The sequence below is a fragment of the Paenibacillus polysaccharolyticus genome (assembly GCF_900102085.1).
GTDB lineage: Bacteria > Bacillota > Bacilli > Paenibacillales > Paenibacillaceae > Paenibacillus > Paenibacillus polysaccharolyticus.
In genome coordinates, this window is record NZ_FMVM01000015.1 from 57672 (window position 1) to 115342 (window position 57671).

Below are 57671 nucleotides of genomic sequence, written 5' to 3' on the forward strand. Positions count from 1 at the left end.
TTAATGGAATATGCGCACACCCTACCACGTTTAATTCTCTTGGCTTGAGTACAACCAATCCTTCTCTTTCAAAAATTTTGATCAATGGTTCATATATAAGTATGTAATCAACATAACCATGATCCAGATCAGCCAACTTCGCTAACTGCAAGTAGTATTCAAAAACTTTATACACATAAACGTTACTACCGTGTGTTCCCATGGCTTCCACGTTGCAATATTTTGAAATTTCAATCTCTTGTTCATCACCAAGTATATTGGCAACATTAGCAATGAAAGGAGGCAGAGGTCTAGTAGACGTATCTCTAAAGAAGAGTGCTAATCTTCTTAGATACTCGCGCGCTAAATCGGCTTCTATTTCGGAAGAGCTCGTTCCTACGCTTTCCCAATGGATCGCATTAATCCTTGTTATTGCCGCTTGTAGATTCACTCCAACCACCTCTTGTTCATTTCCTTTCTTAGGAGCAAATACTCAACATTCATCCTCTAATTTCGACACAAAAGGTGAAAGAAATGGATCTTCTTGCTCTGCAATCTCACCTCGTATTAACGTATACACCTTGAACTGATTAGATGATGCCGCATCATCACTATCTCTTACGTAAAGAATGCCGTAGGAACCCGGAGCTATTTCACCTGCTTTTCTGAACACTTCAATCGGATTGTATTTGGTTTTAGGTTTGTGGTTATCAAGGCCAGCAATCCAAAGCTGATAGTCACCATTAACAGCCCTCAGATCTAGTACACCTGAAGTCCAATTCAACTTCTCAATGTACTTCTGTAACTTCTGAATAGCTTCATCATATTGATCCTCATCTTCTTCAAACGACGCGCTTTCTCTTATCGTTGCCCATCCATGGTATTCGAACATATCATTCATCCTCCCTAGTTATAAAGGTCTTGTATCAATAACAATATCCACTTTGTATCTTTCGGCATATTCATTTAACTGTCGTAATACCCTATCATCAGGTTTACCCTCAAAATGAAAATAAGCTTTTTTCCCTGTTTCAATAGCTGCCTCTATCGTTGCTTTTGCCTGTTTTCTAAACTGTTTATCTAGGCTATTTAATGGAGGTTTAGTTTGAGCTATATACTCATCACTAACTGTATCAAATTCCCTACCTTTAGGATCATTTTTAAACTTAACTCTCGACTCACCAGCCAGCTTATCAGCTAGTTTATCAGCCGCTGCATCACCTTTTGGAACTTTAACTAATCCTCCAGAGTATTGTCCAGTATTAATAATTTCAGTTTTAGGCTTGGGTTTAGCTTCTCCTCCACCTGCATTCAATTTAGTTTTTTCCGATTTTGAATTAACCTCCGCAATATTCTTCTTCATCTTCACTACCGCCGGATTAGAGACAGGCAAGCGAAACGGGCCTTTGCGCCCAGGCATACTTCCGCGAACCATCTGAAAAGCCATTAAAACCTGACTGAACTTCAGAGAAGTCACCATCATCTGTGCATATCGATCGTTCACTGGTTCGCCTGTGAAGGGGTGAATTCGATTTTCAAAGGCTTCAATCTGCAATGCAAAAATATCTTCCCCAGGCTCCTCAGTCCCTATGGCTTGCATCCGATTAAAATCCAAATGTCCCTGATCCTTTTGATACGCCTGCAAGGCCGCCTGATCAGTAACACCATCCTCATTCACAGGCATCTGCACCATTTTACCAAACACGTTGACTTGCGCCATCCGGTAGCCTTTATCCTCCGAACCCGGATCACTCCCCGAGCTCTTTATCATAGTTGCCGCACCCACAGCACCAATAACACCACCCAGACTGCCCTTCTCGGCATCTGCCTGCTCAAACCGCGTAGCAATATCCGTTAACTCTTTCGAAGTATACAACATGCTCTCCAGTGCTTTCTGTAACACGGTACGTGACCTTGCAAAATCACCATAAAAACGCTCCTGCGTCACACCCAGCCATACAGCCTGAAGAAACATGATCTGCCGTGAGAGGTTATCCTGGATATGCTCCAACTGTTGTCTCGCCTGATCCACCTGATTCGATACGTGATGTAATTGTTCAGGGGTCACTTTGATTGTACTCATACGCTTTCTCCGCTCATTTGAAATAGGATTATCCTATGTTAGCAGAAGTATAATATGTAAAACTATCCGGCTAACATCCTGAATTTACCTATAACCCGATATCTGACACACCACTCATCGGTGCTATAGTCCTATATGCATATACCCACATCCAAGCACATCCTACCATTTTCAGTAAACCCAATAACGCCCCCTACTTTATCCCCTCCAAAAACACCCGATACTGCTCAATCTGCTCCTCCGTCGCCATTTCTCGCAACGACTCCAATACCGCTGTACACTTGATAATATGCCTCTCCATCCCCAGCCTGTCCGCTATACACATCGCCTTCAAAATAAATTCCACCGCCTCCTGCGGCCTTCCCATCCACTGTTCATATAAAGCCTTTTGGTAACAATAGTGGTACATATCATCGTTGTTTAACGAATCTATCCCCACTCCCGACCCATCAACCTTCTCCTCAAGTATCTGTATGATAAAATCAATCCGCCACCCATGCCGCACCGCGGCCTCTGTGATCACCTTCACCCCTGACAAACGTTCCTCTGGATACTCCAGCAACAGGTTCACATAGCCCTCCAGCAGTTCAACCTGCCCGGCTTCAATCTCAAGTGCATACCGATGGATTTCGGCTTTACGTTTGAACTCCTGCACAACTTGTAGCTCTGCCTCATCCAGTCCTTCCATGCACCCCAATGTTGCATACTGCCGGATACATGCTCGCGCCTGATCGATCTGACCCAGCTTCTGATAAGCCATCCCTCGCATCATATGACTCCATCCCATGTAATAAACCAATGGACGTTCCGTACAAATATGAAGTTTAGCAACACCTTGCTCCAATTTTCAAAAGCCACAGCCATATCCAGCATATCAACAATAATGTCCGGTTTGAGTGATTTCAGGATCGATGATCGCAAAAGGAAGCCTCCTTATAATATGAATAGTAGAGATAATGAAACAAAGCTATTTATGCTTTAAGGTGTAATCTTTAATTTATTCACTTTCAGAAACTCCAAAGAAGTAGTACAATAAATTAAATATAGTACTTAATCGCAGTTTTTTCAATAGATTTTACCGCCTTTAAGTCTCTGCTAAATACATCGATACTCTCCTAACCTTTAGGAGAGGTGGTTATTATGACAAAATTACGCAATTCGGTTGGAGAACGGATAAGAGCAATACGGAAAGCGAAGGGTTTGACACAACAGCAACTTGCAGAACTTTCGGGGCTCGATGATGCATACATTGGATCAGTTGAACGTGGGGAGAGAAACTTTTCAATTGACACATTAGAAAAAATTGTTAATGGATTGCATGTGCCCATTTCAGATTTGTTCCGTGTCTATAATTTTGAAAGTCAGAAGGAGATAGCCAGAATTGAAGCAATTGATGAGTTTGCTACCATAATTAGTGATCTCGACCTTAAGCAAGTAGACACTCTAAAAAAAATCATAAATGATTTAAAGGAAGCCTTTAATTAAAAGGGTAAACTCCCTTTAGTTTTTGTATTTACTACTTTTTATTTCAAATGGACCCCATTAGGGTCCATTAGATAATTGTTATACATATTTATTCTGCTATAGATGGAAAATAAAGATCTTTACCATAAGATGTTAGTATTAATATATCTTTTATCCCAATTAACTCTTGTTTATATCATGGCTTATTATTTAGGTCTTCTAAATTATAAGTAATAAATTGCTCCAGGTTCTCTAACTTAACTATTTAGTTGTTGTTGCTTTAAAGATAAATCTTTTATATCCCAGATGCAGAGTGAACTATAGTGTCTACATAGTTTTTTGGGAATACAAATAATAGGATTTTAGTAACTCACTGATAAATATCTAAATTATAATGGAGGTAAACATGACAGATCCTCGAGCATTTATTAGCTTTGATTTCGATAATAACGAGATTGAAAAAAGGCTTTTTGTAGGACAAAGCAAAAATTCTAAAACACCATTTAATATTCAAGATTGGTCAGCAAAATCATCAATGCCTCAGTCACAGTGGGAGAGAATAGTTCGAGAAAAAATTAATAAGTGTAATATTCTTATTGTGCTTGTAGGCAAAAATATGTCCAGTGCTATTGGGGTTAAAAAAGAAATTCTAATGGCAAAAGAACAGAACGTTCCCATCTTCGGCGTATATGTAGGAGGGGCGAACTTGCAAAATATTTTACCTAATGGTCTTCAAAGAAATCGTACAATCGACTGGGATTGGGTAAAAATCACTTCTGCAATTATCCAAGTAATGAATGAAGGAAAGAATATCAAATAAGAAAGTTGTGTGTAAAATGAAAAGAGCTCTCATAGTTGGAATAAATGATTATTCCAACTCACCATTATATGGATGTGTCAATGATGCAAACAAAATTGAAAAGGTACTTGCTAGAAATCAAGATGGTTCCCCTAACTTTGAATGTAAAAAACTAATCGCTCAACCTCATAATATTACTAGATCAGTTCTGAAGCAGCATGTAACTGAATTGTTCTCCAGTGAAGCAGACACTGCACTATTTTATTTCTCTGGTCATGGCTTTCTAAACAATTTAGGAGGATTTTTGGTAACACAAGATCATGATAAATACGATGAAGGGGTCCAAATGGAGAATATCCTCTCTCTTGCCAACGAATCTAAAGTAAGAGAAGTTATTATTATCTTAGACTGTTGCCATAGTGGTGCTTTAGGGGAAGTAGGGATGATTAAAACGGACCATGCCGTTCTAAGAGAAGGGGTTACGGTTTTAACTGCTAGTAGAGCAGCTCAGGTCTCTATGGAGATTAACGGGACTGGTGTTTTCACTTCATTAATATGTGATGCTCTTGAAGGTGGAGCAGCAGATGTAATAGGGAATGTTACAATTCCTTCCATATACGCTTATGTCGATCAAGCTTTAGGAGCCTGGGATCAACGCCCTTTGATAAAGTCACATGTTTCTAGACTATATCCTCTGAGAAAGTGTAACCCTGTCATTCCATTATCAATCTTAAGACTGTTGCCTAATTATTTTCCATTTCCTGAGTTTGAATTTCAATTAGATCCATCCTTTGAACCAACTGAGGAACCAAAAAATGAGGAAAATGAAGAAATTCTTTCACACCTACAAAAATTCAGAGCAGCAAGATTGGTTACACCTATAGGAGAAGAACACATGTACTTTGCAGCAATAAACTCTAAATCATGTAAACTTACTCCTTTAGGACAATTCTACCGAAAGCTTTCAGTCGATGGTAAGATATAAAACTGTTAGAGGGGCAGAAAATGAGAATATTTATATCACATAAAGATGCAGACACAAAAACAGCTTTACAAATAAGTGATTATCTCAGAATTAGAAGCATTCCATGCTATTTAGATGTACTGGATAATAACTTAGAAAAGGGTACTGAAACACTTACAAATCATCTTAAACACGAATTAAATAAATGTTCTCATTTACTTACAATCTTATCTGAGAACACAAAAAAGTCTTGGTGGGTTCCATTCGAAATCGGCATGGCCTCACAAAGAGATCTTCCAATTGTAAATTTTCTATTAGAAGGAATTCAACTGCCAGAATATCTCGACTACTGGCCTCGTTTAAAACGACTTTCTGATCTAGATAAATACATACTTGCCCTTCAAAAGCCTAAACAAGAGTTAGAAAAATCATTTAGTACCGTTAATGAGTCATACTCTAGCGAGTTCTATAAATACTTGAAATCTCTATTATAAAAAGGACTAGTTATATTTATAGTTATACAGAAGAGCCTTTCACAAGGGCTCCTTTGTGTAGTTTTAAGCCATTTATATGTAAGTCTATACTCAACTGAAAACATCACCCGTTTTTCTAAGGTATAAGGTAGAGTTCTACCTTATACCTTTGTCTAAGTATGCAGGCTTTTTAATACCATATTTCTGACAAAAATCATCCAAGTATAATGCTGTTTTGAAATACTCTTTGACTTTTATAGTAGTACAGAAAATCATGTCCCCTTCATAACTCTTATTCTTAACCGCATCTACAAGTTCTTCCTTAGATAATCCACAAACTGTACCTGCCTCGTGATCTTGCAATATTTCGTCTACTTTCTTTAATCGAAAGTTTTGTACTAAGCCATAAAGATGTACCTCATTATTTTCATCTAAAACAAAAGCAACTTCCCCAACTTTAGGATCTTTGCTAGGTTTAGATACAATGTGTTCATAAATAATTTTCTCAGTTACTTGTTCCTTTACATTTTCTACCCAATTGTTTAAATTTGTATTGACTCTCAAGCACCTTCCAAATCTTTTTGTACTAAACCCTTTATTTTTAATTTTCATACTATCACTAGGTTCAGTTCCCTTACCTTCTAAATCAAAGTTTCCAGACGAATGCCAGTCTGTCCCGTCAATATCAATCTCACACCCTGATGTTTTTAATCTATTTGCTAATGCTTGTCGCTTTTCTATACCGTTATTTAACTTAATCACACTAACACCTGCTAGATCACTAACAGGTCTAAGCTTACCAATCTCTACAATAATAGTCCTATCAGGATGAAGACCAAGAGCAATACCAGTCTCAAGAATTACGTTCTGCCTTGCTTGGGGTGTAATTACTGTTTCGTTTATAGCGTCACCATCTTGATGAAATTCCTCTTTTAATCTTCCTTCATCATCAGGCGTATGTAAAGCGACTACTGACTGTACATTGTTAAATGCAGCTTGCAATATTTCTCCCACATGCGGAGAGCCTTTCCCAGTCCATTCTATTGCTTTTGTCCATTCGATAGGTTTTAAACCAATCGATCTTAAAAAGGAAAACAACTCTTTACGAATCATCTCATTCCTTCCATGAATAACAAACACGTTGTTGTTTTTCAAAGTATTCACACCCTTGATTGTATTTACAATATTGTTTTTCTCATAATTATCAAAAAAGAAATAATTGTTCGCATTCCATTCCATCATCTTTCTTAAATTGACTCTTTTGTCTCAATTTTTTTTCTATATTGCTAGAATTTCTGAAATCAGACAACTTTTTCAAAAGTGTATCAGTAATATATGATATTTGTGAATCAAACTCGTCAGCTCTTTTAAATTCAATGCCACCAACTTCAGTTGAAATATCAAACAATTCATTAGGAGCATTATCGAACCAAATAGGTATGACACTACCTTCACCAAAACGCTCTTTAAATTGTTGAGATTCAAATTTAGTCCATATTCGTTTTGGATATTCAAGGCTAAGTAGTACGATAACAAACTGTGCCTCGCTTCTATAAATTGGCCCTAGATAATCTTCAACGTTTTCAGCCAGTATCCTATGTTGTTCATTTTTATCGTAAAATACTGATACTTCCTCTTCTGATAATTTCCTAAATACAGCTTCAGCAACATCTCGGTCACTTCCTGCAAATGATAGAGCAAAATCATAAGTCGATTTAAAGTTAATAGTCTTATAGCCTACTTGCATCACAAACTTTTTCCATTGAATATTCCTTATATAATAAACAAACTTAGGATCCTCAACACTCACAACACTAGTATTAGAATCATAATGAAGACATTCCGAAAATATCTCTGCATTATCTCCATTAAGAAAGCTTTGTAAGTAACCTTTCTCCATGACAGTATTCACACTACTTCTATGCTGGGGAAAATCTCTTACAGCTTGATTTAAATCTAGTGCCCATTCATTACTTATAGCAAGCCAATAGAGTATATGAAGGTAAGGTGCACGTCCATCTTTTCTAAGTTTTGGTCCTGTCGCAAAATTACGAGCTGTTTCATAAAACGCTCTACCTAACTCATCAAAAACTTTTTGTTTTATAACTTCGAGACTTGTGGTCATTGCCGTTTCGTTTTCTTTTGCTTCAAGAATATCTCCATGCATACATAATTCCTTACATAACATTTGGGCTATATGGAAGCTTCCTTGAGCTTCTCTAGCTATGTCATTTTTAGTATTAATATGAATGTTTAGAGCCTTTTCACCTTTTTCTATGAGCTCTAGAACTTTTTCTTCTGGGTTCGATTCGAATCTTATTGTATCAATCCTATTGTTTAAATCTTTAGCAAATTTAATCAATGAATCCCCAGCTTTATTGATACCTACTATTACTATCTTGGTTCTCAAAGACTCCTCATCCGCTAGAGTTTTCATATAATCTGCAATAATTCTTTTTATCTCTGATCCGAGCCGATGAAAATCATCAATAATTATTATCCCTTCTGGCTCGACCATAGGAATTTTTTTTATTGTCATAATATCTTTAGCTTTTCTAGCTGTTAACTTCGTAACCAAAGCATTGTTTCCAATTTCTTCAAGCCCTTTGGTTATACTCGACGTTTTCCCTATTCCAGAGGGACCCTCAACCACTAAACCTTTACCTTTAGTACGTAGGGAAACCACTAACTTAGGGAACTCAATTGGTTTAACAAAGGTGAATGTTGGGACTCCAGAGTCTTTGAAAACTTCTTCTAAATAAGGGAGTGGCATTATTTTCACCTCATCTTTAGTAATATGCATTTATCATATAACAATATCTAAAACCACACAAATTAGATAAAGTAATCTTATAAATACTATAATCTCCTACTGTATCTATAAGGAATGAACACTTTCGTCATAACTACAAGGCTCCTTCGCTTTCACACCACACCCCGCGCCAACACCCCATACTCCACCCGGTTCCGGCCCTTTTGCTTCGCCTGATACAGCGCCTTGTCCACTGCATCAAATAGCTGAATTAAATAGCGTTCGCCATCTTCCGGCACGTCCTCGTCCTCATATGCAAAATCATCAATCGATAGAATACCCACGCTAATGGTAATTGCTATTTCCCCCATCCCGTAATTCAATGAAATACGATTGGATTCCACGGCCTGTCTTACACGCTCTGCAATATCAATCGCTAGATCATGCTCGGTATGCGGCAGGTAGATCATGAATTCCTCTCCGCCATAGCGAGTCAGAATATCGGTACTGCGCACAGATTGCCGAAGCGCCTCTGCCGTGCGCACCAGTACTTCATCTCCAACCACATGACCATAGTGGTCATTAATGGCTTTGAAGTGGTCGATATCGAGCAGCATGAGGGAAAACGGCATTTTATATTGAAGGTTCGTGAGTACTTCATGATTCAGATGTTGCGTCAGGTAACGGCGGTTAAAACACTGCGTCAGACTGTCCGTCAGCACCAGCTCTTCCAGCTTGCGGTTGGCATCGGATAACTCCTGACCAATCAGATCCAGTGCCTCATTGCGCTCTTGTAGCGTCTTGTACTGCTGGTTCATCGTTTTAGCATAGAAGCGCTCCTGCGAGACATCCTGGAACGTCAGCAGGTGCCCTAGCGGTGCAAGCGCCGAGTCCACAATCGGAGAAGATTGCAGAATATAGTGGCAGAGCTGGCCGTCTTTCTCCACGATCACTTCGATCTGGCAAAGCTCCATTTTTTTCAAACGGTACTTGTTCAGAAACTTCCGGGCATTTCCTTCCACAGATACCCCGGCGAGGAATACTCCCATGTCCCAGGTATCCCCCACATGGTGTTCTACAAAAGCACGAGAGGCTTTATTGGCCTCCACGATGACTTCATTCTCATCCAGCACCATTATGCCATACGGAATCGTATTAATGACGTCCTCATGGGCGATGGAGACCAGATTGAACACGTTGTACCTTTTGATTACATAGACGAAGAATAGGTCGGATAAGAAGATACCCAGCGAGGTCAGGCCCGGAATAATCGGCAACCAACGGCTCAGTAACACATTGAGGACCGCATCCAGCGTTGCAAACATGGCTAATACGAAAATACCCCAAAGGGTGATTTTGACCTGCTTTTTAATCATGGCCGGTGTCTTGGAGGAAAATACCGCACGAAACATAATGACGAGAGAAGTCACGAAATAGCTCACCAAAATGAACATGACCACCCAGAACCACGGGCCATAGGCACGCTCGATATAACCGCCCTCAAGAGGCATGACAAAATCATGCCACGGGTTCGCAACGACCCCAATCGCTCCGATCACAGCAGGTACAAACAACATCACCAGCCGTCTTTGGCTTAATCGTTCCGCATAACCGGTAATAAATAACGTCAGCAGCAGCCACCCGCTCCCTAGCAGCGACACCGCTACAAAGGACAACAAAACATAGAATAATTGCAGGCCCGGATCATCGGTGAGCGTACTCGCAAATTGACAGAAAGGCCACATCATCATCAAACCGTGAAACAAAAAATACACCTTATGTAAATTGGTAATTCTAACGGTAGCAAACACATACACGCCCACACCAAACAATAGCACAAATAACGAAAGATCATACCACACTAATGGGTTCACAAATCTTCTCCTTCTTGGAAGTGACACTGTTCCATAGTTATCAGGGAAACTCTGATAAGTTGATATACTTTTGAATTTTAGTACTACTCTACTTCTGTAATTTTGTTGTTTATGATATTTCTAAAAGCACTTATATGGGATGTGTGCTTCAGATTTTGCACTTCTTCAAAACTCCTATTTCGCGCTGGTTAAATTACCCATATCGTACCACACCCCTGATACGCTGAGTAGCCCATTCACTGGAAGTCAGCCCAACCTCTGATTGAAATCGCATTCATTTTTTGCACTTTTGTGAACGTTTATGAAGGTTGTAAGCAAAAAACGCCCAGCTTTCAACTGAGCGTCTTCCAGCCGGTAGCGGGATACGTAATCTATTCGGTTAAGTTAACTTCCTTGTATTCCTCACTCCAGACCATAATGGAATCGAGAACAGGCTTTAGTTTATGTCCGATATCGCTTAATGAATATTCAACTTTAGGGGGGATTTGAGAATACACGTGACGAACAACAATTCCGTGTTTCTCCAGAGCGCGGAGTTGCTTGGTTAGAGTCGCATGTGTTATGTCTGGAAACAACCGCTGAATTTCATTAAATCGCATTGTTTTCTCACTCAAAAACAAAATAATCAGCATCGACCACTTGCCCGACAATACCCTTTGAGCACTTGTAATTCCGCATTCTTCCAACATCTCATTGGTATAGTTCATCCTGATTTCCTCCAGTATCTATTCGCATACTAACGCTACAACAAGAGCGTAGAAACCCACCTGAACCTGTTCTATGATATGAATTGCACGATACAATCGTATCATAAGTACCCTTTTGGAACATTAAAATAATACTCAGAGGAGGACAATAAAATGAGTACACTTTTACCAAATTGCAAAGAACATGTGCTATCCGCTTTTCATTATAGACACGCGACCAAGAGGTTTGATTCCACCAAGAACATATCCGAAGAGGATTTCAACTATATTCTGGAGACGGGAAGATTATCACCTAGTTCAATCGGATTAGAGCCGTGGAGATTTGTTGTTGTGCAAAATCCAGCTTTAAGAGACAAACTGAAAGCTGTCTCACCCGGAGCCCGAGGTCAACTCGACACGGCGAGTCATTTCGTGGTCATCCTTGCTCGCACAAACGTAAAATATGATTCCAAATACGTCACCGAACAGATGAGGAATGTGCAAAACAGGCCTGAAGAGGTCGTTACGTTGGTCTCCGGCGCGTTAAAAGAGTTTCAGGAAGTAAGTGGAATGCTGAAAGATGAGCGTTTAATGTACGAATGGTCTGCCAAACAGACGTATATCGCTATGGGCAACATGATGACTGCCGCTGCATTAGCCGAAATTGATTCTTGCCCGATTGAAGGATTCGACTATGCAGCAGTAGACCAAATTTTAAATGAAGAAGGTTTGTTAGAAGAAGGAAACTTTAAAACATCCGTTATGGTTGCTTTTGGATATCGAAATGAAGAACCTAAACGGGAAAAAACAAGAAGCCCTATAGACCAATTGGTGAGATGGGCATAAAGAGATCTTCTTTGGATCAAGCCTGATGGCAATAACGGAGGTAGACAACTTACCTTCTAATGAAGGAGCCGGCATAGCTCGGCCAGTCTCCTCCGTTATTACCTTTTCAATGGCTCATTGTCCGAGAACAGATCCGGATTTCCCCTCAACATCTCCGTAAGCACCTCGGTTGTTCTCTCAGCATTACAGACACTTGCGACGGCATCTCCAAAACTCCCTTTATGCATCGCGCCTGCTTGAACCAGCACCTCATCCACCTTCCAGAAGTGCTCTGACCAAGATAATCCGCAATGTCTGCGTGAAGGTACGGAAATTTTAGTTCCATCTGGCAAAACAGTATACAGCACCTCATGTTCATCGGTCATTCTGCCCGGAATGTCCACCCACTCCTCGATTCCATGAATAAACGTATTCCGCTTCAAATCCACCCCCACCAGCAGAATTGTCGCTTTGCGATCCAGAAGCTTGCTCCATGCAGAACCTCGTGCACATGGCGTATCGAAGAGATGATCGTCCTGTGTGAACTCCCGTGCGTCCTTACCTAATGCCGCTACCGAGTGTGTAGGATGCCAGGAACGGACAACGTTAGGACGTTTACGGAACAACTCCGGCAGAATGCCCACACAACAGGAAGACGTTTCCACGTGGAACAATGGATTACTTTTGTTAATGGTAGACCACGTATGCGTAGGCAAAACGAGCAAACCATCCTTCATATACTCACTCAGCGCATCCAGCACGGTATCTGCCCCGCCCTCTACCTCCCCCATACTCTTCATCGAAGAATGCATCAACAAGGTGCCGTGACGATCTATGCCTAATTCCTCTAGCTGCGCGATAAGACTGTCGTATGTATGTGTCATCTTGGAATAACCTCCTTAGGAATCGATGTGATGTATCGAAAAATAAAACAAAGAGCCGAGATAGGTTCTCGGCCTCTGTAATACACTTTTATACGGCAAGCAGATGCTCGCTTTAACGTTGAATACACTCATGAATTTGATCTCTGATACTCTGATCATACTTCAGGCATGATCGGATTACAACCGAGATTCATCCTTTGGAATTGGAATCAAGGCGTGGATTAAAGACCTTAGTGATGATTCTAAAACGATATATACCATTTATAATTCCATGTTTGTCCGTATGACTATTTAATAATCACGTACTCCAGGTTCACCAGCTTCGCATACGTTACGATCTGATCTGTCGTCAGGTTCAGGGATACCACCGTGTGGTGTCCGCCACCGTTCTCAATCCAAGCTTTAACGCCGTCTTGGAAGTTCGGTTTTACCGTCCACAATACACGAGCGACTGGCAAATTTGGTGCTGGAACCTTTGGTTCGAAGGCAGATACTTCATTGATCAGCAATTTGTAGTGTGTACCGAAGTCTGCCATAGATACGACGACACCTTCGCCAGCTTTGCCGTCAAATACGAGACGAGCCGGATCTTCACGATCGCCAATCCCCAGTGGAGACACGATGATTCTTGGTTTTGTGCTAGCAAGTGTCGGGTCAACTTCAAGCATGTGAGATTGAAGAATCGCTTCTTGGCCGGCTGCCATTTCATACGTGTAATCTTCCATGAAGCCTGTGTTTTCGTTATGTGCCATGATTTTCAGCAAACGATCCAGCGCAGCTGTTTTCCAATCCCCTTCACCCGCAAATCCGTAGCCTTGAGCCATCAGGCGTTGTACTGCCAGACCCGGAAGCTGCTTCATGCCATGCAGGTCTTCGAAGTTCGTTGTGAAGGCCGTGTAACCGCCGTTATCCAGGAACTTTTTGATCGCAATTTCATAGCTTGCTTGCACACGTACACTAGCTTCCCATGCTTCTTTGCTGTTAGTGCCATAATCGAATTCATACAGATCCGCATATTGTGTGATCAATTCATCAATTTCTTGCTCAGTTACAGCGTTCACGTACTCGACAAGGTCCCCGATGCCATAGTAGTCTACTGTCCAGCCAAACTGGATTTGAGCCTCGACTTTATCACCTTCCGTTACCCCTACGTTACGCATGTTATCGCCGAAACGAGCAACTTTGATGTTAAAGCTTTCGTTGTATGCCACCGCTACGTCCATCCAGTCTGCAACCTGCTGTTGCACTTCCGGACGCTCCCAGTAACCCACAACAATTTTATTTTGTTTTCTCAGACGGGCATTAATGAAGCCATATTCACGGTCGCCGTGTGCCGCTTGGTTCAGGTTCATGAAGTCCATGTCGATGGTTGCCCATGGAATGCTCTCGTTATATTGCGTTGCGAGGTGAAGCAATGGTTTTTGCAGCAATTTCGTACCGCGAATCCACATTTTCGCTGGAGAGAAAGTATGCATCCAAGTGATTACACCCGCTACTTCGTCGCGGTAGTTTACTTCTTTCATGATGCTGGTGATTTTATCTGCGGTTACAGCCAGATCTTGCAATACAAGCGGGTAAGGAAGTACGCCGCTAGCGTTCAGGGCATCCGTAATTTTCTGTGCATTTGCTTTAACTTCACCGAGTGCTTCTTCACCGTACAAATGTTGTGAACCGACAACGAACCAAAACTCTTTTGCTGCTGTTGCTGACATGGAATCATCCTCATTTCATTAATTTATAGTTGGATAAGATGGGTTTACACCGGGTCACTACGATTGCAGTACCATCTTTCGATCGCTGGTTATCCTCGGATTTCTTTCCATTCCCCTCTTTAAGGGGGAAATCCGATGATAAACGCGAGCGCTTCGCTTCTTCAGATTGGTTCTGCACTCTCCGTTAGTGGTGTAAAAAGGTTATTCAACTGCGGGTCGGGCTGGGTAGTTACACCAGTCACTCCGATTGCAGTACCATCTTTCGATCGCTGGTTATCATCGTATTTCTTTTCCTTCCCCTCTTTAAGGGGGAAATCCGATGATAAACGCGAGCGCTCCGCTTCTACAGCTTTCTTCTGTCTGCTCCGTTAGTGGTGTAAAAAGGTTATTCAACTTCGGGTTAGGCAGGGTAGTTACACCGAGACACGGCGATTGCAGTATCTCCGGGTCTTACATATCCAGATTACTTCTGGCCGTAGTATGCGTCCTTGCCATGTTTGCGCAGGTAGTGTTTATCCAAAATGCCTTGCGGCAGTTCTTTGGCAAAGTTGTTCAGCTGGCGGGCGTACAGGTTCATTTTGCACACTTCCTCCAGCACAACGCTGTTCACCACGGCTGACTTGGCGTCTTTGCCCCATGTGAACGGTGCATGACCATGCAGGAGCACTGCTGGGATCGCCATTACATCCAGTCCGCGTTGTTCGAACGTTTCAATGATTACACGGCCCGTCTCTGCTTCGTATCCGCGATCAATCTCATCCTGGTTCAGGAAACGTGCGCATGGCACGGCTCCGTAGAACGTATCCGCGTGAGTCGTTCCCATGACAGGTACGTCCAGACCGGCTTGCGCCCAGATCGTTGCCCATGTAGAATGCGTATGCACGATGCCGCCGATTTCCTTGTAGTGTTTGTATAGAACCGCATGCGTAGCGGTGTCCGAGGAAGGTCTCATCTCCCCTTCCACCACGTTACCGTCGAGATCGACGACAACCATGTCGCTGGCTTTCATTTTTTCATAATCAACTCCGCTTGGTTTAATGACGAACAGACCGCTTTCCCGATCAATTGCGCTCACATTGCCCCAAGTGAACTTCACCAGTCCGTGCTTCGGCAGCTCCAGGTTGGCCTCAAATACCTCTTGTTTCAGTTGCTCTAACATGTTTAGTTTCCTCCGTTCTCTACCAGATGCTCTACAGCGGCATGTTCAATGGCAAGTCCGCTCCGGTAGCGTTCGATAAATGCTTCGAATCCCTTCACATCGGCAGCTTCCGGAGCCACTTCGACCCCTTCGACATCCTTGAACACTTTTTGCTCCAGGAAAACATCCAGCGTTTCTTGCTCGCCTTTGTCCTTCAGGTACGAAGCCAGCAAAGCCATACCCCACGCGCCGCCTTCACCAGCGGTAGACATTACCGATACCGGAACGTTCATAGCCGCCGCGACGATTCGCTGACCAACTACAGGTGTCTTAAACAGACCACCATGTGCCAAAATGCTGTCGATCGCCACCTGCTCCTTCTCGGTCAGGATGTCCATACCCAGCTTAAGCGCGCCAAAGGCGCTGAACAGATGGGTGCGCATGAAATTCGCCAGGTTAAACTTGCTTTCCGGAGAGCGCACGAACAATGGGCGTCCATGCTCCAGTCCTGTAATATTTTCACCGGAGTAGTACCCGTAGCTAAGCAATCCGCCCCCATCCGGGTCGGCTTCAAGCGCCTTGTTAAACAACACGCTGAACAGCTTGCCGGAATCGGCCTCGATGCCCATCGCCTCTGCGAACTCGCGGAACAAACCGATCCATGCGTTCAGATCACTGGAGCAGTTGTTGGCATGTACCATGCCGACCGGACTGCCATCTGGCGTAGTCACCATATCAATCTCGGGATACACGCTGGACAATTCCTTCTCCAGAACGATCATCGCAAAGACTGACGTGCCCACCGAAATATTGCCCGTTCGTTTGCGCACACTGTTGGTCGCGACCATACCTGTTCCTGCATCACCCTCCGGTGCACACAGTGGAATACCCGCTGCCAGTTTTCCTGAAGGATCAAGCAGCTTCGCCCCAGCTTCCGTCAATGCACCTGCATGCTCTCCGGCGAGGTACACTTTAGGGAGCAAATCTTCAACCTTCCACGGATAACCTTTGCCAGCAATGTGCTCATTGAACTGGTTGATCATTGCGGGATGGTAATTATGCGTTGTCTCGTCAATCGGGAACATACCCGATGCATCGCCGATCCCAATCGCCTTATTGCCAGTCAACAACCAGTGGATGTAACCCGCCAGTGTGGTCAGGTAATCAATCTGAGGCACATGTTGCTCTCCGTTCAAAATAGCCTGATACAGATGGGCAATGCTCCAGCGTTCAGGGATGTTGAATTGCAACAGTTCTGTCAGCTCGCGTGCAGCCGCACCTGTCGTTGAGTTACGCCACGTACGGAACGGTACGAGCATTTCCCCCGCCTGATCCAGCGCGATATATCCGTGCATCATGGCAGAGAAGCCGATTGAACCTACAGTCGTCAGCGGTACACCATACTTCTGCTCTACATCCTGCTTCAATTCGCGGTACGCTGTCTGCAAACCCGTGATGATATCCTCCTGATTGTACGTCCAATAGCCGTCTTTCAGCAGGTTCTCCCATTCATAACTGCCAGAGGCAATCGTCTCAAAATGCTCATCAATCAATACCGCTTTAATGCGCGTTGATCCAAGCTCAATCCCAAGTGAGGTTGCTCCCTTGGCAATAGCTTCTTTCACATCCACATGACTCGTCACTTCCGCATATCCCCTCTCTGCTCGCCATCTACGTCCGTGGAATGGCATGTATTCCAACTGCACCCTCGTAAGATGCAATCCACCACCTACGTTCGTGGCTATAATCTATTTCAGCATTCCAAGAATGCGCTTTCCTGTACTGACAGCCTTAGTATATTTTTTGTACGTACATTTGTCAATGAGATAACGAAGTTATACTCACAAAGGACTGTTTTTGTAAAATATTCAATTGCATCAACGCATTTTAATTTATTTCCCCTATAGAAATGTAAGGTTTAATTCGACAAAATTGTAGCCAGTTGTACGGAACATTTATAAAAATGTACGGTTTCTCTTGCAAGTAAAGTGAATCATGCTAGAATATGTACGTACAACTTGAGCCATATTGATACAATATAGACGTTACAACGAAAGAAGTGGACGAATTGAAACCTAAATACCAAGTGATTATTGATGATATAAAGAGCCATATCCTGTCCGGGACTTACAGCATCGGCGAGCAGATTCCTACTGAATCAGCCTTGCAGGAGAGTTATAACGTGAGCCGTCAGACCGTTCGCAAGGCCATTTTGGAGTTGTCTAACGAAGGTTTTTTACGCAGCGAAAAGGGTTCGGGCACCTATGTCAGCAATCAGTACCGATCGCGAGCAGGTGGCAACACTTCCAAGAAGACGATCGGGGTCATTACCACCTATATCTCGGACTATATTTTCCCTTCCATTATTCGCGGTATCGAGCGTCGTCTGAATGAGGACAACTACTCGCTTCTGCTCGCCAGTACGAATAATGATGTAGCACAAGAGAAAAAGGCACTTGAGATGATGTTATCTTACGGCGTAGATGGTCTGATTGTTGAACCGACGAAAAGCAATCTGTACAACCCGAATATTGCGTACTATCTGTCTTTTAAGGAGCAAGATGTGCCGTTTGCGATGATCAATGCATTTTATGAGGAGTTAGAGGTCCCCTTTTTCTGTCTGGATGATGTACAGTCCAGTTATCTCGCCACTAAGGAGCTAATCTCCAAAGGCCACACCCAGATCGGGATTATTGCCAAAATGGATGATCTGCAGGGCAAGTACCGGATGAAGGGATACATCAAGGCACTAGGGGAAGCAAAACTGAGGTTCCACCCCGAGCATGTGCTCTCGTTTGATACCGCATCAAAAACAGATCTGTCCGCAAACGTGACAGCATATCTGCAAGAAAATCGGGAAGCACTCACCGCAATTGTTTGTTATAACGATGAAGTTGGGCTGGAAGTGGTACACGCTTGCCGCCAGCTCGGTATTTCGATCCCGGATGAGCTGTCCATTATTGGACAGGACAATTCGTACATCGCCAAAAATGCAAACATCAGGCTCACCACACTCACTCATCCCCAAGAGCAGATGGGTCGTGATGCTGCCGATTGGGTTATCCGCAAGCTTCAGGGGAAGAAAGACCTCCCTACTCAAACCTACTATCAGCCTGAGCTGGTGGAAGGCGAGACGGTGAAGGAGATGGAGATTGAATAAACATCCTCATGCGCATTCATATTTTTCTCACATTCTAGCCCATATGCTTACTATATTCCGTAAGCACAGAAAACGCTGTGAGCCGGTAGCAATAGATACAGTAGTGATATAATAGCTGGGACACGGAGTAACATATACTGAATGGATAGCGTAGAGTTCCGTACGATTTACGTTTATTTACGTTATCATCAGCAATACAATTTGGGATAAAAAGAGTTCAGGAGGTGATCTCGTCATGGTTGAAATGAACGGCCTATCACAACCAGCACATCTGTCACCTGTGGACTTGAACAGCATGCGTGCCAGAACGTTGGGAGATTATCTGAAGTCACGGCGCGCACGGCTTCAACCGGAGCAAGCAGGGCTCGCCAAGACTCATGGTCAACGCCGGACACCTGGGTTACGCCGAGAAGAGGTTGCCATACTGGCAGGGGTTAGCGCAACCTATTATACGTTTCTGGAACAGGGGCGAGAGGTAGCCGTCTCCCGAGAAGTTATCGAGAGTATCGGCCGGGCACTTCAATTGTCTCCCGATGAGCACACCCATCTGCTCGGCCTATGGAATGGCAATGAACCTGAGATGGCCCTGCCAATTACCTCGGAGATCACTCAACCTTGGCGGGATATTGTGAATCAGATGGCGTTTCCTGCGTTCATCACGAATGATCGTGCTGAGTTGCTTGCCTGGAACACATCTGTCGACAAATACGTATTGGACTACACTTCACGTGCTCCAGAACAACGGAACATGATGTTTAGCTTATTTACAGATCCGGAAATGCGCGCTCGACTTATCAATTGGGAGGAGATGGCGGCACATTCCGTTGCCATATTCCGTACCTCTTATGATAAATATACACATGATCCGTGGTTTCCCAAGTTTGTAGATGATCTTTCCAAAGAAAGTTCTGAATTTGCATCGTTATGGGAGCTGCACCACGTAGAGGCAAAGAGGGTTACGCGCGTTTACTACCAACTGCCCGACCAAGAACAAGCTATCGCATATGACATTAATTCGTTATCATTCACGCTGGATCACCCGGATCTGCATCTGTGCATCTATTCTCCAGTCAAGGAACAGGAATCTTAAACAGCGCTTGCCCCTCTTCTTTCACAAATCGTATGATCTTCACTTCATTTACCACCGTAGTCCTATACAAGACAACCAGAATAATGCCATTCTGGTACTGCCGTTACTAGCATAAGCATGCTGTGGTTGGGGTAGTAACTGCGAATTAGAATGGAATCATGCCTTAAGCATAACGATGAAGGTACTATATTCTTTAATTTGCGGAAAAGAGGGATGATCGGATGGAGTTTAATAATAATGGAGTGGTGAAAAGAAAGTTAGGTTCACTTGGACTTGAGGTATCCGCACTGGGACTTGGTACCATGATGATGCCTGACAACGAGGATTCTATACGTACGATTCATGGTGCACTGGATCAAGGAGTTACCTTGTTCGACACAGCTGATATATACGGGGAACATTTCATGCAACAAGGACTGTTCGGAGGTAACGAGCAACTGGTTGGCCGAGCTCTGAAAGGCCGTCGTGATCAAGCCGTTCTGGCGACCAAATTCGGCATTGTATCTCCAAACATGAAGGTACTCGGACACCCGGCGTATGTCAAAAAATCAATCGATTCCAGCCTGCTTCAACTGGGCACCCATTACATCGACCTGTACTATCAGCATCGTGTTGATCCGGACGTCCCTATTGAAGAGACCGTTGGCGCTATGGCTCAACTTGTGCAGGAAGGTAAAGTCCGCTTCCTTGGTCTCTCGGAAGCAACGGCGGATCAGATCCGGCGGGCACATGCCATTCATCCCATCACGGCGGTAGAAACAGAATACTCCCTCTGGAGCCGCGAAGTAGAGGATGAGGTGCTACCTGTTCTGGATGAACTGGGTATAGGTTTTGTACCCTATAGTCCCTTGGGACGCGGATTCCTGACTGGACAGATTCGGACGTTTGATGATCTGCCTGCGGATGATTACCGCCGCTTCTTCCCTCGTTTCCAAGGAGATAATTTCAATAAAAATCTGGAGGTCGTTCGGCTGATTGAGCAGCTTGCCGCACGAAAACGCTGTACTACGCCTCAACTGGCTCTAGCTTGGCTGCTGGCGCAGGGGGAGCAAATTGTACCTATACCCGGTACGAAACGTCTAGAGCGGTTGCAGGAGAACCTTGGTGCATTGCAGGTCACGATCACACCGGAAGAATTGGCCGAGATCGAACACATCTCGCCCAAAGGGTTCGCAGCAGGTGAGCGCTATCCTTCGTTTTCCTGAGGTCAGAGTTGAATAAGAGTAAGAACAGGAAAAAGGCTGCCGTTCGGCAGCCTTTCTTATCTCACTTTGTAGAGTATTTTATACTTATTCTTATACTCTTCTTTTATGCATCTCTCTTAACAAGGAATCTGCCAATCTCCGTGCCCTTCAGCCGCCGTCTGTTGCCGGAAACGTCAGAATCACCGTCGTACCCACTCCCTTCTCACTCACATACTTGATCGTTCCGTTAACCTTCTCCACGATGTTGAAGCAGATCATCAGCCCGAGTCCCGTACCATTCGTTTTCAGCGAGTAAAACGGGGTACCCAAAGCTTTAACTTCCTCCTCTGTCATCCCACACCCCTGATCCACAATTTTGATCTCCACCTTCTGCTTCACAAGTCTTGCTGTTACATGAACCATGGCTCCCGTATCCGAGGCTTCCAGAGCGTTCTTGATCAGATTAATGATCACCTGCTTAAACTCAACGGCATTCATGAAGATCGTGCAGCCCTCTTCAATCTCGATATCGATATGTTTATTGGACAACATGGCATAGGAGCCCAGTAGGCTAGCTACCCCCTCAAGCACCTCTTGCACATGTACTTTCTCATCAACCAATATCTCTCGGTTCGGTTTGGCAATGGATAAAAATTGGGAGGTCACCTGTTCCACCGTATTCAGCTCATCGATCATCAGCGCAAACTTGGATCGATCGGCAGCATCGAAGGCTGGATTTTGTTGATACAACTGCAGGAATCCCCGAACCACCGTTACCGGATTACGAATTTCGTGCGCAACCGCTGCCGTTAGATGTGCAACCATTTGGAGACGTTCGGATTGTTGTACCTGTTCCAAATATAGTTCCTGTTTGCGGATCCGATCAAACGTTAAATAGAAAATGAGAAACAGGAGCAGTTGACTCGCAATGATATTAATCAGATTTCCGGCCAGATCTATATGTATATATTTATACAAATTATCTTGCTTGTGAATATACGTCGTTACAATCACCAGCATGACTGTATTCAAGCTGAGCGAAATATAAAACAACTTGAAATCATAGAACAAGATCGCGAGTGCTGGAAGCAAACAGATCATAATGTAAGTTGTCCACGTCTGGGGATAGATCAAAGCTAGCGTGTAGAAATAGACAAACCCAAGTAAAATAATGCTCAATCGAAATGCAAATGTCTCATATCTGGGGTAAATGAGCAGACATACAGGTATCGTCACAACACATAACAAATGAATGACATATCCGATGGTCATACCCTGAAGCTCTGCGGTAGATACGGCTAAACCGGCTACCATTAGAAGGATCATTAGAAACATCGATATATAATAGGTCTTCCGGTTCATTGGACTATGCAATTCCTTCATCTATTCACCACCTTGTTCGTGAATTTCTATATATAGTATTGTAGCTTATTTCCTGTATCACCTTCCATGGATGAGAAATATTTTATTTTAGTCATACCAAAATAAGCTGCATGGACATTTAGCCCATACAGCTTATTTCGATTAATGCAACTGTATATTTACAGCACATTCTATTTAAAAATGTACTCGTAATTAAAGAATAACCCCGATTACGCAAGTATTTACCTATTAAGGTTTAATCACAGAGAGAAGTGATTCGTTGCCCTCTGAGATCACCGTTACTTCCGGCGCGAACTCGGCATCCTCAACATGTAGGGTTTGACCAATTTTCATTGCACTAATATCAAACTCGACCACGGTTGGCAAATGACGAGGTAGAGCCTCCACTTCGATAGTAGCTAACTGAATCTGTACAACCCCGCCGTACTTCGCATCCTCTGGGGTTCCGTTGAACTTGACCGGGATTTTGGTACGTAGCACCTCATCGTTCTGCACCTGCTGAAAATCGACGTGAATCAAATCTCGTGTAACCGGATCACGCTGCAGATCTTCCAGCAATACGGTAAGTGAAGGTTTTTCTTCGAATTGCAGTTCGATGAATCCGGACGCACCTTGGTTCAACCATTTTTGAAATGGTACCGACGGGATATGAATCATTTCATTTTCTGTGTTTTTGCCAAAAACAATACCTGGCAGGCGGCCAGATTGGCGCAAATTCTGAAGTCCAGACGGCTTTAATTTGATACGAGTTTCCGCTTGTATAAGAGTAGTCATGCTATGTTCGCTCCTCTGTATTCTATGATTTTCTGTACACGTTCACTTACCATCATCCAACATTCCCCTACGGGGGCTAAAGAGGGAAACATAGCATCACCACCTCCACATGGCTTCATATTAAATACATTAAATGTAAACTCCCATAATATACAGCAAGGCACTCTACTTGGAAAAGTAGAATGCCCTTGGGATGCTTCCAGCCTATCATAGAAACCCATGTTTGTCGATAAACCGACTAACTGTACTACCATGATATTCATCACTTAACAAATGCATAAATTTGGTATATTATAGAATTGTAGCAAAAAATTATAAGAAGAGAGGGGTTTACACTTTGAAAAAGACACTCTCCATGCTTATCGTCATGAATTTAGTTTTTACCCTTGCCTTTAGTTTCAGCGCTTCTGCTAACAATGATATTGAGGGAAATGGACTGCCGGATGCACGCATTACGGAACAGGTCATACAGCCAGACACTGAGATCATCACTGAGCTGACCGAGGCTCCCACCGAGTTGGATTCTACTCCATTGAAGGAACACCAGCTCAAGGAAACGGTTAACCTGAATGAAACTTCTGCCACTTCCAAAACACATAAGCAACAAAGTCTACTGGCTACTCCGCAATCGGAGGATACAGATAACACAACAGCCGCAGCTGAGACCACTACATACACTGGCTACATCCAGGAGCAAGGCACCTCCAGCTATTTATACCCGATCTATGTACAGCCGGGGCACATTCTGCAAGTACAGATGGATACCCCCGCATCTGCGCAGCTTGATTACGATCTATATCTCTATGAATTCGATATGTCCACCGGGGAAGTGAATCCGAATCCTATTGATTACTCCATCTACGGGACATATTTGAACAATTACGGGAACGGGCCCAGAACCTTATCTGAAAATGTAGGCACGAAAAATATCACTTCCGGCGCCAAAGCCTACTTAATTGAAGCCTACGGCAAGGTTGGTGCCAGCATTAATGAGCCGTTTACCCTGACGGTCTCCACAAGCTCGACATATGATGCCTTCGAGACGGACGAGAACGCGCTACGTGCCTATCCGCTTACCGTTGCTGTTGGCGGCTCTACACTCGCAACCCGTTCATTGAATTCGGAGATCGATCAGGATTGGTACAAAATCACCGTTCCTGAGAGCAGAAACTATGATGCGATGCGTATCACGCTGGACCAGGCTTCAACGGCGAATGGTTACAAAGCTGAATTGTACGGGGCTTTAAGTAACAATCGAATGGCCTTGATGCCGACCACGAACGGTAACGTATCGTTAGGTACAGGCACTTATTATTTGAAGGTGTATACCACCAACACTTATTCCGACACCAACTATTCTCTGCATTTGCAGCCTGTATTACGTGCAGACAAAATTGTCATTACGGGTTACAACTCAAACGGCGGCCCCAATGATTATCCTTCTTACGCCTATGGACGCTACTACCGAATCACAGGATCAAGCTTCACGGTGACAGGGGTTGCGGCTACTTCCGATAACTATGCCGTTGCTAATACGGAAGTCGAGGTCATCTGGGCGAATGATGCCTGGTCTGAAAGTAGCAACAATCGTTATCGCAGTGCCAAAGTCATGACCAACAGCAGTGGGCAGTTCACAGCAACGTTGTCCCTGCCTCCTTCCGCCGGTAGCCTCAGTCAGTACTTGCCAGGAGCCATAAGCTTCACCCATTATTATGATCTTTGTGCTGTGGTGGCTAGAGTGACGAGTCGTCCAAGTGTGAATACAACCGATATTGTGTATCACTTCGCCTACAGTATTTATGGCGGTTGATTGTATCAAGGAGAGCAACGACGGTGAAAGATAACCGTTCGTTGCTCTTTTTTTGTCCATTTATATTAAAAATATGGAATATTATTCCGATAACATAAAGAGACATGTCTGAGATGGAAACTAGAGCATTTATTTTTTTGACGAAGAGGGGTGTTTACGAATGAAGGTTTCAAGCACAACGCCGTTTGACCTCAATGCCTACACTCATTCACAACAACGCACAGGACAAGCGAATCCATCAAATCAACCAACGATGATTACGGGGAAGTTCGATTTGTCTCATGACATAGATACCGTGGAGATCAGTAACGCTTCCAGACAGCTTGCCTCCTCGGATGTCGTGAACCATTCAGCCGTTTACTTCGGTACCGTTCAGATCAACGAGTCACTGGAACGCCTGCTCAAGGGCCAATCTTCTGAGGTTAAAGAAACGGTCTATGGCATTATTCAATCTAACCTGATTACGGATGTAACAGATAAGGACGATCGATCCGCTTTACTCGAACTGGGTCTAACTCAAGCACAATACATAGCGGACAACTACATGAAAGGCGATCAGGCCACCGAGTTCATGAATACGTTCCGTCAGATTGCAGCAATCTCCACAACCAGAACGATCAACCCTGAAACGAAGCAAGTTCAGTATGATACACCACCACAACGGCCGGTTGATGCACCAGAGGATTACGTGGATCTCAATTACATGATGCGTAAATTCCAGCCTCAGACCTATGATAAGTTGCAAGACGCCATCGTAAACAACAAAGACTGGAGCAGCATTCTACAGAACTTTGCGAAACAGGCCTCCACGAATCAGGCATGGATCAAAGAATACCGTGAGGATGCGGCCCGTTCTGCTGATAACATGCCCCTCCCGAACCGATTTGAAAAGGCTGACACGACCAACCTAAGCTCATTTGTCCATGCGGTGAAAGAGATTATTACCCGGACTGATTCGGCAAACAACAAGCTGCTAATCGATAATATTGAAGCTTTTATGCGAAAGCTTCAACCCGAGGGTAAGGCTACCTAACTAGTCGTTCCGCTCACTGCATATTAAAAAGCTCCACTCCCCGATTTCATGGGAGTGGAGCTTTTGTTTAATTCGTTCTAGTTGCTACTGCAAAGTCAGCATAATTTTATCACCGGATCGAGTGATCTTGTATACCCCTTTTTGCATATCAATGCCGTAGTGTTTTTTCAGTAACATTTTCGCGTTAAGATCTGTCTCAATCACCACAAGGTAGTCGTAGTTACTTAGCAGATTGTCCATATTATCCTCGTAGAACAGCACGATACCGTCCACATTGGGAGCATATAAGAAGTATCTACCCACGTATTGCATGTAATAACTGGTCACCTGTTGATCTCGGTCAGAGCCGTAAAACAGATACTTGCTTCGATCCTCTTTGCCGCCCGTATACCACCGATCCCCTGTCACCGCATGAACTTCGTAGGGAAGGGTTTTGTCGTACGTTTTGTTGATCGAGATCATCCCGTTATATTCGGACAAGAGAGTTGTTGCCGCGAGTGCCATACACGCGATGATTCCCTGTTGATAATGCCTCTTCGTCTGTACCGTCTTGAATGATTGATAATCAGGAACCTCACCAATGCGGTAATGGAACGTACGCTCAATATCAACGGCTGCACAAAGCACCAGTCCACCAGCGAACAGCACCACGATACTTGATGCATAACGCTCGAACCCAGCCAGTCGAACAGCCTCATCCACAGGCATGGAGAACAGATACAGTGCCAGAATTCCGGCATAGTACAGTACCACGACCACATTCAGTGCAATCAGCACTTTCCACAGATTCCACTTCTTCTTGAGCACCACATAGGCCACAATCGAAGCCGCGATCGCAACAACTTCAAAAATAACAATGCCCAGCACAGGTCTGGATGTAATATCCACACTAGATTTCAAGAAGAGCACCAGTATGTCCCACTTTTGCTCAGCTGTTTTACCCGGCTTTAGAGCCGCAGCTGCTCCCTCGAACTTGTTATTCACACCGTGGAATACCGTTGCCATACGCAAGCTCCAACTGAAATACGGCAATAATGCCCCTGCAATCGTACCGAGTACAGCGAGCCCAATCTTCCAGTTCGCACGTTGCTTATTCGTAAGCCAGACATATACGAGAAAGATCAGGCCCACGGCAGCAAAGATGATTCCTGTACTTTTGATCACCGTCAGCAGACCCGCCAGGGGCAGAATAATGGTGCAAGCTCGCTTAAGATCATGACGATACTGGTATATCGCCGCCACAATTGCAAGTGCAAAAATTGGAAGCAGAAAGTCTACTAGCAGGTTGGTGATACGAATCGTCAGGTTAAAAAAGGACAAGGTCGATAAACCTAACCCGAGAAAAGCATATAACAGGAACCGTTTTTTCTCTGACACGATGCCAAACATGGCGTAGAAACAGGAAAAGATCAACAACCCCTGCGCCAGTAACATAATTGGCTGGGCATGTCCCATAAATCGGCAGATGTAGTATATAAACGACGACGTGCCCAGCGGGTAATTTTTAAACTCAATCAGGTCCGAATTCGGTGTTGGAAACGCATTGGTACTGAGCATCTCCTTCACCACAATCGCCCAATGTGAGAAATTATCGTAGTGAGTAAGCTCCGTGTGGAACAAAATGAGCAAAAATATGAAAACCCCGCTCAGAAAACTCAATTGAAATAATGAAAACGATAATGACCATGAGCCCCGTTTACTCTGGTACAAAGCTTGTATCACTCTGCCTCTAAACAACAATAAGCCTGTGACCAGCACAACAATGCTGCCCGTGAAGAGCTGCCCTGCTAGTCCGGCAAAATAGACGATACAGGCGATAGCCGAGAACACAAATATCGGAATGAACTCCCACCGGATGGACATCACCTTACGGACAAACTGCATATAACCGATCATCGATATTATGAGTAAAATGCCCATCACAAGTTGAAGCAAAAACAGCATGTCTATCTCTCCTAACCCTCTTTGGTGAACCGCTCAGCTTGTGGACGAATCAAATCACTCAGTAACTGATCAATCAAACCACGCCCCAAGATCTCATCGATATTCTCTACGGAGAGAAGCACTTCACGTTTGTTTGCCGTTGTTTTTCCCGTATGTTTTAAGACCAATTCAATGTTGCTTTCGGTGTAAAAGGTAACCTCTGACCCTTCTGCTATCTTACCTTGCAGATTTGTGGCAGAGAAGAAACGATAATTAAAGCTGAGCAGTGTACAGCTCGCATGATTCGTAAACGTTACGGGAAGATGAAGAGAAAGCCTTGGCATCTTCCGCTGATCCGATTTGGGCTGCACAATCCGTTTTTTCACATTACGCAACATGTCGTCATATGCAGTGTCCCATAGGTTCATTTGCTCCGGTAGCGAATGCTTCCGGTCATAGATGAGCTGCATGTACTGCCGATTATCTGCCTCACTGAGCGGTTTCACCGTTGCGGAATAACGCCATCCTTCGCCATCTGCTTTGACATATACGATAACCGCATCAAGATTGGCCTCATATCGACTCGATTTGACGACCAGAGAGATGGTCTTCTGCTCTGGTAGATAAATCGGGTACGGCACATAAAATGCAATGCCATTTTCCGAAAGATCCACTGTCTTGGCCTCGTAACGTAGCGTGCTGTCCGGATAACGGATGATCACATCTTCTTGCGCCCGTATCCGTTCATTCTCCCGGTATGCTCGCCGCCCGATCATGAAGAAGAGCGCATAGAACAAGGCAATCATATTGTGAACGAGCCAGAAGATGATAATACTGCTGAAAAATAAAGCAATACCGTACTTGCCATTCACATACCGGATAATCGCAGCGATGGACAGGATGACCAGAAAAATATGCGGCAGTGCATATTTCATCGAGGCAATCCACTCGCGTCCGGTTGAACGATTTTTATTCGTCACCTTGAACTTACGCTCACGGATGCCCACCGTCTCCAGAATAACCGGCCAGATCAGATACGGCATGAAGATGGTATCGATGACCTGACTCCAGCGCTGATTCCGTATATTACTGGACAGATAACGCATCGACAGACTGTAGAAGAAATACGATGGCAACCAGAAGATCAGAATCTGCCAGAAGGTCGTATTTACGATCTGGAAATCAAATAAAGCGAACAGAATGGGAGACAAGATAAAGATCAAACGATTGAAAAAAGACCACCAGTATAAAAAACTGCTCACATAGGTCACTCTCGTCCAGAAAGGCAACTTTCTGGAGATCGGTGCACGCGTATTTTGCAAGCTCTGAATGATGCCCCTCGCCCATCGTATCCGCTGTTTGATCATGCTCGGAATCGTGGTCGTCGTCTGTCCTGCAGCTTGAACCTCTTGCGTGGCATACGTGATATACCCCTCTTGCTGCAAACGGATACTTGTCTCAAAATCCTCCGTGATGGTGTTCAGCGGAAACCCACCGATATCTACCATCCCTTGCCGGGCAATCACTGTATTACTGCCCGTATAGGCAACGGCATTGGACGCATTGCGCAGAATGTTAACCTCGCGCGAGAAAAAGTCCTGCTCGTTCGGAATACCCTGCTCCGCATACAGATTGAACTGGAATAGATCCGGGTTGTAAAAGCTTTGCGGGGTCTGTACCAGCCCCAGCTTAAAGGTTGGATCGATCTCCTCCTCACGGCGTAGGCGCCATTCCCCATTTTCTTCGATAAACGTGGAGAGCATGAAATAGGGTACGGTTTTCATCAGAAACGTATGCTGTGGAATCATATCTGCATCAAAGGTTGCAATAAGTGGAGACGATGTCTTGCTCAGTGCATTGTTCAGGTTGCCGGACTTCGCATCCTTATTACCGGGAAACCCCAGATAACCGATGCCGAACTGCTTCGCCAACTCTTCTACCGCAGGTCTGGCACCATCATCGCACAGGTAGATATGTACCTTCGATTTGTCCGGGTAATCCATAAACGTACAGGCATTCACCGTTTTATACAAAAGGTCAACGGGTTCGTTATGTGTGGCGATAAACACATCGACGTGCGGGTAATATTCGTCCGGGATCACCGGAAAATCGAGTTGTGCCCGTTTCTTTTGCATCTTTTGAAAAAATAACTCGAAGGTCGTGCCGACCGTAACCGCCTCCGCCATAATGAGCAGTATGCCAAAGATGACATTCAGCACCCCTTCGCCCCACGGCAGCGTAAAGAACATACGCCAGATCAGATAGATGGTCATAAGGATCATCGTGATGATGAAAAATACATTTTGCCTTTTCTCGTTTTGCACTACAGCTGCTTCCTCCTTGCTGCAAATACCCACCTCCGCTGCAGTTGGAAACTTAGCAGGAACAGGATGGCATCACAGACGAATTTCGCTGCCTTCTCATCCACGAGGAATAGGGTATGGAATAAATACACGCCTGTACTCGACAACAATATAACCAGGCCGCACAACGTTAAATAACGCCATAGACTGCCCCGGCTGTCTTCCTTGCGGAACACAAAATATCGATTCAGAACATAATTCACGACGATCGAGATGACTCGGGCAATAACCGTCGCGAGCAAAATTCTTAAATAATGCTGATCCCCCATCAAGGGGCGCAGGAAATCGATCAAAAACCAGGCAATGCCCAAATCAACGACAGAGCTGGCAACCGACGAGGATATAAAACGAAAGAAATTCGAGAACAGCACCCCCATCACCCGGGCACTATCCTGAATCGCTTTGAAATGGGTACCGGCATTGCCATTTTCATAGATCACTTGAATGGGTACCGTATGAATGCCAATACCTGACTGAATACAGGAGATCAGCATCTGCAGTTCATATTCAAATCGCTTGCCGCGTACATCCAGCATAAATGACAATAACTCGGTACCGAAGGCACGAAGTCCCGTCTGGGTATCCGACAGTTTTTTTCCATATAACAGCGCGAAAATAAATGATGTCATCCGATTACCAAATAAAGATTTAGGCGGAATATCGCCCTCACTGAAATCCCGCACGCCGAGTAGTAAGTCATTCGGACGACGTTTGGCTTCCTGAGCAATCCGATACACATCCTCTGCAGCGTGCTGCCCATCTGAATCCGCAGTAACTACGTAATGAGCCTGCCCATAATGCTGTGCTATGTAACGAAATCCGGTCTTCAGCGCCTCACCTTTTCCTTGGTTCTGTGCGTGTCGCAGCAAAGCGCATCCATTATCTTCTAATTCTTCGAAAATGTGCTGGTATTTCTCACCAGAACCATCGTCTATAATGACCAAATTCGTAAAACCGTAGTCTCGCAACTGACGTACATAGGATAAAAGTCTATCATCTGGTTCCAGAGAAGGAATGAGGATGATCGTTTCGTCCTTTTCTTTTGCTATAATCATCCGAAATGAGCCCCAATTCGACATATTTTCATGAAAATCTGTTGTATATTAGCGTTAATATCTTCCTTGAATATAGGAGAGTATACCATCGAAAAGGTGGGTCGTAAACGAGAACTTTTGTAATCTAATGGTAAAAAAGTTTTACATTTTCATGTACACATGTTAGTCGTAACAGACTATATCACTCTGATATATTAATCATTCAGCTACCTTATAAATAATAAAGAACCCCCGTCTATTAAACGGAAGGTTCGGGTTACTCACATGCTATTGATATACTTTTGCTCAGACTGTCACTTTATGGTTGTTATTCACATTTTTATTCTGATATCTGACAGCCCACTTATATACGAAGGTCAGAATAAATCCGGTCAGGCCACAGACAGCCGCAATAACAAAGGCTCTCTGATAACTGCCATCAGCACTATACACATTTCTCATGATTGAGGGTCCGAAATAGCCGGCCAGTGCGAATCCGATAAACATAATTCCGTAATTGACACTGTTGTTTTTGGCCCCAAACTGATCTGCCGTGAATCCGGGAAATACCCCCATTAAAGAACCAAAGCTTAAACCAATCATGGAAATCCCCATATAAAATGTACCTACACTGTTCTCTCCTGAAAAATAAAGCATGATCAGGCCGGCCACGGATAAGAGAGACGTAATGGCAAGTGTATTGATTCGGCCAATTTTGTCTGAGATATATCCGGCCAGAATCCGGCCACCTGTGTTAAACAGCGCCAAGATCGATACAACTGTTGTTGCCGCAGCAGCCGATAAACCAACCATTTTCTGAGCGATAGGTGAAGCCTGAGAAGTGCACATCAGTCCGGCAAAAGCTCCACTGATCAACAGCAAGATCATCACGTAGAAGATCGGGCTTGCAAGCATACCTTTCCAATTCTTCTCTTCTCGCGGAGAACGGGCAAGTTGGACAGCACTCGGTGTCCATCCTGACGGAGCAAAATTAGCCGGGCATTTCTCAATAAAGAACGACGCTACGCAAATAATAAGGAGAAAGGCAATCCCTATGATCAAGAATGCAGAGGTTACCCCCGAGTTGCTGATCAACACATTGGCGACCGGAGGAATAATCACAGAACTTAACCCATAAGCAGCCGTCGTTACGCCCCCAACCAATCCGCGTTTGTCGGGGAAGAATTTGATGGAGTTGCTGATCGTACACCCGTAAACCATTCCTGTTCCCAAACCAAGCACAATTCCATAAGCAAATACCAGAAAACCTACAGATGTGGCAAAGCTCGATAGAATCATACCACCCCCGAATAAAATCCCTCCAACCAGAATGACCTTCTTGGGTCCGAATCTGTCATTAATCCATCCACCCGATATCATCGTAATGGGTCCGACTGAATTGCAGATGGTAAACGCAATAGCCAAATCCCCTGGCGTCAATGTTCGTCCTGTGAGACCACTTAGATAAGCCGCCATTGGGGCAGCAAATACACTCCATGCATAAATGGAGCCAATACATAGGTTGATAAAACAGCTCGCAATCAGAATAATCCATCTCTTTTTTGTCAGTTCCACTGAGATCTTTTCCCCTCATGATTGTATTGTGAAATAATTCACTAACTTATGCGATAAAGTGTAGCACAGCTTTTTATATCCATCTATGACAACATGTATAGCTTTATCAAGGATTTTTTTGTAGTTACCTGACAGGGGAAAGATTCTCATATTTAGACGAATGGCAGCTTATGCCAGACACAGGTTTGAATTAAAATAAGATGAGAGTCGTAGACCCTGATTAAAGGCTGTGATGTCAATGTTATTTCAACGGGACAAATGGCTACAGTATCGGGCCTTTCGCAATGTCCCTTTGCTCGCCAGACGATTGCCAGAAACACAGTTGCTTGAGAAAGAAACCTTAGACCATATGCTTCTACAACATTCAAGTGTTGTACTGAAACCCTGCGACGGACGTTATGGAAGGGATATTGTGTTTATCCGGCGGCTGAAGACAGGTACCTATCAAATCCAAAATGAGAATAATATCATTACCATGCAAAACAAGAGTGATTTACAGGATTGGTTTGATCAAATTGGCAAGGATCGTGAGTATATCATCCAACAGCGTCTGTATTTAGCTCGTATTCGGCAAAGACCGTTCGATCTTCGTATCATGGTTCAACGTCAAAAAGCAACTTCATCTGCCTGGAAGGTAACCGGTTCCTACGCCAAGATCGCATCACGCGGGTATCTGGTGACTAGTGTGACCAACCGTACCATTCCTGTGCTCAAAGCGTTGCAACTAGCACGTGTAGGTGGACGGAAACTGCTCCTTCAAGTAGAGCGCACTGCTCTGCTGGCCGCCAAGAGCCTGGAGGTACACTACCCTGATCTGAGACAAATAGGTTTTGATATTGGAATCGATAAGAAAGGCCGAATCTGGATTATTGAAGGTAATTATCGCCCTGACCTTCGTCCGTTCCGGCATTTGAAAGACTCCTCAATGTATCGCCGAATCTTGTGGTATCAGAAACATTAATTCCAATCGTTAAAGACGCAAGAAGCGACTCCCCGTTGACCTAGAGAGTCGCTTTAACTTTTCGATAGAGACTGAGATGCTTTATAATATGAACAGAAAAGTCGCAACTCACATAGGAGAATGCATATGAAAATCGTGGAAAGCCAACAAATCCCTGTTACATTGCGGAGTAATTTTTTTGTTGAGCATTGGGGAAGTCCGAAGATGGCCATCTCAACAGGTGTCTATCATATTGATAAGCTGAATGGGTACGCCGTACTGAATGAAGTTGGAGGCATTAGAGGTTATATTACATACGTTATGCATGAAGATCGTTGCGAAGTGATTTCTCTCGATAGCTTAGACGAAAATCAGGGGATTGGATCAGCCCTTTTAGCGAAAGTAGAGGACACTGCAAGACAAGCCAAACGGAATCAGATTCAGCTGATCACCACAAATGACAACCTTCACGCCCTTCTTTTCTATCAAAAAAAAGGATACCAGATTATTCGGATCATCCCAGATGCAGTAGCAAAAGCAAGAGCTTTGAAACCGAGCATTCCTCTCGTTTCTGAACAAGGCATCCCCATTCGAGATGAACTGCTTCTGCAAAAGATTCTGGTCCTTAATAGCTAATCCATTTAGTGATCGATATGACCAAAACGCTAAAGAAGCGACTCCCCGTTGACCTGGAGAGTCGCTTCTTAACATCCGTTTCTTTGTTCAACCGATTGCCGATATTGTTAACATTTCCGACGGCGTCTAGCCGAACTTACCACACGCGTTACCCGGAACTGGTTCGGGCCCACTTGGATAATCGCGAACTGGCTGTAGGATGTTCCTGATGACGTGTAAGGTTCTGCCTCAATATTTCCACTCGGTGTGATCACAGTTGCAGTAATTCGAGTCACCAGACAAACTCCACGCCCCGATGACTGCCAAGTCCCTTCACGTTGAACACTGTAACGGTCATTGCTACAGAAAATAGACGCATACTCGACCGTTCCATACGCATTAAACGAAGTAGAGTTATAAATCTGAACTGGATCATACCCACCTGTTGGTCTACGATTTCCCATTCTCAAAACCTCCTTATTGTTGATAGTTTATTAGATGCAATAGAGCGATTTTGGTGAGGGATAGACGTGGACAAGGCTGAAAAAGTGTATTTGCCTTACAAAAAAAAACCACCCGCCATGTTAGCGAGTGGTTTGCAACTGCTGTAGCAATGATGAATTAGGAAGCTTTCGCCGCCGCTGCTTTCTGAATCAACGCTTTGGCATCATTCATCGAAAGGCCTTGCTTAGGTTCCAGCATTTTTTTGTCTGTTGCACTGAAAATGCCTTTATCAATCAGTTTTGCTAGTGGTTTCACCGCGTAAGCAGCCACCGATTTTCCGTCCTCGAAGCCAGCGATGATCGTTGCCGCTTTCGCTTCGGATGCCGGGCTATTCACCAATTTCGCCAAAATGGTTGCTGCCTCTTCCCGAGTGATATCACGCTCAGGATAGAAGTTACCCCCGTAGCCTTGAATAAATCCTGCTTTTGTAGCTTCTGCGATAGCATCGGCATATGCAGCATTCGTAGCAACATCCTTGAATGCAGGTGCTGTAGATACGGCGTTAAGCTTCAACAGATCCACGAGTGCAGTTACAAATTCAGCACGAGAAATAGGTTCATTACTTACTGGTGCTGGTGTTTCTGTTGGCTCTGTAGCGACAGCCAGATTCGTGATACGTCCTTCTTTCTTAGCTTGAATATCGCCACCCTTGAATGTATCTGTGATGTATTTGTAGAACACATCCAGATCAATTGGGCCAGCCAAGGAGGATTTTGCATCTAGCAGTACTTTGTAGTTATCTCCACCTGCAGCCATGAAATTGTTCACGACAGCCGTGTATGATTTTTTAGGATCAATCGGTGTACCATCTGCAAGCGTAAGAGCCGTCACACGCTCAGTAACCGGCTTGCTGAAGTCGGCTGTGTATTTCAAACCAGCAATTTGCAACGTTTTTGTATTTGGTGTACCGTCAGCATTGGTTCCCCATTGCTGTTGTAGCAACGTTTTCACCTGATCACCTGTCAGCTCCAGCTTCACGAGTGTATTGCCGAAAGGCTGGATTTTAGCCAAATCTGCAAAGGTCACATCCCCTTTGGGCAGGTCTGCACGGATACCACCTGGATTCATGAATGCAAAGTCAGCCTTACTTGCTTTATCGCCAAAGTCTGCTTGACGCATCGCATCTGCGATCAGGTTGCCCAGTGGAGCTTCGTTATTGTAAGCATCCGTACGCAAAACGGTACCATCTGTTGTACCTACTGGCTTCGTCAGCTCAGGGTGCTTATCCAAAGACTTTTTAATGATAGCAAGTGTTTCAGGATCTTCTTTTACACCCTCTTGGAACGTGGTTGTCACGGTAGCCGATTTTTCAGTTACATCTCCCGTAACAGGGTCAATCATCAGCTTGATGTCTTCAAACGCCGTACCATAAGAGTACGCTTGCACGATCAGCTTGCCATTCACGACACCATTGGCCAGAGCGTGATTATCACCCGCAACGATGACATCAACAGGAGAGTTTGCAGGCAACGCTTTTGCCAGATCAGCCGCTTCTCCAGTTGTTACCCCTTCTTTGGTCGATGCTGGGTCATGTGCCAGAACGATGATCGTTTCAACGCCTTGGTCTTGCAATTCTTTTGCATATTTATTAACGGCTTCAACCTCTTCTTCAGCGCTCAGGAAACGAACACCTGCTGTACCCGCTGGAGATACTTTGTTTGGCGTTGATTTCGTCACGAGTCCGATGAATCCGATTTTGACGCCACCTACTTCTTTGATCACATACGGTTTAATCAGGGGTTTACCTGTGGAGTTTTCGATCACATTTGCATTCACATAATCAAATTTGGCACCGGCGTGAGTTACTTTACCTTCTTTTGGATCAAGTCCGCCAAAAATTTGAGCCTTCAATGCAGCAATCCCTTGGTCAAATTCATGGTTGCCCAGGGAACCTACATCAAATCCCATCATATTCATCCATTCCATGGTAGGCTCATCGCGATCCATAGATGAGACTGGAGCAGATGCACCAACCGAGTCGCCGTTATGGAACAGCAAGGAATGCTCATATTTGGCCTTAGCTTCTTTGAGATAGGTTGCTAGAATTGGAGCAGAACCTGCCTTCTTATCACCAACCATAGATGTTGTATCCAATTGGCCGTGGAAATCATTGATTCCTATCAAATGTACCTCTACATCTTTACCTGCGGCAGAAACGGAACCGGCTGCGCCGAACAGCTGAGTGAGTAATAATGTAGCAGCTGCCACACGAATGGTGCTTTTCCCCAAAACTTTTTTCCAAGACATGAGTAAACCAAACCCCTCTCCAATTTCAAATCCTGAAACATTTTACCATAGTTCAATTCATAAAAGTGACCAATTCTATTAAATCTATGTAAAAAAAATTACAAAAGAATACAGAACTCTTTATATTGAAAATGTTGTATTTTATATTTTTCTCTTGCTATAGTGGAATAAAATGTTATATATTCTCTTTGTAATCACTTTCTAACTCTGTTAAATGAATGAATCATCCTCTCTCACTGCCACTATGCTTTCCTGCAACTTCTACCAAACATATTTAAGCTCACAACGATATAAACCATCTATTCTAGCATTTGCTGTCCATTAAAGGAGGTGACCCTGAGAGCACTGTACATATGGCTGTCCCATAAATGACCACTGGGGGATGTGTTGATTGCTCTTTCACCACTTCTGACCGAACGCTATGTTGCATTACGGCAATCCCCGTAAGCGTTTGTTGTACTACGCAATTTGCATCAACCATTCTAAGGAATATAGGAGAGTGTCCAATGAAAAAGCTATTTTTCCCAAAATCATTCCGCATTTTGATCGCATGTTTGTTGATCCTGGCCTTTGCTGTACCTACAACGGCTTCCGCAGGCTACCTTGGAGATAAATTGTTGATCGGTCAGAGTATGCAAAAAGGGGACTATCTTACCTCCCAAGACGGCAGGTTTTCAGCCATCTGGCAGGATGACGGGAATTTCGTAATCTACCAGAACGGCTCTTCTCTATGGAGCAGTGGCACAAGTAAAAGCGGAGCACTTTCGTTTAAATTCGAACAACAATATGGGAAGCCTGTCATCTATAAATATGGAACGAAGTGGCAAACGGTTTATCAATATGCTTATCGTTGGGGAACCAACCCGGCGACAGGGAAGTATGAATACTATTATGGCCCGGGCTGGGATACCGTACTGGTAACAGATACAACCAAGCTGGTAGATGCCTGGTTTGCGAATACTGCAGCATGGATTCCTGGTCACCATGGAAGCGCATTACCAACGAGCACAACAGGGGATACTTTCGTCATGCAAAATGACGGTAACCTGGTTCTCTACAATACTACCCTGACCAACGAATATTACCCGAATAGCTGGATTCCTGTCTGGGCTTCCAATACGGGCGGCCGTTAATAGGGGATCGACAGAAGCCTTATATTCATGTTGAATGATACTCGCAATGAATATATGAAAAGCCGAAGCAGGAGTTTATCCCCGCTTCGGCTTTTTTATTTTTCGCGAATTACCACAGATCTTCCGGAATGTATTTTAACATCGTTTCGGAGCCATCTGGATTGATCTTGTACGTATGCGTTCTTGTCGCTTCCTCAAGATGTCCGAATGACCATCTGCCCAAACGGTTGTCTGGATAAGAAGCTTCAACCCCGGTTAATGGGCCTCTGTACAACATCCCATTGATCATTTTGACAGCTTCCTCTCTGGTAAGCTGACTGTTGGGTTTGAAGGAGCCATTTTTGTATCCTGATAGGAATCCAAAACGGTATACCTCATCGATAGACTGCTCCGCCCAGCTCCCTTCAATATCGGTAAACGAGCTGATTCTCAAGACATTGTTCATCTTCAGCTCTCTTGCAACTCCGAGATAACGAGCAATGGCTGTTGCCAGTTCTGCCCGTGTGATCGGTTGATCTGGCTTGAACGTGTTATCTGCATAACCTTTAAATATCTCTTTGTTTACAACTGCTTCGATATAATCGGCTCCCCAGTAACTTGTAGCAACATCGCTGAACAGCTGAACGTGGTGAACCTCATCTTGCAATTGCAGTGTACGGGCAAAGATGGCAGCAATCTCTGCACGGGTAATGAGTCGTCCGGGTTTAACGTTACCATCTGGATATCCCATAATGTAACGGGCGTGCTTATGTTCATAACGGTTAGAATACAACATCACCTTGATCAAGGATGCATCATCTTGTGTATTCGTAAGCGTAAGCTTGTGATCCGTGCCTATACTAGCCGTTATGGTTCCAAAATCTTCACCTTCGTTCATATCGTTAACCTTGAGTTTGAACGTCAGCTTGCCTTGCGTTCCTCCCGTCAGCTTACCAACATTCCACTTGAGTTCTTGGCCTGTCAAAGCACCGCCGTTCGCATCCACCAAACTTAGCCCTGAAGGGATCTTAACTTTGATGTACACACCATCGGCATCGATCGAGGTTTTATTGGCATAGATCACGGTGAAGGTAAGTGTGTCTCCTTCGCCACCCTTCATTTTGTCAACCAGAATCGCTGTAGCGAGATCGATAGACCCCGAAGGCGTCGTAGTTGTTGGAACAGTTGCTGGTGGAGTTGAAGTTGTCGGTGAGTTTGATGCACCCGCACTCGTTCCTGCTCCTGATCCTGTTCCCCCAGATGTTGGCATAGGTGGCATGCTAAAGTTATACAGCACAATATCCGTACCCACATGAATCAGCGGTTGGCTTGGATCAACAACTCTGCTATCAAAATCCTTATATCCAGCTCTCTTCGCAGTTAAATAATAGTCCGTATGCGGAAATACCATAAAGGCATATTGCCCTGTCGCATCACTTGTCTGCGGGTTGGCATTATCCGCTGGTGGGAAGTTATTCACCGGCGGCAAGTTAACAACCGTTCCGTTACTATAATGAAGTGTAACAACAGCACCAGTTATCGGTTGACCTGTTACGGAATCTGTAATTGTACCATACGGGTCAATAAGCACTTCACTGATGCTAATCTGTCCGTCTGCATTAATTTCGGCATTCATGTGCCCTACAACGATAGGTTGTGTCCCGCCTCCTGGAAGCGGAATGTTATAGATGACTTTTGCCGTATAGCTGCCCTTGAGCACACTGTCGATATTAAATATACCATTGTGGTCAACTGGACCTGTATGATCGCCATTGCCATCATTGATCAATACATTGTAGCCACCGCCCACAGTCCCATCGAGCGTTGCGGATTCCCCTTGTGTTTTTCCAACCAGGACAATACCTGATACGGTTTTATTTCCATCAAAGGAATGGCCATCCACACTTCCGTTTACGGGGACGTTCTGATTAAACGTGACCGATTTCTGCTGACCGTTGATCTCAACCAGCTTTGTAATCGATACATCGTACGTCACATTCCCCTGCGGTATAGCAATGGTGTATGCCCCATCAACTCCTGTAATAGCAACCGCGTGAAAATCAGCAATGCCATCTCCGTCAAAATCTTTACTTACTTTAATCGTGGAACCTGCTAACGGATGTCCTGCCTGGTCTGTGACAACACCTGTAATAACCCCAGGAGTAATCGTGATATAGATTGTGTCACTAACCTGGATACCCTTTTGGCTATCATCTACGGTTGCCGTCAGCGGTATGGATACCGATCCCGCACCCCCAAGAACTGCTGCAGTAAAGGTTGTCTTAGCAACGCCTTGTGCATCCGTCAGAACCGTTATCGTATTGGTATTTCCGGTAAAATGACCGTACGTTGTATTCGGTACTTCAAACACAACTTCAACGCCTGCCTGAGGACGCCCCTCTTTATCGGTTATCACCGTCTTAAATTCGGATGTAGCCGTACCATTACCAAGTATGGATGAGGGGTTGGCTGTTAATGTTATCTCGTAATCCACAAGTTCAAAATCTTCGGTGATACGTCCGTTTCCATTCACATTGGCTGTAGACACAGAGACTTCTCTATGTGCCGGGCTATATCCATCACGCACAATTTCCAAAATATAATTATTGATGACAACGTCTTCGAAATTGTACTTCCCATTTGGATCGGTCGTAGTACGCCCCTTCTCTTTACCCGCAAGGTCGCGCAAAATTACAGTAGCACCAGATACCGGATTTTGGGTCTCTTTATCTCTGATTGTTCCATCAATGCTAGGGTTGATAAATGTGATTGTAACCGTAGCTTCGTTGGAATTACCTACTCCATCATAAGCCTGATAAGTGAACGTCACACTGCCAGATATTTCTCCAGCAGGCACAAACGTAAATGAACCATCAGTTTTAACATTCAGTGTACCCTTGCTTGTATCACTCAGGGAGCTGATGTTCACTGCAGTAAGCGTACTGTTCCCTACAACGGTATCATTCGATAGAATACCAGTTGCCGCAGGAACGTTCAGCGTACGGCCCTTCACTACCTGATAGCTGTCATTCTCAGCTGTAGACAGCTTACTGAATTTTGCATAATAGTCTCCAGCTGAGGAAACCGTCAATGGATAAACTTTATCCGTACTTACAGGTGTACCTGTGCCTTCCTCGTTGTCATACCATCCTGCGAAGGCATAGCCTGAAGCTGGATTTGCCGTAATCGTTGCCGATTCGCCAAGTGCGTAGACACCGTCACCTTCTGTTACGCCACCAACATTACCAATGACATGAGTCGTGATCGGCACTTTGATGGTGATGGTAACCGTAGCTGAACTTGAGTAGGCTGTCCCGTCATAGGTCTCATAAGTAAATGTCACATTACCCGATGCATTTGCGTCCGCAACAAACGTAAACGATCCGTCCGGATTTACATGTAGTGTACCTTTGCTCGTATCACTAAGCGAACTGACATGGTCCACGGTGAGCGGATGATTCTCATCATCGGTATCGTTAGAGAGCAAGCCCTTCTCCGCTGGAACATCCAGTGTGTCTCCGCTTCTAACGTTGTAGCTGTCGTTTTTCGCGGTTGGCTTATGTGCAGGTGGTGTAATGTTAATCGTTACCGTCGCTTCATTCGATAGGGCAGAACCATTATTAGCTTTGTAGGTGAATGTCACACTACCCGATGCTTCTGCTTCCGCCACAAAGGTGAATGATCCATTTGAATATACATTCAGTGTGCCCTTGCCTTCATCGCTGATTGAACTGATGCTTACAGCAGTAAGTGTACGTCCCTCACCATCCGTATCGTTGAGCAAAATGCCCTCTTCCACTGGAACACTGAGAGTTTCTCCTCTCACAACGCTATAAGTATCATCACGGGCTACGGGTAGCGATGTAAACTTTGCATAGTAATCCTGATTCGTCTGAACATTGAACTGATAAGTTGCATCCGTACTTACAGGAGTCCCTGTTCCTGATTGGTTGTCATACCATCCTACGAATGTATAACCCTGATTCGGAGTCGCTGTGATTGTCGCAGCATCACCAATGTTATAGGTGGCATCCCCTACAGATGTACCCCCAACGGCTCCAATAACATGCGTGTTGATTACAGCTGTGGTCACGTTGGTTACATCCGTAGATACCGTATTGGACGCAAGGTTAATTCCTGGAATGACAGCATTATCGCTATCTAACGTCTGCGGCGTGCCCGGTGCAGTTTTCGTAAAAGTAAGCACCTTGCTGTCATTGGCTGGAACATCAATCCCTGTTTGGGTTTGGCCATCGCTAATGACGCTGAGCCCTGTAATAGCTGTATTTGTATAGTTATAGATGGTCACTTTGTAATCTATAGACCCGTTAATTGGAACGGTTGCCGGGCCTGTCTTCATAATTCCCATCTGCAAATCAAGCTTCCCGTTGTTTCCAAGTCTCATAATGGCCTTGCCACTATTCAGCGATTCCTCGGTTACATACGTTGCGCCGATTCCACCCGTTTTGGAAATGGTCTGTTTACTTGTTAAAGCCTGATAATAGGGACTGTCAGCAGGTGGGTGGAAGTACGCTGCCGTCTTGGCTCCATCACTCGCATTGCCCGCATTGATGTAACGGGATATGTCCGTCACCTGATCAGGTGCTACTTGAAATGTCGGTTTTACTTTATAACTGATTTTAAAAGAACCGTTTGCTGGCGCGCTATAGTCTCCAGGCTGCGGACTTGTCCGGTTTTTGAAACGGTAAATATGCGATTGCATATCATCTGCGTCAATATACCATGTAAGACTGCTAACGCCTGCGACGGTTTTAATGACCGCCTTACTTCCATACCCCGCGAATGAATACGCTGTACCACCGTTTATATTCGTACTTGTGTCTACTGTCGCAACAGCATCCCCGATTTTTAACGTGGACAGATCCACAGCAAAATCATTGCTGATATCGTCTGCAACAACAATAGCACTCGCGATATCTGCCGTTTCCCCACCGTTCCCCAGATCCGTGGTTTCCGGTATGTTGAGAAGCGGAAGTATCGTTGTAGTAGCCTCAACATCATTGGTTAAACCGGAGAAAGCTGATTTCACAATGTCATACGTTGGGGCAAATGTGTAATAACTACTGTATACAAACGAATTGGCATAGTTAAATCCATTAGGCCCCTGAGATGCATATGCACTCAGTTTGTCATATGTGTTCTTGGCAGTACCATAGTTATAATTACTATCTTCCTTATTCTCGTTGACTCGTTTCGGATCAAGTCCTGCCCACGCATACACAGGCTCGTTACCGTTATACGGTCCATTGATCGCCGTTGTGGAACCCAACCCTACAGTATACACTTTGGACTGAGTGGCTTCTCCCCCATTGTATTCGGTGTATTTACGGTCCATAAGATCCTTCATATATGCACCGGTAAGAATGGTTAACGCAGCAATTTCCGGATCACCTGTATTTGCCAAACCGACGCCCGCTGTAGCTGGCACATACTTGTTAACATTCGTTCCGCTTTGATTATAATTCGGGATTGTTGTAGCCTCAGCTAATGCATTGGCAAAATTGGTCTCAAATGAACTGCCTTTCGGCGAAAGAGACCATGCTTTCTTGGCATGAATTGCCGCTCCATCAGATAGAAGGAATAAATAAGGCTGTCGCTTTGGACCTGCTCCCTTCGTTCCCACCTTACTCATCGTCTTCGAGACACCGTACATGATTCCGTCCTGAGTGGGAGTGCCGGGCCCTAGTCCAACTGCAGGTTGTGTTCCAACGGAACTACCATCTTTGATTAGATTACTGTTCAAAGTAACCGTTTGAGTATTGCCACCTACGTATTTCAGATAGTCTTCTGTACCATGACCCGAACTAAATTCGTAATGTCCCATCTCCATAAATGTACCGAGATGGTTAGCATCAGCTGATCCGCCGAACCAATATACCGCAACACGGTTGTTGGAATTGGCGTTCATGACTGTACGGATGGCGTCATTTGCAGCCTTAGCCATAGCTTCTACGCGATAATAAACGCCTGCATCTCCAGCTGTGAGCGCTATTTCTTTACCGCTGCGGGTACCCATTGAAGAACTCATATCCAAAATAAAAGTTACGTCTGCCGCAGATCCGTTCGCATTGCTGTTACCGCCAACGCCTGGATTCGTGGAGTTGGATGTCATATATTCTTGTGCTAGCGCAGATAATTGAATATTGAATGTACCATCATTCTCTGCCGTAACACTCTTGTCTGTCCAGATCCGTCCATCTGAGGCAGCTGTACCGAAGCCAGCAGGTGCTGTATCTGTGACCGGATCGGCCATTAACTTCACACGATATTGCTTGTAGTTTGCCTCTGCTGTGGTTGGAGCGTTATCTGCATAGGCTACTGAACCTAATAATGCAGATAGGCCACTCCCCCCCAGGATTAAACATACCGTGAGCACAATAGAAATGATTTTTTTGATGCCTTTGGTCATATCCTTTTTGCCTCCATATAAAATTGAAATGTAACTGGTTTCTTGCTGTAGATAATTCTGAATCCCCTTTCATATATGCAACCCAGTTAACTTGCTATAGGGAATTCTTATACTCAACTTACAATGAAGTGCTCTCACAAAGTGACTCTACTAATGATATGACCTACTTTCTATATCAAAATGATTAGCGAGGATTAGTATAACCTCTGTCTCTAAACAAATACTGAACAAGCATTTATTGAGATTATTTCGTAGCTGCTTCACTCGTTTCATATGTTTACCGCTTCAAAGGAATGGTTATGGTTTCAGTAACATTGGGGATTCGATTTTAACAAACAAAATGAGATGCACGTTCAATTCGGATGATGAACATAATTAAGGATGTGATGATTTGACAGGAGTTGTAGGCGTACTAATGTTAATCATAGGTCTAATTATGGCCATATCACCTTACTCCTTTTGGTATTTCAGGTTAGGATGGAAACTTAAAGATGCCAAGCCTAGCGATTTAGCATTACGTGCTGAGCGGTTCTTAGGGGTAATTTTCGTCATTGTTGGTTCCATACTCATTGTCTCAAGCTGCTCATCTAGTCATGGGAAAGACCACGACTGGGCAGACCATTTTAAAGAAAGACTCTCTGCAGGGCAATTACAAGAAATCAACATCGGCCTGTTTAATCCAGTAACATTAACGGATGAAGAGACAAAAACAGTTACTGGCATGATGCAACATGCAGAGCTGAGGCCTATGGATTTCGAGGAAAGTTCTGGAGCAAGCAATATAGGGGAAATAATTTTTAAAGATGGTACTCGCTTGGAATTAATCATTTTTGGATCATCTGGTGGTATTGAATTGCAATCCGATTCTACCGATGCACATTATGAAATCGTAAGTGATAAATTAGAAAATTGGTTTCGTTCAAATTATACAAATCAATAACAAGAGCCCATCCTGCCGGGGCTCTTTCTTCTTGTCTAAGAGATTAGCTTGGCTGTCATAGTATACATACATCACTTCAGATAACTCAAGCTAGACCCTTCTTTTATAAAACCCAACTTTTGTATCATATAAATTTTTTTTATATATCTGGAGTCCGTGTTTATCTGGTTCTAATCTGACTCCTGCGTTAATTCTAGTTCGCCTTGCCCGATTCTCCAGTATAGTTTTCAGTTATATGTACTAAATTTGTTGTTATACGAACTACTTATGGTATGGGTAAAAATAACTACTATTTTTTTCGAAAAAAGGTACTACATTTACAATTCTTATTCATTTTGGTATCTTTAAACCTCGACAAATTACAATCCAATATTTAGGAGGTTTTATCTTGAAAAAGTTAATGTCTTTGTTCCTTGCGACTACATTACTCACTTTTTCTCTAGGTACTAGTGTCTCTGCATCCGATGAAGTATCTAAAGATCGTATCCAAATTCCAAGTAATACCGTATATAGTTTGGATACTAAGGGTGAGAAATTAGGCAAATCAGCCAATTTTGATTCCAGTAGTGTAGATATCAAATCTATGGAGAGTAACGGTGCAGATTCTGTTTCCTTATCCGGTAATGTGAAGACTAGCACTGGAGAGAAAGAATTCCAACTTACAGGCGGGTTAAAGAAGGCTGGTTATACGGACAGTCTGATTGTAGGAGAATTAAAGGATAACAAGGACAATTTTGAAGTTGTCTACTTCGGAATTGATCGCAAACCCAACAGCAATCTAGCTTTATTGCGAGATAAATTCAAGAATGATGATACTGTTGTTAAACTGTATTTGCTTGAAAAGAATACAAGAACCTTTACGTTTTTGGAAACGGATCAGTTAAATGATAAACTTCATACAGATCAGATGTTTAACAATTCGGGCTCTTTTGAAGATGCAGAACATACAGACATGTTTTGGTACGGGAAAGTATTTGAACCCGTTCGAGAAGAAACCAACGATGGACTAACAACATTTGCTGCGTCTCTGGCAAGTGGTAAGTCGGACAAAACATATACTGCAGTATACAACGCGGGTGTTGCTACAATAACAGAAAAAATGACGGTAAGAGCTTATGTTGAGGGTCCCTCATCTCTTAGTGGAGGTTCTGGGGATTTTACCACAAAACTTTATCCCCTGTCCGTAAGTACGACATCTAACGTAGGAACCGTTAACTCCAAAACCTCAGGCTGGAGAATGGGAGTTCATCAAGATACAACCCTTGAAGCTTATACAGCTCCTGGGGATGTAATACGGTCTATTATGTGGGATTCATCTTATAGTACCCTTGGAAAATTAAAACTGAATGTAGCTTGGGGACTGTCGGTTCCTAATACAGGTTTGTCTTTTGGAGTAGGGTATACGAATTCACAGAACATTGCAGCTGGAACATTAAAGGTATATGACAATAGTGGTAGCAGTAAAGTAAGAAGATCAAAATTAACGATTCCGAAAAGTCAAAGGCTGGAGCTTCCAAGCCACTCCTTTGATTCTGTTATTAAAGTTGGTCACTACAGTACACCAAAACAGAAAACATTAAACCTCAAATTCACTTATTATATCTCAAACATTCAGGATAATTACAACGCAGCTACAGGACCACAAACGCATAATCTATCTTTCTCTTACAACTCGAAATAATTCATCAAATCAGGAACACCCGCTATGCGGGTGTTTTTTTTCGTGCGTTTCACGTACTCAACGGGCTAAAGCTATAACAAAAAGCCTTAGGAAAGATCCAAAGGCTAAATCGTTTTAATGGCGTAGGATAAACTGCACAATGTTTGCTTCAGAATTTCATTTTCCGAATTACATTAAGGGCCTCCTTTACAGTATGGCCCAGCTATTAAATCAAACTTTATTAACAAAAATGAATACATTGCCGAAATGTTTCATGAATCTTTTATACTCGGCATTTTCTTTTAATACAATGATGGAGGGATAGGCATTTATTTTGCGTTGTTTCAGCGAAGCGAGAAATTCCTTCTGCATCATGCAATGAAACTTTCCTTCTCTATACTGAATAAGAAGTGGTGGGGACATCGATGTATCATCACTTTCGCTTGCTACGTTCTCCACGTTATCGAATTCTTCATACTGAATAAGGCGTAATGGAAACTGCACCACTCCAAAGTATAAACCATCTTCCTTTATAAGTCCCTGCACATCGGGAGAGGCCTGGCAAGTGAGCAACAGATAACATTGTATCCATTCTTCAAGCATGCCGGTATTGGCATAGCTTACAGCTGATTCTATTGTCGGAGAATACGTTAATTGTGCATCGGTATGCTTCGAGTAGATGATTTTCTTAATGGAGTCCAGAGATAAATAATATTCATCCGCAAGTTCTGATACAGTGAGCCCATGAGCGTACTTATTTCGGATCATTTGATTGCGCTTTCTGAGTTGAGTTCGGTAACCGGACGTTTCGCCCCAACCCTTTTTTTCCTCCCCGGAAGGAATATACAATAGTTTGCCTGCCGCATACTTCTGAACTTCTTTTATCAGTTCCTCGGGGAGGACATCGCTAGCATTGATATATTTCATAATATCACCATCTATAAAGCGTAAATTCGATCTTTTAGTTCACTGATAGACTTCATAATGGACCGGCAGGACTCCGTATCATCAATAGATGCGTGCCAGCGCAAGACGTCAATGCCTTTATAATAAGCCATACATAGAAATCTTTCCTGAAAATCGGGTATGACAATCTCCCTTTTTTTGCAGTAATCAAATAATAATTCTGGAATACGCAAGTATGGCTTATTTAAATCCATAATTACAAAATCGAGAAGAAAATCGCCGATGCCGGATCTGCTCCAGTCAGGGAATCCAACCGTCGTTTTGCCATCCGTGATCAGATTAACGAAGAATGTATTGTTATAGACCAAATAGCGTTTCCCCTCACAATACGGGATTCTATCCTTCATTTCCTGCAAATATGTTTCAAAAAATTCACGATCAAGTATCGTTGTCTCGAACATCTCCTGCCAATTGTACCAATAGCCCTCTTGAGGTTCTGCGAATGTTTCGATCAGAAATTCTTTACAGCTTCCGTATTCTGTTTTGCATTCCTCATCAAATTCACCGTAGCCCTCAATTCCCTGGATATCAGATACATGAATTTCCATGATCTTGTCAAAAAATAGCTCGTGGCACTCAGCAAACTCTTCCAGGTTTAATTGATCAGCGATACGTCCATTCGGCGTCATATTTACGTTTCCAGATAGCATCGAACGAATCATGTGGTCCTTACTCATCTCTTCTTCTCCCTTTCTCAATTAAGATTCATCAGGTTCGCATCTGACATAAGAAAAGGATACCACTCGAATGATGCGGGATATAGGCAATGAATATCTTAAGTGAACTTTACATAGCTCTATAAAAATTCCCCTATACTTGGATCAGGGTTTACCATGCTGTGTTCAAACATACGTTTAAGGCCATCCTCTGATGGATGGCCTTAAATACAAGTAACCGCACTACTATTCTATTATCTTGGAATAACAGGTATCCAAATCTCGCTCTTAAAGTTGGGAGATGACACATCTTTACCTTCATTCCATAAGATTTCCGGTCCTTCCGCCACTTCATAGCTGGCAGAAGGAAACCATTCGGAATAGATTCGACCCCATACCTGTTGTAACGTTTCCGGGAAAGGTCCAACCGCTTCGAAGACGGCCCACGTCATTGCGGGAACCTCTAACTCTGCAAATCTCTCAGGAAACTCCTTGGATGATGTAGCAGCACCTATATAATGGTCCAGCTCTCCTCTTTCCTCCATTCGCCCTTCAGAAAAATGCACCGAAGCTGAAATTAATCCCTGTGGCTCAACATTGGAAAGTTGTTTCAATTCACCAATATCCTCACTGGTTAAGCTTTGCCACATTGATGCAATTTCGGGGTTCACCCCGTCAAATTGAATGGGTACCCTCTTCATTATGCCTACAATATAGAACGATTCCTTCTCAACAACACGATAGTTCATTGCATTTCCTCCCTGAACAGTTAATTGGAAGGTCATTCGTGGATAGGCTACTAAAGACGACACATGCGACCTGACCGATGAGGGCGTTATTCCGTGCAATGCTTGGAAAGCTCTGGAGAAAGCATCAGCTGATCGATAACCATATTTCACTGCCACATCCACAATTCTTAAATCTCCAGCTTGAAGTTCGAATGCCGCGAGAGTCAGACGCCTCCTCCGGATGTATTCCGACAACGGAATGCCTGCAAGAAAGGAAAACATTCTTGAAAAATGATAGTCTGAACAATGTGCCCGTTTCGCTGCTTCCTTCAGATCGATGTCTTCCTCAAGATGATCTTCAATATACTGTAAGGCTCTATTCAGATTGGCCAGCGAATCCATCCAAATGACCTCCTTTCAGGTATAGAATATCAAGAGTGGAATGTTCACATCCGACATTTCATGCACAGATTTGTGGGACAGTTAACTTGAACGAACCATTTGATTATTTATAGTCATTCATCGGCCCTTTATCCATGATCACTTCTACCATTTTGGAAGATCCCATCTTGAGCTTGGGCCTATTCTCTGAATTAGGCTTACTATAAAGCTCCAATGGACTTATGATTACACCGTCTGGTGTGTTATACAGTATTCCTGGTACACAGGTATATATCTTATCATTGTTATTAGCATTCTTAGCCGAGATCGTAACAGAGGTTCCCTCATGATTATCTATACTCATCGAGACCTTGTATCTGTAGAAAGAACCCGTCCCATTGGACTGAGCTGAATAAACGACAGGAACAACCGCGAGGATATCATCTCTTAATCTTAACTTGATCACCTCTGTCTTAATGGCTTGGTTACTTCTCCCCACATCACCCTTATGTTCTACAGCACCGTTACCATAGCTTTGAAGTGGCGGTACACCCTTCGCACCAAACATAGCTACATCAATCTGCTTACCATCCTTGGTGTAGACCAAAGCGTAGATATCATAATCCGTTCCAGTCTCCCATGATACTGTAGCTGTAATCTCTGGCGTTTTATCAATGAGTACCGACTTTTGCCCTTTTTCGAGGTTAATCTTCCCCGTTACCTTTTGAAGGTTTAATGATGACTTGGATGGTTGCGTACTTTTCTGATCCGTTGCAGCACTACTTGTTGAATCAGGGACTTTTGATGATGGATCGGGAGTAATCTGAGGCTCAGCAGGTTTGCTTGGTTCGTCCGCTTCAACCTCAACACCATAGTTTTTACACAATCCTTCAAGCCCTGAATTAAATCCGCGCCAGATTGATTTTGCCTTGGTTTGTCCATTCCTTAAATATAATTCCAGAACTACGATTCCATTTTCGTTCGTGAAGCTGGAGGGAGATAACTGAATAACTGTATTATCAGTACATATCTCAGCTGTCAGATTTTTCACATTCGAAAATCCCGTGTTATGATCCTCTGTCAGTGTTATAGCTATTTTGGTTATCCCTTCAGGAACTTTATCCATATCGAAATCAATTCTATGTACTTTGGTATTGCCTGCTTGCTCGGATGGTAAAAGAGTGGCTACACCTGTGGAACTTGTTGGTTGATTGTAAAAAATGATCCCGCTATCTCCTTGCACCTTGTCCGAATCGGTTAAAAGGAAGGCTGTTAATGAAACATCGATCGAATTCGAAATCTCGTGACTAATCCGGATACTCCCTTTTGCTGAACTTAAAGTTGTATTTGCTCCCATCTGAAGAAACTGACTCATCTAAGATCACTCCCTATCCCTTGATTTCTCGTACTCAAGCTGATCTTTTCGTTCCCAAAGCGCAGAATATGTACTGACTCACTTATATTACCACAAGAAGGAAATACTTAGGAGCTGAATCACTTCCAGTACGGTAATCACTCTTCCTCTCATGACATGTAGTTTCAATCCATTACGTGGGGCCATTTCATTTAAATTTGAACGACAATACGGGAAACCTGTTATCTATCGATATGGAACGAAGTGGCAGACTGTTTATCAATATACAGGGAAGTAATCTGCCAGCAGATACAACAGGTGACACCTTCATAATGCAAATTGGTGGCAATCTGTTTCTCTACAACACAACATTAACCAACGCGTATTACCCGAATAGCTGGATACCTGTCTGAGCTTCCAATACAGGCGGCCGTTAAGAGAGACAGACAACAGCAGGCACTTTTGGTGAATAATATTCACCATGAATATGTGGAAAAGCCGAAGCAGGAGTTCATCCCTGCCTCGGCTCTTTTTCGTTTTTCTTTATTGCGTTTTCCTGACTTACTTGATTCCGTTTAGATCCTATTGAAAATCACTTCAAAATCACCTTGTACCATTAGATGCTTAATGACTTCTTGGATGCGACTACGACTGCATTCATCCAAAAGGATCATGTCACTTTCCCAGTTATACTTTCCATGTAAGCACTCACCCGTTTGTTTGTTCTTTTCTGCCAAGGAATAGATGTTCTTGTATGTATAAAATGACGCGACCCATCTTGACCCATCTCCAAATGGAGTATTACATGTCTTTCAGTACAATCACCTCCTAGCGACTTAAATGACCTTACTCTTACGTTCGAAGCGATCCCAAGAAAGCATTCCTCTTTTTATCATTGCACTTTTAGGGCCATCCTTTACGGAACGGCCCATGCGTCAATCAAACTTTATCCGTAATAACAAAATTGAGAAGAGTGCATATTACACACCAAATAGCTTCCTTGTTATCGTCTTTATGTTCTGCTCCTCTGCACCGGTTTTGGAGCAAAATCAAGGAAAACTCAAAAAAAAACCATAAACCATGTTCTTAGATAGTAGAAGTAAAGAGTAACTCATTTAATACATTCTCTAGTTCGCCTCTATCTTTGAAGTATGTCGTTAAGTTATGAACGTTGAGGTCATATTTATGCAGATGCACATTTTTTAATCCACTTAACCGTTCTGCATACGTTGTATCTGGGGTACCATAATAGATATGATATTCATTGTGTTCAAGTAGCTGTATTTGCTCCCTTTCTCGAAAGATTTTCACCAAATTCAGATACTCCCGAGGAGCATCTCTAGGGATATCATCTAGGAATGGGATAATCCAGCTCATTTCATCAGTGTAATCCTTTTTATCTAAATCAAAATATGTTTGGGGACCGAAGGCATGAACAGTAACCTTAAATCGAGTTAGTAATCCAAATAATAATGCAGCATATCCACCCATCGAAAGCCCCATTACTATAATTTTATTAAATCGATTAGCGGGAATTAAATCTTCTATATAAGTGAGCATCTGATCGAAGGTTTCTACATCTAGGATATTGAGAAGCCCTTTATGGAACCAAGCCTTTTTGTTGTCTCTTATAATAATTCTATTTACACCCATGGATTGAGTAGAACGGTAAAATTCAAATGGCGGGGGTATTTTGGGACTAGGTGTACGAGCACCTCTGCCGCAAAATATAATTAGTAACGTATCACTATCTTTGGTAAAATCAATCACAATACTTTTGTTTGTGTTTCTTAGAAACTTGTCAACTAAATGTTCGTTGTGTCGATTTATATAAAATTCTCCACCCAAGTTATTCACTCTTTCATCAAGTATAGTAGTAACATTCGGCTAACATTTCACTTACTTCGGCAATAATTACTGTATTTGTTGTTACCTGTAATAGACGTTCAAAATAATAAATAGAAGTACGAATTTCACCATTCACTTTGTACATAAAACCCAAATTATATAGTATATCTGTACTACTCGGATTCAGAAGATAACACTGACGAAGTATGCGAATGGCTTGTTCAATGTCGTTCTCTAAATAAAGAGTCATAGCCAGATAGCTCAGCCACTCCTCATCATTCTCAACCACATCCGTTAGTAATTCAATAATTTTCCTTGCCTTTATAACATGTCCATTATTGATCAGTACTGAAATCCCTTTTTTTAACTCTGTATATTCATCTGATTTTGTGTCCTTCTGCTCATTAATTCCATACCACGCTTCGTAAATATATTCCCATATAATTTCCTGTTCCAACTCAGTAGAATTGAAAATTTGAAAATGGATTTGATATGGTTTTGGTTCATAGATTCCAGGTACTGTAATTAATATTTCGCTATCAAATATATAGTCTGAAAAGTCATCAAAACTTGTAGACAATGCAATTCTTACGTCAAAATAAGTTTTAATTAGATCAGGTATTTCAATTTTTTCGATATCCAAATCCTCTACAACTAATCCTATTCTAGGCTTAAATGGCCTTCTCATCTGTACTTTTTCTCCTTTCAGACGTTAATACAAATATCGGAATATTCTACGAATAAATGTATACTTGCAATCAAATTAATAAATAGTTCTAGCTTCATTGGTTAAACTCAATAACCCTTGCGCACTCTGATAAGCCAATACCACAAGTCTTATTACAATATTCAACCACTTAACTACTTATAGTTTTTTTGGTCTCTTTATCCATGATTACTTCTACCATTTTGGAAGATCCCATCTTCAGCTCGGGCCAAAACTCATATCTTAAAAAGAACCGGTCCCGTTGGACTGAGCTGAATAAACGACAGTAGATAGAGTTTCTTTCCCCCTCTAAAAATAGACAAAAAACACCACTGATAACGTTATATCAGTAGAGTTTATAGGCATTGTTCTGGACTTACATTTCCCGAAGCAACGACGTATCCAATTCGCCTCTCCCCAAATAACCGCTGCAGAGAACAGGACGGTTAAGGATTTCATATATTTTTTTATTATTCGTTGTATGATCCTCAGACCACACTTCGAACGAGTCGAACTCTTCCTTCGAAACCTGATGGTACTCCGGGGAGTCTGTTATGCCGGTTAAAATCTCATATGCATAAATGTTATTGCCAAACATCCCTACAGATTGGGCACTGCCTGTTTTTATGCGGACATATTCGGTGTACCTCACGATGATCACTCTTCCTCTCATAATTTCCGATTTTCATCTATTGCACTTAAAAAATTCGTCTATTGCGCTTAAGAAAACTGACAGAAACCGGCTACAGGGTGTTCTATTTCAGTATCCATTTTGGCGAAAATATATAGCGAACCAAAACCAAATGGATAATTGCCATCCTCTTGAATCAATGTATCGGGATAACCATCTTCATCGACTTGGAAAAAGAATGATAGTGACTCTTTCTTGAGTTCTGCGAAATAATAGTCTTCATCCTGAATCAGTCTCGGATTACCGCCCACCTTGATCAAAAAGGGCTGCTCCATGGATTCTTCGTCCATGCTTCGTTCTCCGTGTGAGATGGAGTGTCTTATCAGATCTTTGTGAGTAAAAGACCCCTGGATGCTTTCTGCTGAAACAGGATGTTCAATCACCTTGATCGAGCAATCAGGATAGATGTTATTTTCCAGATAGCTTTCACGATTTTCAGGGATAAAGATCGAGATCATGCTCTCTGGTTTGAAGGGATGGTTAAGGCTCAGATAAAAAGCATACTTTTGGTTACCTTCGTGGATGAGTTCAGATTGGTCGTCAAAAAACTCAGGTGCATTACCGCCGATCCAGCCTGCTCTATGTTCACTGGTTAAGAACGGTTCGGCATAATAAAGAATAGATTCTACTCTAGTCGTCAACATATTCGCTTGATTCTCTATCGGCACTTTACAACTCCCTCTCCAGAATCTGATATTTACTTGTTTATTCGCATATATAACACTCATCTCCATTATAAAGAAGACTCCTCTCTAATCCACCTACGTTTAACCTCAATCCTGGAACTTCATTAAAAGTTAGGGGATAACACAAAAAAACGTGTCCTCTAAAGAGGACACGCGAGATGAAACCCATTCATTCCATGTTTGGTCATCGGCCTTAACGCTTTTTAGCAACTACCGCTAGCCGGCCATTTTCAGTCGAATATTCACATGTGGACAGTACAACAAGTTTATCACCATACTGAGCGTTTACACCTGTGTCGTAAAGAGCGATTTTTTTGATATTCTGAACATATGAATCAAACTCGGTGGACGTCTGTACATCCCCAATTTGATAGTACTTAAACACGTCATCTGATTTACGATACACTTTGGATAGAATCACAGCAACAATCTCGTACTCTTCCTTTTCGTAAAGCGTATTAAACTCGAATGTAGCGTGCTCTTTATAAAAGCTTTCACTCTTGTATTTCATTAGGTCTTTAAACATCCAGCCACTTTTCATATGATGTCCGTGAATTAGCAAAATATCTGAGCCCCTGATCTGGCTATGCCTGTCCAAAAAAGGAAGGCCTCCTTGGGTCTCCTTTTTATCAAAATCATGATCCAGATAATAATCCGCATCCTGTGGATTTTGCATGACAGGATATTCAATTCGAGTGCCGTTAATCTTCAGCCAGCCCACAATGTCCGAGTTCCGCTCGTAAAGGCCTTGAAATTCAGGAAGCATGACTCGCTTTTTCTTCTTACTGAACAAAAAAGAGGGGATTGCATCCCCTCCGTTTTTATTCGACCCTTCCTCCCACATGTTCGCCAACTCATCTATTTTCTGTTGCTCAGCATAATCTCGCAGCAGCGTTCTTGAAATACCGATGAGAGAGAATACCAACACAAGGGAGGAAATGGCGATAAGAATTTTTTTGGTTTTGCTCATGTTCTTACCGCCTTTCCGGTCATTAAATGTGCTTTTTCTTCTTGTTACCGAGCAGACAGAAAGCGATCGTGATCAAGGACATCAGTGCCAAAATCATATAGAACATTGGCGATATACTGTTGTCTCCTGTTTTCGGAGCATCGTCCAACTCGTTGCTGACGTTATCCGTAACCTGGTCACCTTTGGTCGCTCCACCGTTGCCATTGTTGGTCCCGGTGTTGCCCGTGTTTGTTCCTGGAGTACCACTATTGGTTCCGGTGTTGCCGTTGTTCGTTCCCGGAGTACCGTTATTGGTTCCGCTGTTGCCAGCGTCAGTTCCTGGGATACTGTTATCGGTTCCTGGAACACCATTATCTGTTCCACTGTTCCCATTGTTCGTTCCCGGAGTACCGTTGTTGGTTCCTGGAATACCATTATCGGTCCCACCGTTCCCATTGCTCGTTCCTGGAGTACCGTTGTTGATTCCTGGGATACCAGGGTCGGTCCCACTGTTGCCAGTGTTCGTTCCTGGAGTACCGTTGCCGGTTCCACTGTTGCCAGTGTTGCCTCCGCTGTTACCACCGGAGCCACCACCTGAACGGATCGGCTTCATTGGCACATCGTATTTGACAATGTCAAAATCTACAGAAATCGTACCGCTAGTGTGCGTTTCGTATCCATCCTTCGTTACAACCAGATAGTAATCTGCTTCAGGGAATACCATGTACGCATAGAATCCCTTGACATCGCTATCCTGCTCTGGACTCTTATTGTCGTGCGGCGGGAAATTTGGAACCGCTGGAAGTGTTACTTTTGTACCCGGAATGCGACCTTTATCTCTATTCCGCTGTGTATCCGCATAATACAGTGTAACTTTGGCTCCTTCAATTTTCTTGCCCGTGCTCGCATTTCCTGTAGTTTCATCGTAGACCGTACCGTAAGGGTCAACTAATTCCTCAGAAATATTCAGCTCTCCGTTAGCTTTCACGTCGAGTTGCGTCACTTTGAGGAGTAACTCCTCACCAGTCTCCACTTGATAACGAACTTCCATGGTGTACTTCTGTTCGCTTAAGCCTTCCACGGAGAACGTTCCGTTCGAAGCCATTGGAAAAGCCTTAGGACGACCATTTTCCGTAATATAATTACCGTCTCTGTCTTTCAGGTAGATATACATATGGCTGGTATGCAAGCTGTTAAATAGCTCTGTTGTTCCGTCCATTTGTTTGAGCATAATGATACCTACAGCCGTGATATCCGCTGGAATGGTCTCGTCTGTAACACTGCTGTTTACATTTG

At 43.4% G+C, this 57671-nt stretch carries 49 protein-coding genes (2 of these 49 cut by a window edge); 17 read left to right on the forward strand and 32 right to left on the reverse strand.

The window, feature by feature from the left end:
- The 5 genes from BLQ13_RS20285 to BLQ13_RS28930 all read right to left on the reverse strand — a co-directional run.
- Positions 1-430 carry the 5' portion of a hypothetical protein gene (locus BLQ13_RS20285; RefSeq protein WP_090923482.1) on the reverse strand. Its footprint begins 62 nt before the window's first position, so the window shows 430 of its 492 coding nt (coding positions 1-430); it begins with the start codon at positions 428-430; its stop codon lies beyond the left edge, outside the window.
- A 42-nt stretch (positions 431-472) separates the two neighbouring features.
- Positions 473-871: an Imm7 family immunity protein gene (locus BLQ13_RS20290; RefSeq protein WP_090923484.1), complete on the reverse strand. Its 399-nt coding sequence runs from the start codon at positions 869-871 to the stop codon at positions 473-475.
- An 18-nt stretch (positions 872-889) separates the two neighbouring features.
- The gene (locus tag BLQ13_RS20295; protein ID WP_090923486.1) at positions 890-2062 is read right to left on the reverse strand and encodes a WXG100 family type VII secretion target; all 1173 of its coding nucleotides are present in this window, start codon (positions 2060-2062) and stop codon (positions 890-892) included.
- Positions 2063-2255: 193 nt separating this feature from the next.
- Positions 2256-2834, reverse strand: a complete 579-nt coding sequence (locus BLQ13_RS20300; RefSeq protein WP_244159398.1) for a DNA-binding protein — start codon at positions 2832-2834, stop codon at positions 2256-2258.
- A complete protein-coding gene (locus BLQ13_RS28930) occupies positions 2831-2983 on the reverse strand; it encodes a hypothetical protein (RefSeq protein WP_244159399.1) in 153 nt (50 codons plus the stop codon). Before BLQ13_RS28930 ends, BLQ13_RS20300 begins: the two co-directional genes overlap by 4 nt.
- A 219-nt stretch (positions 2984-3202) precedes the next feature.
- Between BLQ13_RS28930 and BLQ13_RS20305 the strand changes: the two genes are divergently transcribed.
- The 4 genes from BLQ13_RS20305 (at position 3203) to BLQ13_RS20320 (ending at position 5783) form a co-directional block, all read left to right on the forward strand.
- A complete protein-coding gene (locus BLQ13_RS20305; RefSeq protein ID WP_090923487.1) occupies positions 3203-3547 on the forward strand; it encodes a helix-turn-helix domain-containing protein in 345 nt (114 codons plus the stop codon).
- A 385-nt stretch (positions 3548-3932) separates the two neighbouring features.
- Entirely contained in the window at positions 3933-4346 is a 414-nt protein-coding gene (locus BLQ13_RS20310) for a TIR domain-containing protein (protein ID WP_090923488.1), read from the forward strand.
- 16 nt (positions 4347-4362) lie between these two features.
- Positions 4363-5310 (forward strand): caspase family protein, encoded by a 948-nt coding sequence (locus BLQ13_RS20315; protein WP_090923490.1) that lies wholly within the window; start codon positions 4363-4365, stop codon positions 5308-5310.
- Between the two features lie 20 nt (positions 5311-5330).
- Positions 5331-5783, forward strand: coding sequence for a toll/interleukin-1 receptor domain-containing protein (locus tag BLQ13_RS20320; RefSeq protein WP_090923492.1), 453 nt, complete (start codon positions 5331-5333; stop codon positions 5781-5783).
- 135 nt (positions 5784-5918) lie between these two features.
- Here BLQ13_RS20320 and BLQ13_RS20325 read toward each other — a convergent pair whose 3' ends face one another.
- The 4 genes from BLQ13_RS20325 to BLQ13_RS20340 form a co-directional block, all read right to left on the reverse strand.
- Positions 5919-7004: a TIR domain-containing protein gene (locus BLQ13_RS20325; RefSeq protein WP_090923494.1), complete on the reverse strand. Its 1086-nt coding sequence runs from the start codon at positions 7002-7004 to the stop codon at positions 5919-5921.
- Positions 6967-8535, reverse strand: a complete 1569-nt coding sequence (locus BLQ13_RS20330; RefSeq protein ID WP_090923496.1) for a TIR domain-containing protein — start codon at positions 8533-8535, stop codon at positions 6967-6969. The genes BLQ13_RS20325 and BLQ13_RS20330 overlap by 38 nt, the downstream gene beginning before the upstream one ends.
- Before the next feature lie 152 nt (positions 8536-8687).
- Positions 8688-10388, reverse strand: a complete 1701-nt coding sequence (locus BLQ13_RS20335) for a histidine kinase N-terminal 7TM domain-containing diguanylate cyclase (protein ID WP_090923498.1) — start codon at positions 10386-10388, stop codon at positions 8688-8690.
- Positions 10389-10759: 371 nt separating this feature from the next.
- A complete protein-coding gene (locus tag BLQ13_RS20340) occupies positions 10760-11095 on the reverse strand; it encodes a winged helix-turn-helix transcriptional regulator (RefSeq protein ID WP_090923499.1) in 336 nt (111 codons plus the stop codon).
- Positions 11096-11248: 153 nt separating this feature from the next.
- Here BLQ13_RS20340 and BLQ13_RS20345 point away from each other — a divergent pair, with 153 nt between their 5' ends.
- The gene (locus BLQ13_RS20345; RefSeq protein ID WP_090923500.1) at positions 11249-11920 is read left to right on the forward strand and encodes an NAD(P)H-dependent oxidoreductase; all 672 of its coding nucleotides are present in this window, start codon (positions 11249-11251) and stop codon (positions 11918-11920) included.
- Between the two features lie 98 nt (positions 11921-12018).
- Here BLQ13_RS20345 and BLQ13_RS20350 read toward each other — a convergent pair whose 3' ends face one another.
- A complete protein-coding gene (locus BLQ13_RS20350) occupies positions 12019-12783 on the reverse strand; it encodes an AAC(3) family N-acetyltransferase (protein WP_090923502.1) in 765 nt (254 codons plus the stop codon).
- A 287-nt stretch (positions 12784-13070) separates the two neighbouring features.
- Positions 13071-14495, reverse strand: a complete 1425-nt coding sequence (gene araA / locus BLQ13_RS20355; protein ID WP_090923504.1) for an L-arabinose isomerase — start codon at positions 14493-14495, stop codon at positions 13071-13073.
- Between the two features lie 135 nt (positions 14496-14630).
- Here araA and BLQ13_RS28345 point away from each other — a divergent pair, with 135 nt between their 5' ends.
- Complete coding sequence (locus BLQ13_RS28345; RefSeq protein ID WP_139168926.1) at positions 14631-14867, forward strand: hypothetical protein; 237 nt, start codon at positions 14631-14633, stop codon at positions 14865-14867.
- A 91-nt stretch (positions 14868-14958) separates the two neighbouring features.
- Here the strand turns inward: BLQ13_RS28345 and BLQ13_RS20360 are convergent, their stop codons facing one another.
- Positions 14959-15654 (reverse strand): L-ribulose-5-phosphate 4-epimerase, encoded by a 696-nt coding sequence (locus BLQ13_RS20360; RefSeq protein WP_090923505.1) that lies wholly within the window; start codon positions 15652-15654, stop codon positions 14959-14961.
- Between the two features lie 2 nt (positions 15655-15656).
- Entirely contained in the window at positions 15657-17324 is a 1668-nt protein-coding gene (locus BLQ13_RS20365; protein WP_244159403.1) for a xylulokinase, read from the reverse strand.
- 377 nt (positions 17325-17701) lie between these two features.
- Here BLQ13_RS20365 and BLQ13_RS20370 point away from each other — a divergent pair, with 377 nt between their 5' ends.
- From BLQ13_RS20370 to BLQ13_RS20380, 3 genes are all read left to right on the forward strand, one after another.
- Positions 17702-18793, forward strand: a complete 1092-nt coding sequence (locus BLQ13_RS20370) for a GntR family transcriptional regulator (protein ID WP_090923506.1) — start codon at positions 17702-17704, stop codon at positions 18791-18793.
- 235 nt (positions 18794-19028) lie between these two features.
- Positions 19029-19883 (forward strand): helix-turn-helix transcriptional regulator, encoded by an 855-nt coding sequence (locus tag BLQ13_RS20375; protein ID WP_244159400.1) that lies wholly within the window; start codon positions 19029-19031, stop codon positions 19881-19883.
- A 242-nt stretch (positions 19884-20125) separates the two neighbouring features.
- A complete protein-coding gene (locus tag BLQ13_RS20380; RefSeq protein ID WP_090923620.1) occupies positions 20126-21088 on the forward strand; it encodes an aldo/keto reductase in 963 nt (320 codons plus the stop codon).
- Positions 21089-21235: 147 nt separating this feature from the next.
- Here the strand turns inward: BLQ13_RS20380 and BLQ13_RS20385 are convergent, their stop codons facing one another.
- On the reverse strand, positions 21236-22450 hold the full coding sequence (locus BLQ13_RS20385; RefSeq protein WP_090923508.1) for a sensor histidine kinase: 1215 nt from the start codon (positions 22448-22450) through the stop codon (positions 21236-21238).
- 228 nt (positions 22451-22678) lie between these two features.
- Complete coding sequence (locus BLQ13_RS20390; protein WP_090923510.1) at positions 22679-23224, reverse strand: 50S ribosomal protein L25; 546 nt, start codon at positions 23222-23224, stop codon at positions 22679-22681.
- Between the two features lie 337 nt (positions 23225-23561).
- On the opposite strand from BLQ13_RS20390, the gene BLQ13_RS20395 reads away from it, so the two are divergent.
- Complete coding sequence (locus BLQ13_RS20395) at positions 23562-25034, forward strand: hypothetical protein (protein ID WP_090923512.1); 1473 nt, start codon at positions 23562-23564, stop codon at positions 25032-25034.
- 160 nt (positions 25035-25194) lie between these two features.
- The gene (locus BLQ13_RS20400) at positions 25195-26067 is read left to right on the forward strand and encodes a hypothetical protein (protein WP_090923514.1); all 873 of its coding nucleotides are present in this window, start codon (positions 25195-25197) and stop codon (positions 26065-26067) included.
- 84 nt (positions 26068-26151) lie between these two features.
- Here the strand turns inward: BLQ13_RS20400 and BLQ13_RS20405 are convergent, their stop codons facing one another.
- The 4 genes from BLQ13_RS20405 to BLQ13_RS20420 all read right to left on the reverse strand — a co-directional run bounded on the left by BLQ13_RS20405 (position 26152) and on the right by BLQ13_RS20420 (position 32962).
- Positions 26152-28011 (reverse strand): hypothetical protein, encoded by a 1860-nt coding sequence (locus tag BLQ13_RS20405; RefSeq protein ID WP_090923518.1) that lies wholly within the window; start codon positions 28009-28011, stop codon positions 26152-26154.
- Positions 28012-28022: 11 nt separating this feature from the next.
- On the reverse strand, positions 28023-30314 hold the full coding sequence (locus BLQ13_RS20410) for a glycosyltransferase family 2 protein (protein WP_090923520.1): 2292 nt from the start codon (positions 30312-30314) through the stop codon (positions 28023-28025).
- Complete coding sequence (locus tag BLQ13_RS20415) at positions 30314-31408, reverse strand: bifunctional glycosyltransferase family 2/GtrA family protein (protein WP_167375801.1); 1095 nt, start codon at positions 31406-31408, stop codon at positions 30314-30316. Before BLQ13_RS20415 ends, BLQ13_RS20410 begins: the two co-directional genes overlap by 1 nt.
- 285 nt (positions 31409-31693) lie before the next feature.
- Entirely contained in the window at positions 31694-32962 is a 1269-nt protein-coding gene (locus BLQ13_RS20420; RefSeq protein ID WP_090923524.1) for an L-lactate MFS transporter, read from the reverse strand.
- A 238-nt stretch (positions 32963-33200) separates the two neighbouring features.
- Between BLQ13_RS20420 and BLQ13_RS20425 the strand changes: the two genes are divergently transcribed.
- Entirely contained in the window at positions 33201-33923 is a 723-nt protein-coding gene (locus BLQ13_RS20425) for a YheC/YheD family protein (protein ID WP_167375802.1), read from the forward strand.
- 126 nt (positions 33924-34049) lie between these two features.
- The gene (locus BLQ13_RS20430; RefSeq protein ID WP_090923528.1) at positions 34050-34538 is read left to right on the forward strand and encodes a GNAT family N-acetyltransferase; all 489 of its coding nucleotides are present in this window, start codon (positions 34050-34052) and stop codon (positions 34536-34538) included.
- Between the two features lie 107 nt (positions 34539-34645).
- On the opposite strand, the gene BLQ13_RS20435 is transcribed toward BLQ13_RS20430, so the two are convergent.
- Both BLQ13_RS20435 and BLQ13_RS20440 read right to left on the reverse strand, forming a co-directional pair.
- Positions 34646-34981 carry a hypothetical protein gene (locus BLQ13_RS20435; RefSeq protein WP_090923530.1) on the reverse strand — a complete coding sequence of 112 codons (336 nt, stop codon included), beginning with the start codon at positions 34979-34981 and terminating at the stop codon, positions 34646-34648.
- A gap of 157 nt (positions 34982-35138) precedes the next feature.
- Positions 35139-37268 carry a 5'-nucleotidase C-terminal domain-containing protein gene (locus BLQ13_RS20440; protein WP_090923531.1) on the reverse strand — a complete coding sequence of 710 codons (2130 nt, stop codon included), beginning with the start codon at positions 37266-37268 and terminating at the stop codon, positions 35139-35141.
- Between the two features lie 506 nt (positions 37269-37774).
- Between BLQ13_RS20440 and BLQ13_RS20445 the strand changes: the two genes are divergently transcribed.
- The gene (locus BLQ13_RS20445; RefSeq protein WP_090923533.1) at positions 37775-38401 is read left to right on the forward strand and encodes a hypothetical protein; all 627 of its coding nucleotides are present in this window, start codon (positions 37775-37777) and stop codon (positions 38399-38401) included.
- A gap of 109 nt (positions 38402-38510) precedes the next feature.
- Here the strand turns inward: BLQ13_RS20445 and BLQ13_RS20450 are convergent, their stop codons facing one another.
- On the reverse strand, positions 38511-44810 hold the full coding sequence (locus BLQ13_RS20450) for an Ig-like domain-containing protein (RefSeq protein WP_090923535.1): 6300 nt from the start codon (positions 44808-44810) through the stop codon (positions 38511-38513).
- Between the two features lie 391 nt (positions 44811-45201).
- Here BLQ13_RS20450 and BLQ13_RS20455 point away from each other — a divergent pair, with 391 nt between their 5' ends.
- Positions 45202-45750: a DUF6199 family natural product biosynthesis protein gene (locus BLQ13_RS20455; protein ID WP_139168927.1), complete on the forward strand. Its 549-nt coding sequence runs from the start codon at positions 45202-45204 to the stop codon at positions 45748-45750.
- A 388-nt stretch (positions 45751-46138) separates the two neighbouring features.
- Entirely contained in the window at positions 46139-47431 is a 1293-nt protein-coding gene (locus tag BLQ13_RS20460) for a hypothetical protein (protein ID WP_090923539.1), read from the forward strand.
- A gap of 210 nt (positions 47432-47641) precedes the next feature.
- Here BLQ13_RS20460 and BLQ13_RS29115 read toward each other — a convergent pair whose 3' ends face one another.
- From BLQ13_RS29115 to BLQ13_RS20480, 4 genes are all read right to left on the reverse strand, one after another.
- Positions 47642-48337 carry a CD3324 family protein gene (locus tag BLQ13_RS29115; RefSeq protein WP_338060888.1) on the reverse strand — a complete coding sequence of 232 codons (696 nt, stop codon included), beginning with the start codon at positions 48335-48337 and terminating at the stop codon, positions 47642-47644.
- 11 nt (positions 48338-48348) lie between these two features.
- Entirely contained in the window at positions 48349-49053 is a 705-nt protein-coding gene (locus tag BLQ13_RS20470; RefSeq protein ID WP_090923541.1) for a hypothetical protein, read from the reverse strand.
- 233 nt (positions 49054-49286) lie between these two features.
- A complete protein-coding gene (locus BLQ13_RS20475; RefSeq protein ID WP_090923542.1) occupies positions 49287-50162 on the reverse strand; it encodes an AraC family transcriptional regulator in 876 nt (291 codons plus the stop codon).
- A gap of 103 nt (positions 50163-50265) precedes the next feature.
- Complete coding sequence (locus tag BLQ13_RS20480) at positions 50266-51516, reverse strand: TerD family protein (protein WP_090923543.1); 1251 nt, start codon at positions 51514-51516, stop codon at positions 50266-50268.
- A gap of 197 nt (positions 51517-51713) precedes the next feature.
- On the opposite strand from BLQ13_RS20480, the gene BLQ13_RS28350 reads away from it, so the two are divergent.
- Entirely contained in the window at positions 51714-51908 is a 195-nt protein-coding gene (locus tag BLQ13_RS28350) for a hypothetical protein (protein ID WP_139168928.1), read from the forward strand.
- 673 nt (positions 51909-52581) lie between these two features.
- Here BLQ13_RS28350 and BLQ13_RS20485 read toward each other — a convergent pair.
- The 6 genes from BLQ13_RS20485 to BLQ13_RS20510 form a co-directional block, all read right to left on the reverse strand.
- Positions 52582-53343, reverse strand: a complete 762-nt coding sequence (locus BLQ13_RS20485) for an alpha/beta fold hydrolase domain-containing protein (protein ID WP_090923544.1) — start codon at positions 53341-53343, stop codon at positions 52582-52584.
- A gap of 16 nt (positions 53344-53359) precedes the next feature.
- Positions 53360-54031: a tetratricopeptide repeat protein gene (locus BLQ13_RS20490; RefSeq protein WP_090923545.1), complete on the reverse strand. Its 672-nt coding sequence runs from the start codon at positions 54029-54031 to the stop codon at positions 53360-53362.
- A gap of 394 nt (positions 54032-54425) precedes the next feature.
- Complete coding sequence (locus tag BLQ13_RS20495; protein WP_090923546.1) at positions 54426-54701, reverse strand: hypothetical protein; 276 nt, start codon at positions 54699-54701, stop codon at positions 54426-54428.
- 68 nt (positions 54702-54769) lie between these two features.
- Positions 54770-55408, reverse strand: coding sequence for a hypothetical protein (locus tag BLQ13_RS20500; protein ID WP_090923621.1), 639 nt, complete (start codon positions 55406-55408; stop codon positions 54770-54772).
- Positions 55409-55619: 211 nt separating this feature from the next.
- Complete coding sequence (gene srtB / locus BLQ13_RS20505; RefSeq protein WP_090923547.1) at positions 55620-56396, reverse strand: class B sortase; 777 nt, start codon at positions 56394-56396, stop codon at positions 55620-55622.
- 22 nt (positions 56397-56418) lie between these two features.
- Positions 56419-57671 carry the final stretch of a DUF7601 domain-containing protein gene (locus BLQ13_RS20510; RefSeq protein WP_090923548.1) on the reverse strand. The gene runs 4810 nt beyond the window's last position, so only the last 1253 of its 6063 coding nucleotides appear in the window; its start codon lies beyond the right edge, outside the window; its stop codon occupies positions 56419-56421.

What these genes read in the sequence shown, in the direction of transcription:
- BLQ13_RS20290 (WP_090923484.1), bottom strand. Translation starts at nt 871, where the DNA reads ATGTTCGAATACCATGGATGGGCAACGATAAGAGAAAGCGCGTCGTTT.
- BLQ13_RS20295 (WP_090923486.1), bottom strand. Translation starts at nt 2,062, where the DNA reads ATGAGTACAATCAAAGTGACCCCTGAACAATTACATCACGTATCGAAT.
- BLQ13_RS20300 (WP_244159398.1), bottom strand. Translation starts at nt 2,834, where the DNA reads ATGATGCGAGGGATGGCTTATCAGAAGCTGGGTCAGATCGATCAGGCG.
- BLQ13_RS20305 (WP_090923487.1), top strand. Translation starts at nt 3,203, where the DNA reads ATGACAAAATTACGCAATTCGGTTGGAGAACGGATAAGAGCAATACGG.
- BLQ13_RS20310 (WP_090923488.1), top strand. Translation starts at nt 3,933, where the DNA reads ATGACAGATCCTCGAGCATTTATTAGCTTTGATTTCGATAATAACGAG.
- BLQ13_RS20315 (WP_090923490.1), top strand. Translation starts at nt 4,363, where the DNA reads ATGAAAAGAGCTCTCATAGTTGGAATAAATGATTATTCCAACTCACCA.
- BLQ13_RS20320 (WP_090923492.1), top strand. Translation starts at nt 5,331, where the DNA reads ATGAGAATATTTATATCACATAAAGATGCAGACACAAAAACAGCTTTA.
- BLQ13_RS20325 (WP_090923494.1), bottom strand. Translation starts at nt 7,004, where the DNA reads ATGATGGAATGGAATGCGAACAATTATTTCTTTTTTGATAATTATGAG.
- BLQ13_RS20330 (WP_090923496.1), bottom strand. Translation starts at nt 8,535, where the DNA reads ATGCCACTCCCTTATTTAGAAGAAGTTTTCAAAGACTCTGGAGTCCCA.
- BLQ13_RS20340 (WP_090923499.1), bottom strand. Translation starts at nt 11,095, where the DNA reads ATGAACTATACCAATGAGATGTTGGAAGAATGCGGAATTACAAGTGCT.
- BLQ13_RS20345 (WP_090923500.1), top strand. Translation starts at nt 11,249, where the DNA reads ATGAGTACACTTTTACCAAATTGCAAAGAACATGTGCTATCCGCTTTT.
- BLQ13_RS20350 (WP_090923502.1), bottom strand. Translation starts at nt 12,783, where the DNA reads ATGACACATACATACGACAGTCTTATCGCGCAGCTAGAGGAATTAGGC.
- araA (WP_090923504.1), bottom strand. Translation starts at nt 14,495, where the DNA reads ATGTCAGCAACAGCAGCAAAAGAGTTTTGGTTCGTTGTCGGTTCACAA.
- BLQ13_RS28345 (WP_139168926.1), top strand. Translation starts at nt 14,631, where the DNA reads ATGATAAACGCGAGCGCTTCGCTTCTTCAGATTGGTTCTGCACTCTCC.
- BLQ13_RS20360 (WP_090923505.1), bottom strand. Translation starts at nt 15,654, where the DNA reads ATGTTAGAGCAACTGAAACAAGAGGTATTTGAGGCCAACCTGGAGCTG.
- BLQ13_RS20365 (WP_244159403.1), bottom strand. Translation starts at nt 17,324, where the DNA reads ATGCCATTCCACGGACGTAGATGGCGAGCAGAGAGGGGATATGCGGAA.
- BLQ13_RS20375 (WP_244159400.1), top strand. Translation starts at nt 19,029, where the DNA reads ATGGTTGAAATGAACGGCCTATCACAACCAGCACATCTGTCACCTGTG.
- BLQ13_RS20385 (WP_090923508.1), bottom strand. Translation starts at nt 22,450, where the DNA reads ATGAAGGAATTGCATAGTCCAATGAACCGGAAGACCTATTATATATCG.
- BLQ13_RS20390 (WP_090923510.1), bottom strand. Translation starts at nt 23,224, where the DNA reads ATGACTACTCTTATACAAGCGGAAACTCGTATCAAATTAAAGCCGTCT.
- BLQ13_RS20400 (WP_090923514.1), top strand. Translation starts at nt 25,195, where the DNA reads ATGAAGGTTTCAAGCACAACGCCGTTTGACCTCAATGCCTACACTCAT.
- BLQ13_RS20405 (WP_090923518.1), bottom strand. Translation starts at nt 28,011, where the DNA reads ATGCTGTTTTTGCTTCAACTTGTGATGGGCATTTTACTCATAATATCG.
- BLQ13_RS20415 (WP_167375801.1), bottom strand. Translation starts at nt 31,408, where the DNA reads ATGATTATAGCAAAAGAAAAGGACGAAACGATCATCCTCATTCCTTCT.
- BLQ13_RS20425 (WP_167375802.1), top strand. Translation starts at nt 33,201, where the DNA reads ATGTTATTTCAACGGGACAAATGGCTACAGTATCGGGCCTTTCGCAAT.
- BLQ13_RS20430 (WP_090923528.1), top strand. Translation starts at nt 34,050, where the DNA reads ATGAAAATCGTGGAAAGCCAACAAATCCCTGTTACATTGCGGAGTAAT.
- BLQ13_RS20435 (WP_090923530.1), bottom strand. Translation starts at nt 34,981, where the DNA reads ATGGGAAATCGTAGACCAACAGGTGGGTATGATCCAGTTCAGATTTAT.
- BLQ13_RS20440 (WP_090923531.1), bottom strand. Translation starts at nt 37,268, where the DNA reads ATGTCTTGGAAAAAAGTTTTGGGGAAAAGCACCATTCGTGTGGCAGCT.
- BLQ13_RS20445 (WP_090923533.1), top strand. Translation starts at nt 37,775, where the DNA reads ATGAAAAAGCTATTTTTCCCAAAATCATTCCGCATTTTGATCGCATGT.
- BLQ13_RS20450 (WP_090923535.1), bottom strand. Translation starts at nt 44,810, where the DNA reads ATGACCAAAGGCATCAAAAAAATCATTTCTATTGTGCTCACGGTATGT.
- BLQ13_RS29115 (WP_338060888.1), bottom strand. Translation starts at nt 48,337, where the DNA reads ATGAAATATATCAATGCTAGCGATGTCCTCCCCGAGGAACTGATAAAA.
- BLQ13_RS20470 (WP_090923541.1), bottom strand. Translation starts at nt 49,053, where the DNA reads ATGAGTAAGGACCACATGATTCGTTCGATGCTATCTGGAAACGTAAAT.
- BLQ13_RS20475 (WP_090923542.1), bottom strand. Translation starts at nt 50,162, where the DNA reads ATGGATTCGCTGGCCAATCTGAATAGAGCCTTACAGTATATTGAAGAT.
- BLQ13_RS20480 (WP_090923543.1), bottom strand. Translation starts at nt 51,516, where the DNA reads ATGAGTCAGTTTCTTCAGATGGGAGCAAATACAACTTTAAGTTCAGCA.
- BLQ13_RS20490 (WP_090923545.1), bottom strand. Translation starts at nt 54,031, where the DNA reads ATGAGAAGGCCATTTAAGCCTAGAATAGGATTAGTTGTAGAGGATTTG.
- srtB (WP_090923547.1), bottom strand. Translation starts at nt 56,396, where the DNA reads ATGAGCAAAACCAAAAAAATTCTTATCGCCATTTCCTCCCTTGTGTTG.